The sequence below is a fragment of the Caenispirillum bisanense genome (assembly GCF_039523075.1).
Classification (GTDB): domain Bacteria; phylum Pseudomonadota; class Alphaproteobacteria; order Rhodospirillales; family Rhodospirillaceae; genus Caenispirillum; species Caenispirillum bisanense.
In genome coordinates this window covers 42912-97990 of record NZ_BAAAEP010000005.1, presented here as the reverse complement: position 1 = coordinate 97990, position 55079 = coordinate 42912, and the positions used below count along the sequence as shown (strand labels likewise).

General features: G+C 70.0%; 54 protein-coding genes (1 of these 54 only partly in view). 22 read left to right on the top strand and 32 right to left on the bottom strand.

The genetic code is table 11. The features are described 5' to 3' along the window. Together secF and ABD056_RS04580 are read left to right on the top strand one after the other, a co-directional pair. Positions 1–534, top strand: the 3' portion of a protein-coding gene (gene secF, locus ABD056_RS04585; RefSeq protein WP_343864856.1) for a protein translocase subunit SecF. It extends 441 nt beyond the left edge of the window; the window shows 534 of its 975 coding nt (coding positions 442–975); its start codon lies beyond the left edge, outside the window; it ends in the stop codon at positions 532–534. 57 nt (positions 535–591) lie between these two features. Further along, positions 592–969, top strand: coding sequence for an Mth938-like domain-containing protein (locus ABD056_RS04580; RefSeq protein WP_343864854.1), 378 nt, complete (start codon positions 592–594; stop codon positions 967–969). Positions 970–1715: 746 nt separating this feature from the next. Here ABD056_RS04580 and ABD056_RS04570 read toward each other — a convergent pair. From ABD056_RS04570 to ABD056_RS04550, 5 genes are all read right to left on the bottom strand, one after another. Then, entirely contained in the window at positions 1716–2822 is a 1107-nt protein-coding gene (locus ABD056_RS04570; RefSeq protein WP_343864852.1) for a serine hydrolase domain-containing protein, read from the bottom strand. A gap of 65 nt (positions 2823–2887) precedes the next feature. Next, positions 2888–3676 carry a class I SAM-dependent methyltransferase gene (locus ABD056_RS04565; protein ID WP_343864850.1) on the bottom strand — a complete coding sequence of 263 codons (789 nt, stop codon included), beginning with the start codon at positions 3674–3676 and terminating at the stop codon, positions 2888–2890. 94 nt (positions 3677–3770) lie between these two features. Further along, positions 3771–4508 carry a sulfotransferase-like domain-containing protein gene (locus tag ABD056_RS04560; protein ID WP_343864848.1) on the bottom strand — a complete coding sequence of 246 codons (738 nt, stop codon included), beginning with the start codon at positions 4506–4508 and terminating at the stop codon, positions 3771–3773. Continuing rightward, complete coding sequence (locus ABD056_RS04555) at positions 4505–5425, bottom strand: aminotransferase class IV (RefSeq protein WP_343864846.1); 921 nt, start codon at positions 5423–5425, stop codon at positions 4505–4507. Before ABD056_RS04555 ends, ABD056_RS04560 begins: the two co-directional genes overlap by 4 nt. Positions 5426–5506: 81 nt before the next feature. Further along, on the bottom strand, positions 5507–6466 hold the full coding sequence (locus ABD056_RS04550) for a LysR family transcriptional regulator (RefSeq protein ID WP_343864844.1): 960 nt from the start codon (positions 6464–6466) through the stop codon (positions 5507–5509). 370 nt (positions 6467–6836) lie between these two features. Between ABD056_RS04550 and ABD056_RS04545 the strand changes: the two genes are divergently transcribed. From ABD056_RS04545 to ABD056_RS04500, 10 genes are all read left to right on the top strand, one after another. Beyond that, positions 6837–7589 (top strand): class II aldolase/adducin family protein, encoded by a 753-nt coding sequence (locus tag ABD056_RS04545; protein WP_343864842.1) that lies wholly within the window; start codon positions 6837–6839, stop codon positions 7587–7589. A gap of 163 nt (positions 7590–7752) precedes the next feature. After that, complete coding sequence (locus ABD056_RS04540) at positions 7753–9381, top strand: ABC transporter substrate-binding protein (RefSeq protein ID WP_343864840.1); 1629 nt, start codon at positions 7753–7755, stop codon at positions 9379–9381. A gap of 122 nt (positions 9382–9503) precedes the next feature. Further along, a complete protein-coding gene (locus tag ABD056_RS04535; protein WP_343864839.1) occupies positions 9504–10481 on the top strand; it encodes an ABC transporter permease in 978 nt (325 codons plus the stop codon). A gap of 1 nt (position 10482) precedes the next feature. Beyond that, entirely contained in the window at positions 10483–11325 is an 843-nt protein-coding gene (locus ABD056_RS04530; RefSeq protein WP_343864837.1) for an ABC transporter permease, read from the top strand. Continuing rightward, entirely contained in the window at positions 11322–13043 is a 1722-nt protein-coding gene (locus ABD056_RS04525; protein ID WP_343864835.1) for an ABC transporter ATP-binding protein, read from the top strand. The genes ABD056_RS04530 and ABD056_RS04525 overlap by 4 nt, the downstream gene beginning before the upstream one ends. Beyond that, positions 13040–14050 (top strand): ketopantoate reductase family protein, encoded by a 1011-nt coding sequence (locus tag ABD056_RS04520; RefSeq protein WP_343864833.1) that lies wholly within the window; start codon positions 13040–13042, stop codon positions 14048–14050. Before ABD056_RS04525 ends, ABD056_RS04520 begins: the two co-directional genes overlap by 4 nt. A 39-nt stretch (positions 14051–14089) precedes the next feature. After that, positions 14090–15334 (top strand): Zn-dependent hydrolase, encoded by a 1245-nt coding sequence (locus ABD056_RS04515; protein ID WP_343864831.1) that lies wholly within the window; start codon positions 14090–14092, stop codon positions 15332–15334. 38 nt (positions 15335–15372) lie between these two features. Continuing rightward, positions 15373–16443, top strand: coding sequence for a histone deacetylase family protein (locus tag ABD056_RS04510; protein WP_343864829.1), 1071 nt, complete (start codon positions 15373–15375; stop codon positions 16441–16443). A 20-nt stretch (positions 16444–16463) separates the two neighbouring features. Continuing rightward, positions 16464–16796 (top strand): cupin domain-containing protein, encoded by a 333-nt coding sequence (locus ABD056_RS04505; protein ID WP_343864828.1) that lies wholly within the window; start codon positions 16464–16466, stop codon positions 16794–16796. A 5-nt stretch (positions 16797–16801) separates the two neighbouring features. After that, on the top strand, positions 16802–17758 hold the full coding sequence (locus ABD056_RS04500) for a DMT family transporter (protein ID WP_343864826.1): 957 nt from the start codon (positions 16802–16804) through the stop codon (positions 17756–17758). Positions 17759–17779: 21 nt separating this feature from the next. Here the strand turns inward: ABD056_RS04500 and ABD056_RS04495 are convergent, their stop codons facing one another. Then, positions 17780–18205 (bottom strand): hypothetical protein, encoded by a 426-nt coding sequence (locus ABD056_RS04495; protein ID WP_343864824.1) that lies wholly within the window; start codon positions 18203–18205, stop codon positions 17780–17782. A gap of 136 nt (positions 18206–18341) precedes the next feature. Between ABD056_RS04495 and ABD056_RS04490 the strand changes: the two genes are divergently transcribed. From ABD056_RS04490 to ABD056_RS04480, 3 genes are all read left to right on the top strand, one after another. Then, positions 18342–18713, top strand: coding sequence for a hypothetical protein (locus ABD056_RS04490; RefSeq protein WP_343864822.1), 372 nt, complete (start codon positions 18342–18344; stop codon positions 18711–18713). 8 nt (positions 18714–18721) lie between these two features. Beyond that, positions 18722–18940: a SlyX family protein gene (locus ABD056_RS04485; protein ID WP_343864820.1), complete on the top strand. Its 219-nt coding sequence runs from the start codon at positions 18722–18724 to the stop codon at positions 18938–18940. A 151-nt stretch (positions 18941–19091) separates the two neighbouring features. Continuing rightward, positions 19092–19895 (top strand): M48 family metallopeptidase, encoded by an 804-nt coding sequence (locus tag ABD056_RS04480; protein ID WP_343864818.1) that lies wholly within the window; start codon positions 19092–19094, stop codon positions 19893–19895. 34 nt (positions 19896–19929) lie between these two features. On the opposite strand, the gene ABD056_RS04475 is transcribed toward ABD056_RS04480, so the two are convergent. The 3 genes from ABD056_RS04475 to ABD056_RS04465 all read right to left on the bottom strand — a co-directional run bounded on the left by ABD056_RS04475 (position 19930) and on the right by ABD056_RS04465 (position 22883). After that, positions 19930–20430: a hypothetical protein gene (locus ABD056_RS04475; protein ID WP_343864816.1), complete on the bottom strand. Its 501-nt coding sequence runs from the start codon at positions 20428–20430 to the stop codon at positions 19930–19932. Between the two features lie 124 nt (positions 20431–20554). Then, positions 20555–22054, bottom strand: coding sequence for a helicase HerA domain-containing protein (locus tag ABD056_RS04470; protein ID WP_343864815.1), 1500 nt, complete (start codon positions 22052–22054; stop codon positions 20555–20557). Between the two features lie 139 nt (positions 22055–22193). Next, positions 22194–22883 (bottom strand): fasciclin domain-containing protein, encoded by a 690-nt coding sequence (locus ABD056_RS04465; protein ID WP_343864813.1) that lies wholly within the window; start codon positions 22881–22883, stop codon positions 22194–22196. Positions 22884–23086: 203 nt separating this feature from the next. Between ABD056_RS04465 and ABD056_RS04460 the strand changes: the two genes are divergently transcribed. Continuing rightward, on the top strand, positions 23087–24208 hold the full coding sequence (locus ABD056_RS04460) for a helix-turn-helix transcriptional regulator (protein WP_343864811.1): 1122 nt from the start codon (positions 23087–23089) through the stop codon (positions 24206–24208). 3 nt (positions 24209–24211) lie between these two features. Here ABD056_RS04460 and trhA read toward each other — a convergent pair whose 3' ends face one another. Further along, positions 24212–24907, bottom strand: a complete 696-nt coding sequence (trhA, locus tag ABD056_RS04455; protein ID WP_343864809.1) for a PAQR family membrane homeostasis protein TrhA — start codon at positions 24905–24907, stop codon at positions 24212–24214. Between the two features lie 183 nt (positions 24908–25090). Between trhA and ABD056_RS04450 the strand changes: the two genes are divergently transcribed. Beyond that, entirely contained in the window at positions 25091–27004 is a 1914-nt protein-coding gene (locus ABD056_RS04450; RefSeq protein ID WP_343864807.1) for a sodium:solute symporter family protein, read from the top strand. 231 nt (positions 27005–27235) lie between these two features. Next, on the top strand, positions 27236–29638 hold the full coding sequence (locus ABD056_RS04445; RefSeq protein WP_343864805.1) for a bacteriohemerythrin: 2403 nt from the start codon (positions 27236–27238) through the stop codon (positions 29636–29638). 37 nt (positions 29639–29675) lie between these two features. On the opposite strand, the gene ABD056_RS04440 is transcribed toward ABD056_RS04445, so the two are convergent. The 7 genes from ABD056_RS04440 to ABD056_RS04410 form a co-directional block, all read right to left on the bottom strand. Continuing rightward, positions 29676–30851 carry a BaiN/RdsA family NAD(P)/FAD-dependent oxidoreductase gene (locus ABD056_RS04440; protein ID WP_343864803.1) on the bottom strand — a complete coding sequence of 392 codons (1176 nt, stop codon included), beginning with the start codon at positions 30849–30851 and terminating at the stop codon, positions 29676–29678. Between the two features lie 10 nt (positions 30852–30861). After that, complete coding sequence (locus tag ABD056_RS04435; protein WP_343864801.1) at positions 30862–31329, bottom strand: CopD family protein; 468 nt, start codon at positions 31327–31329, stop codon at positions 30862–30864. A 17-nt stretch (positions 31330–31346) separates the two neighbouring features. Then, the gene (gene parA, locus ABD056_RS04430) at positions 31347–32000 is read right to left on the bottom strand and encodes a ParA family partition ATPase (RefSeq protein ID WP_343864799.1); all 654 of its coding nucleotides are present in this window, start codon (positions 31998–32000) and stop codon (positions 31347–31349) included. Between the two features lie 110 nt (positions 32001–32110). Continuing rightward, on the bottom strand, positions 32111–32503 hold the full coding sequence (locus ABD056_RS04425; RefSeq protein ID WP_343864798.1) for a bacteriohemerythrin: 393 nt from the start codon (positions 32501–32503) through the stop codon (positions 32111–32113). 167 nt (positions 32504–32670) lie between these two features. Further along, positions 32671–33483, bottom strand: coding sequence for a MetQ/NlpA family ABC transporter substrate-binding protein (locus tag ABD056_RS04420; protein WP_343864796.1), 813 nt, complete (start codon positions 33481–33483; stop codon positions 32671–32673). A 326-nt stretch (positions 33484–33809) separates the two neighbouring features. Next, positions 33810–34163 carry a DUF5368 domain-containing protein gene (locus tag ABD056_RS04415; RefSeq protein WP_343864794.1) on the bottom strand — a complete coding sequence of 118 codons (354 nt, stop codon included), beginning with the start codon at positions 34161–34163 and terminating at the stop codon, positions 33810–33812. Between the two features lie 16 nt (positions 34164–34179). Then, positions 34180–35526 carry an NAD(P)/FAD-dependent oxidoreductase gene (locus ABD056_RS04410; RefSeq protein ID WP_343864792.1) on the bottom strand — a complete coding sequence of 449 codons (1347 nt, stop codon included), beginning with the start codon at positions 35524–35526 and terminating at the stop codon, positions 34180–34182. Positions 35527–35709: 183 nt separating this feature from the next. On the opposite strand from ABD056_RS04410, the gene ABD056_RS04405 reads away from it, so the two are divergent. Beyond that, a complete protein-coding gene (locus ABD056_RS04405) occupies positions 35710–36381 on the top strand; it encodes a response regulator transcription factor (RefSeq protein WP_343864790.1) in 672 nt (223 codons plus the stop codon). Here the strand turns inward: ABD056_RS04405 and ABD056_RS04400 are convergent. The 15 genes from ABD056_RS04400 to ABD056_RS04330 form a co-directional block, all read right to left on the bottom strand. Continuing rightward, positions 36370–36819 carry a hypothetical protein gene (locus tag ABD056_RS04400; RefSeq protein WP_343864788.1) on the bottom strand — a complete coding sequence of 150 codons (450 nt, stop codon included), beginning with the start codon at positions 36817–36819 and terminating at the stop codon, positions 36370–36372. The genes ABD056_RS04405 and ABD056_RS04400 overlap by 12 nt on opposite strands. Beyond that, complete coding sequence (locus ABD056_RS04395; protein ID WP_343864786.1) at positions 36812–37468, bottom strand: MEDS domain-containing protein; 657 nt, start codon at positions 37466–37468, stop codon at positions 36812–36814. The genes ABD056_RS04400 and ABD056_RS04395 overlap by 8 nt, the downstream gene beginning before the upstream one ends. 30 nt (positions 37469–37498) lie before the next feature. After that, the gene (gene eutC / locus ABD056_RS04390; protein WP_343864784.1) at positions 37499–38281 is read right to left on the bottom strand and encodes an ethanolamine ammonia-lyase subunit EutC; all 783 of its coding nucleotides are present in this window, start codon (positions 38279–38281) and stop codon (positions 37499–37501) included. Next, positions 38278–39696 carry an ethanolamine ammonia-lyase subunit EutB gene (locus ABD056_RS04385; protein WP_343864782.1) on the bottom strand — a complete coding sequence of 473 codons (1419 nt, stop codon included), beginning with the start codon at positions 39694–39696 and terminating at the stop codon, positions 38278–38280. Before ABD056_RS04385 ends, eutC begins: the two co-directional genes overlap by 4 nt. A gap of 119 nt (positions 39697–39815) precedes the next feature. Next, entirely contained in the window at positions 39816–40661 is an 846-nt protein-coding gene (locus tag ABD056_RS04380) for a zinc metalloprotease HtpX (RefSeq protein WP_343864780.1), read from the bottom strand. 48 nt (positions 40662–40709) lie between these two features. Then, a complete protein-coding gene (locus ABD056_RS04375; protein ID WP_343864779.1) occupies positions 40710–41147 on the bottom strand; it encodes a hypothetical protein in 438 nt (145 codons plus the stop codon). Between the two features lie 89 nt (positions 41148–41236). Beyond that, complete coding sequence (locus tag ABD056_RS04370; protein WP_343864777.1) at positions 41237–41824, bottom strand: hypothetical protein; 588 nt, start codon at positions 41822–41824, stop codon at positions 41237–41239. A gap of 215 nt (positions 41825–42039) precedes the next feature. Beyond that, positions 42040–42603, bottom strand: coding sequence for an Hsp20/alpha crystallin family protein (locus ABD056_RS04365; RefSeq protein ID WP_343864775.1), 564 nt, complete (start codon positions 42601–42603; stop codon positions 42040–42042). Positions 42604–42851: 248 nt separating this feature from the next. Next, positions 42852–43262, bottom strand: a complete 411-nt coding sequence (locus ABD056_RS04360) for a hypothetical protein (protein WP_343864773.1) — start codon at positions 43260–43262, stop codon at positions 42852–42854. Positions 43263–43505: 243 nt separating this feature from the next. After that, positions 43506–43922: a hypothetical protein gene (locus ABD056_RS04355; RefSeq protein ID WP_343864771.1), complete on the bottom strand. Its 417-nt coding sequence runs from the start codon at positions 43920–43922 to the stop codon at positions 43506–43508. Between the two features lie 30 nt (positions 43923–43952). After that, a complete protein-coding gene (locus ABD056_RS04350) occupies positions 43953–44498 on the bottom strand; it encodes a DUF3429 domain-containing protein (RefSeq protein WP_343864769.1) in 546 nt (181 codons plus the stop codon). A 180-nt stretch (positions 44499–44678) separates the two neighbouring features. Beyond that, positions 44679–48191 (bottom strand): indolepyruvate ferredoxin oxidoreductase family protein, encoded by a 3513-nt coding sequence (locus tag ABD056_RS04345; protein WP_343864767.1) that lies wholly within the window; start codon positions 48189–48191, stop codon positions 44679–44681. 269 nt (positions 48192–48460) lie between these two features. Continuing rightward, on the bottom strand, positions 48461–48772 hold the full coding sequence (locus ABD056_RS04340; RefSeq protein WP_343864765.1) for a hypothetical protein: 312 nt from the start codon (positions 48770–48772) through the stop codon (positions 48461–48463). A 1-nt stretch (position 48773) separates the two neighbouring features. Further along, on the bottom strand, positions 48774–48971 hold the full coding sequence (locus tag ABD056_RS04335; protein ID WP_343864763.1) for a hypothetical protein: 198 nt from the start codon (positions 48969–48971) through the stop codon (positions 48774–48776). 100 nt (positions 48972–49071) lie between these two features. After that, on the bottom strand, positions 49072–50880 hold the full coding sequence (locus tag ABD056_RS04330; RefSeq protein WP_343864761.1) for an AMP-dependent synthetase/ligase: 1809 nt from the start codon (positions 50878–50880) through the stop codon (positions 49072–49074). Positions 50881–51012: 132 nt separating this feature from the next. Between ABD056_RS04330 and ABD056_RS04325 the strand changes: the two genes are divergently transcribed. Genes ABD056_RS04325 through ABD056_RS04315 form a run of 3 tightly spaced genes read left to right on the top strand, consistent with a single transcriptional unit; the run spans position 51013 to position 54734 of the window. Next, positions 51013–52812 (top strand): M3 family oligoendopeptidase, encoded by a 1800-nt coding sequence (locus ABD056_RS04325; RefSeq protein ID WP_343864759.1) that lies wholly within the window; start codon positions 51013–51015, stop codon positions 52810–52812. 4 nt (positions 52813–52816) lie between these two features. Next, positions 52817–54208 (top strand): ABC1 kinase family protein, encoded by a 1392-nt coding sequence (locus ABD056_RS04320; protein ID WP_343864758.1) that lies wholly within the window; start codon positions 52817–52819, stop codon positions 54206–54208. 43 nt (positions 54209–54251) lie between these two features. Beyond that, entirely contained in the window at positions 54252–54734 is a 483-nt protein-coding gene (locus tag ABD056_RS04315) for a c-type cytochrome (protein WP_343864756.1), read from the top strand. The last annotated feature ends 345 nt before the right edge of the window (positions 54735–55079 follow it).

Genomic DNA, 55079 nt, shown 5'->3' with positions numbered 1-55079 from the left:
GCCATCCTCATCATCTCGGCCTACATCTGGTTCCGGTTCGAGTGGCAGTTCGGCGTCGGCGCCCTGGTGGCGACCATCCACGACGTCATCGTCACCCTTGGCGTCTATTCGCTGTTCCAGATCGACTTCGACCTGACGACGGTGGCGGCGCTGCTGACCATCGCCGGCTATTCGATCAACGACACGGTGGTCAACTACGACCGCGTGCGCGAGAACCTGCGCCGCTACAAGACCACCACCCTGGGCGACCTCATCAACATCTCGCTCAATCAGGTGCTGTCGCGCACCATCCTGACCAGCGGCACGACGCTGATCGCGGTGCTGGCGATCCTGATTTTCGGCGGCCCGGTGTTGCGCGGCTTCGCCATCGGCCTTACGTGGGGTATCGTGATCGGCACCTTCTCGTCGATCTATGTCGCCATGCCGCTGCTGCTGTATACCGGCGTGCGGCGCGAGGGCGACAGCGACGGCGATGCCGAGCCCTACGCCGATGCCGAGAAGGCCGCCGAAGGCGACGCCGGCGCCCGGGGCTGAGACCGCTCCGCTCCGCCGGCGCCGCCCACTCCGCCAAAGCGACCTTCGGAGGCCCTGTTGGACATCACCCCGCTGATCCCCGGCGACCGCAAGCTCATCCAGCGTTACGGCGACGGCCGCTTCCGCATCACCAACGAACACTTCGACGGCAACGTCATCGTGTTTCCGCACAAGGTGGTGCCGTGGCCGGTGGACAGTGCCGGCGCCATGACGGCGGAAAGCCTGCAGGCGGTGATGGACGAGGCGGGGCGTGTGGACATCCTGCTGGTCGGCTGCGGCCGCTTCATGGCTCCCATCCCGCCGGCGGTGCGCCGGGCGCTGAAGGACGGCGCCGGCGTCACCATGGACCCCATGGACACCGGCGCCGCCTGCCGCACCTACAACGTGCTGCTGGCCGAGGAACGGAAGGTTGCTGCGGCACTGATCGCCGTCTGAGCCGCCGCCGCGGCGAGCGCCCGAGGACTCCGGCCGCCTATCTCGACGAAGTTGTCGACCGGGTGGGGGGTGTCCGCCTTGAGGCAGACTCGGTGCCGCAGTGTGGGGTTACACCAAATTTGGCCCGCTGCCGACTGTGATCTTCACGGGCGGCACGCCTGGGGCTCTCGCGGCACGGCGCCGCCCCGCCCAGCTCGCCCAATGCCAGCAGGCGCTTGGGGGGGTGCTTATCGTCCTTCCTCTACCGCCACCGCAACTCCATGGAGCGTATGCTCAGCCGCCTGAGAGACTTCCGCCGCATCGCGATGAGGTGCGACCGTCCGACCGTCAACTTGCTCACCGCCGTTCAAGATGCCGCTTTTTGTTGGCTGTTAGTGAATGGCCTGGGGCGGAAATTCTCTGTCGTACCTGTGGCCGGATAAGTCAGGTAGTCCCACTTGTGGAACTGCCGGACCACCCGGTGGGTGTCGTGCCCTTACTCCATGGCTGCGCCACGTTCGACGGGTGAAAAAAGCTGTGCACCGGGTGGAGCCCTGCCGGCATGGAAAAGCCGCCCGTGATGTGGCGGCTTCTGGAGTTGGCAGGGCAGAAGAGGGTTACGGCGGGGCGGAGATCTCCGCCAATTTGTCGCGCTGCCAAGTTACCGGGGTCGCCTATTACTATGTGATGGGTTGAGCTCCGCCGACGCTGCCGGGGACCACTGCGCCCGGCCGTCCAGTAGTGCCCGCTGGTCCGCACCGGTCCCCCTACTCCTCCTCCAGCTGCGTGGCGATGGTGTCGGCCAGGGTTTCTGCGTCGAAGTCCTCGCCGTTGGCCAGCACGATGACCGTCAGGCCGGTGTCCAGGCGGCGGTGGTAGGCGGTGGCGGTGCCGTACCATGAGCCGCCATGGACCGCGATGCGCTCGCCTTCCTCATCCTGATACAGCGACCAGCCCCAGCCGTAGCCGCCTCCGTCGCCGTCGTCGAGGGCGCGGCCGGCGTCCAGGCGGCCGTTGGTGAACAGCATCGCCCGCGTCTTCGACGGGATCAGCGAGCCGCCGCCGGCCAGGGCGGCTTCATAGCGGGCGAGGTCGTTGAGGCTGGTCCACACCGTGCCGTCGCCGACCACGGCGCTGTCCCAGGAACTGGGCTCGAAGTTGCCGCCGCTGCCGGCGTAGCCGGTCGCCCGCCGTTTCGGGTCCGCCGGCCCGCCGGCCGCCGTCGAAGTCATGCCGAGCGGCCCGAACAGGCGGGCCTTCAACACCGCGTCCAGCCCCGGCGCGCCATCCACCGCCGCGACCAGCGAGCCGAGTACGGCATAGCCGGTGTTGGAGTAGTCGAAGGCCGTGCCCGGCTTGTGCAGCAGCGGCGTGGCGGCGACCCAGGTCAGCACGTCCTGGTTGGTGGTGGTCTCGTCGAAGGCGATCTCGTCGTTGCCGTCCAGGTAATCGGCGAAGCCGGAGGTATGGTGCACCAGGTCGGCGACGGTGATCGGACGGTGCCCGCCGGGGTGGGTGGAGGGCAGGGCCGGCAGCACCTTGGAGACGGGCGTGTCGGCCGCCAGGCGTCCTTCCGCCACCTGCAGCGCGGCGGCGAGGGCGGTCATCTGCTTGGAGACGGAGGCGAGGTCGAACAGGGTGTCGCCATCCACCGGCCTGCGCTGCGCGATGTCGGCAAGGCCATAGCCGGCGGCGTGCAGGGTCTTGCCGTTGCGGGTGACGAGCACCGCCAGCCCCGGCGTCTCCGCCCCCACGTGCGGCCGCACCAGGGCATCGACGGAGGCCATGCGCTCCGCCGCCAGCGTCGGCGCGGCAGCAAGACAGACGGCAAGCCCGGACATAAGGCGGGCGGCGAGGCGGGTCAGGGAAAGCATCGGCGACAGGTCCGTCCACGGGAATGCGGGCGGCTAGTCTACCTGCGCGGGGATAGACCTGTCGATCATGATGGAAATGATGCCGCCCGACCGCCCTCGTCCCCGGCGGCGGCGCGCAGCGCCCGCGGCTGGTTGCGGATCAGTACCAGGCTCGCCCCGGCCAGGCCCGGCACCGGGCGCACCTGCGGCGATTCCAGGTCGGCGAGCACGTCGAGCACGCTCCAGTCCATCTGCAGGTTGAAGCCGATGGCGTCGGAGAACGGTTCCGCCGCCCGCTCCACCAGCGCCCGCAGCGGCTTGGTGGAGGAGAACCGGTTGACGATCAGGATGCTGCCGCCGGGCCGGCACAGGCGGCGCATTTCGGCCAGCAGGCGTTCCGGTTCCGGCGTCACCGACAGCACGTACATGCTGACCACGGTGTCGAAACTGCCGTCGGGGAAGGGGGTGGCGCGGGCGTCCATTTCCTCCAGCGCCTCAATGTGGCCGAGGCCGTGGCGGCGAACCCGCTCGCGGGCGCGGTCGAGCATTTCGGCGCTGAGGTCGATGCCCACCACCCGCGAGGCCGGATCATAGTGCGGCAGCGACAGGCCGGTGCCGACGTGCGCCTCCACCACCCGCCCCGGCGGCAGGCCGTTGATGAGCTGCACGGCGGCGCGGCGGCCACGGTCCAGGAAGCCGCCGAAGATCATGTCATAGACCGGCGCATAACGGCGGTAGGACGCCTTCACCGCCGCCAGCCCGATGCCGAGCCGCTTGGCCGGCCGCGACCGCGGACGGTCGCCGCCGCCGCCGCTGCTGCCGGTGGCGGCCGGGGTCTGGCCGTCGGTGTTCCGCGCGCCCGTGTTGCCGTGCATCACCCTCTCCCTGCTGTGGCACCGCCGCGCCCGACTCCCGGCGCGGCCTGGGTGTGAACGTTTCGTACCGCCGGAAGGCTCTCCGCCGCCGCCGTCACGGCCGCAGGCGGTGGGCGTGCAGGCGCTCGTACCAGGGCATGGCGGCCTCCGCCACCCGGGCATACTGCGGCGGCAAGGGGGAGGCGGGCGGCGGCGGCGGGCCGAAGCCGGTGGAGGCTTCGACCGAGGCGTACCAGTGCGGCGCCCACACGCCGTCGCTCGCCCGCCGCCCCGCCGGCCACGCCAGCATGGCGTCGAGGAAGGGCACGCCGAGCGCCGCGCACAGGGCGCCGAGCACACCGCGCGGGTCGGTCAGCACGTCGCGGCCGTCCACCACCGGCGGCGCCGCGCCCAGGCGGTCGGCGACGCGGTCGAACAGCTCCGCCTGCCGCACCACGCCGATGTCGGCCAGCTCGCAGTCGGCGCGTTTCTGGGTGTAGGAGGCCACCACCTCGCGCGGGTCGCGGATGAGGAAGGCGTGGCGCAGCCCGTCCATCCACTCCAGGCCGATCTGCGGCAGCATGTGGTGGGTCATGTGCTTCTGGTAGAACACGGTGGCGCCGTCCGGCAGCGGCTCGTCCGCCACCTGCCGCGCCACCTCGCGCCAGTCGGTGGGCTGGCTGGCCAGCACCTCGGCGCGGCCGGGGTGGTCGATGCCGGTGGCGGCGAGGTAGGCGGCATAGAACGGCTCGTCCACCACCACCGTATCGGGGCGGTTTTCCCACGCCCGCATCATGGCGGTGGAGATGTTGCGCGGGCCCGACCACATGGCGATGCGCAGCACGGCGGTCATGGCGCGGCTCCCTCGGTCAGCATGAAGTCTTCATACCAGCCGGCGAGGCGGCGGGTGAGCGGGCCGGGGCGGCCGTCGGCGATGGGGCGGCCGTCGATGCGGGTGACCGGGGTGATGCCGCCCAGGGTGCCGGTGACGAAGGCCTCGTCGGCGGACCACGTCTCGGCCAGGGTGAAGTCGGTTTCGCGCACGGTCAGGCCGTGGGCGGCGGCGATGCCCAGCACCTTGCGGCGGGTGATGCCCTTGAAGTTGTAGCGGCCGGTGGAGGTCCACAGCTCGCCGCGCCGGATGATGAAGAAGTTGGTGCTGTTGCAGCTGGCGACGAAGCCGTGGGGATCGAGCATCAGCGCTTCGTCGGCGCCGGCCTCGATGGCCTGCAGCAGCGCCTGGATCAGGTTCAGGCGGCTGTGGGAATTGAGCCGCAGGTCGAACACGTCCGGGCTGCTGCAGCGGATGGCGGAGGTGAACAGGCTGAGGCCGCGTTCCTTCACCTCCGGCCGCGGCGTCTTGTATTCCGCCAGGATGACGATGGTCGGCCCGCCGATGACGAAGCGGGGGTCCTGGTTCACCGTGCTCTTGCGGCCGCGGGTGATCATCAGCCGCAGGTGGGCGCCGTCGGTCATGCCGTTGCGGGCCAGCGTCTCGTGGATGAGGGCGGTGAGGGCGGCGCGGTCGAGGCCGATGTCCAGGCGGATGGCGCCGGCGCCTTCGTACAGGCGGTCGAGGTGGTCGTCGAGCGCCAGGATGCGCCCCTTCACCAGCCGCAGGCCTTCCCACACCCCGTCGCCGAGGCCGAAGCCGGCGTCGAACACCGACACCGTCGCCTCGTTGCGGGGCACGAAGCGGCCATCGACATAGACCAGTACCGACTCGTTGCGCGGGTCTTCGACGTACCCTTGCGCGCTGTCCTTCGACATGATGCCTCCGTCGCTGGCGCGGCCCGGAAAGAGGCCGAGCAGAGAGGAAGGGTATGCGCAACGGAAAGGCGAGCGCAAGGGTCAGACCGGCAGCCGCTGCTCCACCGGCAGGTCGGCCACTTCCGCCCGCAGGGCGTCGATGAAGGCCTTCTCGGCGCGGTTCAGCTTGGCCTGCGGGTTCCACATGAGATGGATGTCGACCGGCGCCACGCCGCCATAGGGCGGCAGTTCCCACAGCTCGCCGTCGGCCACGTCGCGGGCGGCGATGTGGTCGGGCAGGGGGCCGATGCCGAGGCCGCAGACGATCATCCGCCGCACTTCCTCCAGGTTGGCGGAGGCGCCGACGATGCGGCCGGCGAAGCCCTCGCGGGCGCGGAACACCGCCAGCGGCGACAGGGTGCCATCGATCTGGTCGGTGGTGAAGGAGACGAAATCCTCCTTCCGCAGGTCGGCGATGTCGAGGTCGCGCAGGCCGTAGAAGCGATGGGTGCGGCCGCAGTACAGGCGATAGGTCTGGTGGATCAGCACCTCGCTCTGCAGGCCGGGCACCGCCTCGCGCATCAGGCAGATGCCGAGGGTGCCGATCTTCTGCTGCAGGGCGACGTGAACGTCGGTGGAGGGGATGACGTCGATGCGGAAGGTGACCTTGGGGTGGTGTTCGTGGAACTGCTTCAGCACCCGGTCGAGCACCACCGTCTGGATGCGGCTGGTCATGAGGATGCGGACATGGCCGGAGATTTCCTCGCGGATCTCGCGCACCAGGATGCCGAAGCGGCTGATGGTGCCGTAGATGTCGACGATCTCGCGGTAGATGGTCTCTCCCGCCTCGGTCACCCGGAAGCGGCCGGGGCCGCGCTCGATCAGCTGGCGGCCGAGCTGCGCCTCCAGCCGCTTCAGCGCCAGGCTGACCGCCGGCTGGGTGAGGAACAGGCGGCCGGCGGCGGCGGTGATGCCGCCTTCCTGGACGATCACCATGAAGGTGCGCAGCAGGTTCCAGTCCAGCTGGTTGCCGAGGCGGTCGAGGTCGCGGGTCTGGGTCATGGCGGGGCGGCGGTCCGGGTTCGGGATAAGGCGAGTAAATAGGGCGGAGCAGCTTCACCCGATGCGCTGTGGCGGCGGACGCAGGGTTCTGCTCACACTGGCAACCAGGGCGCGCCGGCTGCCGCCGTCGGTGCCACCCTCAGGCGCAGCAGACCATAAATCCGGCTTATGTCGCAAATCAGAAATCCCAATTTGCGCGCTGCGGCTTTCAGGCTCCTAATGACGAAGCCGCGGTGAATGAACATGCACCAAGCCGGGCCCGCCCAGGACCCCGTCGCCGCCGGCAGGAGGTTTCACCAGGACGGACCGGCCCCGCGCGCCCGCAGGCGGCGCCCGTCGCGTTCGTCCGTAGCATGGGAGAGTGTGTCGCATGGCCTCGAAGCAGGGCAAGGTGTCGGCCGCGGAGTGGAAGACCCGCGTCGATCTGGCCGCCGCCTACCGTCTGTTCCACCTGCTCGGCATGACCGACCTGATCTACACCCACATGTCGGCGCGGGTGCCGGGGGAGGACGGGCACTTCCTCATCAACCCCTACGGCCTGATGTTCCACGAGGTCACGGCGTCCAACCTGGTGAAGGTGGACATCGACGGCAAGCTGGCCGAGGGCAGCGACGGCGAGGCCAACCCCGCCGGCTTCACCATCCACTCGGCGATCTACATGGCGCGGCCCGATGTCGGCTGTGCCGTCCACCTGCACACCACCGCCGGCATGGCCGTCAGCGCCATGGAAGAGGGGCTGATGCCCCTCAGCCAGCACGCCCTGCGCTGGTACAACCGCGTCGCCTACCACGACTATGAAGGCATCGCGCTGAACCACGAGGAACGGGTGCGGCTGGCGTCCGACCTGGGCCGCCACCACACCATGATCCTGCGCAACCACGGCATGCTCACCGTCGGCCAGGACGTGCCGGAAGCGGCGGTGCTGATGGTCGACCTGGAACAGGCCTGCAAGACCCAGATCGCCGCCCTGTCCGGCGGCCGCCCGGTGGTGACGCCGCCGGCGGCAGTCTGCGAGCACACCGCCCGCCAGTACGAAGAGGTCTACCCGCGCGCCGGGGTGCTGGAATGGGCACCGCTGCTGCGCTGGGTGGAACAGCAGGACGGCGCCGGCTTCCGCGACTAGCGGCAGGCTGCGCGCCGCCGGCGCGGATCGGATCGGATCGAGGAACCAGTTGCCCCCGCAGGTTCGCGGCGGGGGACGGCGGCCTGTTGCCCGCGGCCGGTGGCTTCCGGGCGGCCGTCTTGCCAAACCACAAACAGCGACAACAGGGAAGGTCAGTGAAGTCATGAGCAACCGACTTGCATTCCTGCGGCGCATGGCCGCTTCGGGGGCCGTCGCGGCGGCCCTGCTGGCGCCCTTCGCCGCCGCCACCACGGTGCTGCCGACGGCCGCCATGGCGCAGGAACAGCCGCAGAGCGGCGGCACCCTCAACGTCATCGTCCAGCCGGAGCCGCCGATCCTGGTGCTCGGCCTCAACCAGCAGGGCCCGACCCAGACGGTGGCCGGCAAGATCTATGAAGGCCTGCTCACCTACGCCCATGACCTGACCCCCATGCCGTCGCTGGCGGAAAGCTGGGAAGTGTCGGAAGACGGCCTGACCTATACCTTCAAGCTGCGCCAGAACGTCACCTGGCACGACGGCCAGCCGTTCACCGCCAAGGACGTGGTGTTCACCACCACCAAGTTCCTGCCCGAGACGCACCCGCGTGCCCGCGGCAACTTCAGCCACGTGGAGAAGGTGGAGGCGCCCGACGACCACACCGTCGTCTTCACCCTGAAGCAGCCGTTCCCGGCTTTCCTGAAGGCGTTCGAGGTGTCGTCGGCGCCGATGATGCCGGCCCACATCTACGACGGCACCGACTACAAGCAGAACCCCCAGAACGCCACGCCCATCGGCACCGGCCCGTTCAAGTTCGGCGAGTGGATCAAGGGCAGCCACATCAAGCTGGTAAAGAACGAGAACTACTACCAGGAGGGCAAGCCCTATCTGGACGCCATCTTCTTCCGCGTCATCCCCGATGCCGCCAGCCGCGCCCTGGCGCTGGAGACCGGGCAGGCCGACATCAGCCAGTTCAACGACATCGAGCCCTTCGACGTGCCGCGCCTGAAGGCGCTGCCGCACCTGGAACTGACCACCAAGGGCTACGAATTCGTCGCCCCGCTGTCGTGGATCGAGATCAACCACCGCGTCGCGCCGTTCGACGACAAGCGCTTCCGTCAGGCGCTGTCCTACGCCATCGACCGCAAGTTCATCCGCGACAAGGTGTGGTTCAGCCTCGGCCGCGTCGCCACCGGGCCGGTGAACTCGGTCACCGCCGGGTTCGAGCCGGACAAGACCCACTACCCCTTCGACCCGGCCAAGGCCGAGGCGCTGCTGGATGAAATGGGCCTGAAGCCGGGCGCCGGCGGCGTGCGGGCGGAAATCACCCTCACCCCCATGCCCTACGGCGAGACCTGGGCCCGCCTTGGCGAGTACCTGCGCCAGGCCTGGGGCAAGGTCGGCGTCAAGGTGAACCTGGAAAGCTCCGACGTCGCCGGCTGGGTGCAGAAGGTGTCCAACTGGGATTATCAGGCCACCACCAACTTCGTCTACCAGTACGGCGATCCGTCGCTGGGCGTGGCGCGCACCTACATCTCCGACAACATCCGCCAGGGCGTGATGTTCTCCAACACCATGGGCTACAGCAATCCGCGGGTGGATGAACTGTTCGCCGCCGCCGCCGTCGAGAACGATCCCGCCAAGCGGCAGGAACAGTTCAGCGAGGTGCAGCGCATCCTCACCGACGAACTGCCGGTGATCTGGCTGCTGGAGATGGAGTTCCCGACCTTCGTGAACAAGCGCGTCCACAACGCCGTCACCACCGCCATCGGCACGACGGAGAACTTCGCCGACGTGTGGGTCGACAAGAAGTGACGCGGTCGCTCCCCCTCCCTGCCTGACCGCGCATCCTGTGGGGCGGCGCCGACGCCGCCGGCCACGCGCCGCCCCGCAGTCCTTTCATCCATGTCTTTCCCAGCGAAGAGGGCTGAACGGCCATGGCCGGCATCGCATCGTTCCTGGGAAGGCGGCTGTTCAAGGCCGTCTTCATCCTGCTCGCCATCGTGGTGATCAATTTCCTGCTGGTGCGCGCCGCGCCCGGCGACCCGGCCATGGTGATGGCCGGCGAAGCCGGTGCCGCCGACGAGCAGTACGTCCAGCAGCTGCGCGAGCAGTTCGGCCTCGACCGGCCGCTGCATGTCCAGCTCGGCATCTACGTGCGCGACGTGGCCATGGGCGATCTCGGCTATTCCTACCGCCAGCAGCGGCCGGTGTGGGATCTGATCGCCGACCGCCTGCCGGCGACGCTCATCCTCACCGGCACCGCGTTTGCCCTGGCGCTGGCCGCCGGCATCGCGCTCGGCACCCTGGCGGCGATGAACGTCGGCCGCTGGTCGGACAGCGCCATCACCGTGCTGGCGCTGGTCAGCTACGCCACCCCCATCTTCTGGGTCGGCCTCATGCTGATCCTGCTGTTCTCGGTCCAGCTCGGCTGGCTGCCGGCCTTCGGCTACGAGAGCATCGGCGCCGGCTACACCGGCTTCGAGCGGGTGCTCGACATCGCCCGCCACATGGTGCTGCCGGTGGTGACGCTCGGCCTGTTCTACATGGCGGTCTATGCCCGCCTGACCCGCGCCTCCATCCTGGAGGTGCGCGACATGGACTTCGTGAAGACGGCCCGCGCCAAGGGCCTCGGCGAGACGCGCATCGTGCTCAAGCATGTGCTGCGCAACGCCATCCTGCCGGTCATCACCTTCGCCGGCATCCAGGCCGGGCATCTGGTCGGCGGGTCCATCCTCATCGAGACGGTGTTCGCCTGGCCGGGCATCGGGCGGCTGGCCTTCGATGCGGTGCTGCAGCGCGACTACCAGGTGCTGCTCGGCATCTTCTTCGTCACCTCGGTGTTGGTGATCGTCTTCAACATCCTGACCGACCTCGTCTATTCGCTGGTCGACCCGCGCATCGAGGTGGCCTGACATGACCCGCGACTTCTGGAAGGCCTTCGCCCGCAACCGCGGCGCCGTCATCGGTCTCGGCATCCTGGCGCTGGTGGTGCTGTGCGCCCTGCTGGCCGATTTCATCTATCCCGCCAGTCCGTGGGAGATGACCGCCATGCCGTTCCAGCCGCCGGGGTCGGAGGATGCGCTGCTCGGCTCCGACACCCTCGGCCGCGACATCGCCGCCGGCATCGTCCACGGCGCCCGCGTGTCGCTGCTGATCGGGCTCACCTCCACCGCCGTGGCGCTGCTGATCGGCGTCACCCTGGGCGCCGTCGCCGGCTTCCACGGCGGCCGGGTGGACGATGCCATCATGCGCTTCACCGAACTGTTCCAGACCATCCCCAACTTCGTGCTGGCGGTGGTGCTGGTGGCCATCTTCACGCCCACCATCGCCAACATCGTCATCGCCATCGCCATCGTCAGCTGGCCGCCGCTGGCCCGCCTGGCCCGCGGCGAGTTCATGGCCCTGCGGTCGCGGGAGTTCGTGCAGGCGGCGGTGACCACCGGCCAGGGCACCGGCACCATCATCTTCCGCCACATCCTGCCGAACAGCCTGTCGCCGATCATCGTCTCGGCCTCGCTGATGGTGGCGACGGCGATCCTGCTGGAAAGCTCCCTCAGCTTCCTCGGCCTTGGCGATCCCAACGTCATGAGCTGGGGCTACATGATCGGCGCCGCCCGCACGGTGATCCGGCAGGCGTGGTGGATGAGCTTCTTCCCCGGCATCGCCATCCTGCTGACGGTACTGGCCCTCAACCTGGTGGGCGAGGGGCTCAACGACGCGCTCAACCCGAAACTGGCCCGCAAGGGGAAGGCATGATGACCCGCACCGACAGCGATACGGACATCCTGCTCGACGTCCGCGACCTCACCGTCGCCCTGCCGCAGGGGGCGGACCGGCCCAACGCGGTGGAAGGCATCTCGCTGACCATCCGCAAGAACGAGATCCTGTGCGTGGTCGGCGAGTCCGGCTCCGGCAAGTCGATGACCGCCCATGCCGTCATGGGCCTGCTGCCGAAGCCGCATGTGCGGGTGACGGGCGGGCAGGCGCTCTATCGCGGCCGCGACATCCTGACCATGAGCGAGCGGGAGCAGCGCGCCCTGCGCGGCGGCCGCATCGCCATGATCTTCCAGGAGCCGATGACCGCCCTCAATCCGCTGATGACCGTCGGCGACCAGATCGAGGAAAGCCTGAAGGCCCATTCCGACATGGATGCCGCCGCCCGCCGCGCCCGCGTCGTGCAGCTGCTGGCCGACGTCGGCCTGCCGGACCCGGAACACCTGCGCCGCAGCTATCCGTTCCGCCTGTCGGGCGGTCAGCGCCAGCGGGTGATGATCGCCATGGCCCTGGCGCTGGAACCCGACATCCTGATCGCCGACGAGCCGACCACGGCGCTGGACGTGACGACCCAGAAGCAGATCCTCGACCTCATCCGCAAGCTGCAGGCGGAGAAGGAGATGGGCGTCATGTTCATCACCCACGATTTCGGCGTGGTGGCGGAAATCGCCACTTCCGTCGCCGTCATGCAGCACGGCCGCTGCGTCGAGATCGGGCCGGCGGCGCAGATGCTGAACGCGCCGCAGCACCCCTATACCCGCCACCTGATCGCCGCCGTGCCCCATTACATCGAGCACCGCGACGACTTCCTGAAAAGCGGCGAGGCGCTGCTGCAGGCGGAAAAGGTGCGCAAGGTCTTCCGCCTGGGCGGCGGCTTCCTGCGCAAGGGGCGGGAGATCATCGCCGGCGACGACATCACCCTGACCATCCACCCCGGCGAGACGGTGGGCGTGGTGGGCGAGAGCGGGTCGGGCAAGTCCACCCTCGGGCGCTGCATCGTCGGGCTGCACAAGGCCGACGGCGGCCGCATCCTCTACGGCGGGCAAGACCTGGTGAGCCTCAGCCGCAAGCAGTTCCGGCCGGTCCGCAAGGACATCCAGATGATCTTCCAGGACCCCTATGCGTCGCTCAACCCGCGCCACAAGGTGGGGGAGATCATCGCCCAGGGGCCGGTCGCCTTCGGCACCTCCCACGCCAAGGCCATGGAACGGGCGCGCGAGCTGCTGCGGCTGGTGGGTCTGCCGGCCAACGCGGTCGACCGCTACCCGCACGAGTTCTCCGGCGGCCAGCGCCAGCGCATTTCCATCGCCCGCGCCCTGGCGCTGGAGCCCAAGCTGATCATCGCCGACGAGCCGGTGTCGGCGCTTGACGTGTCGGTGCAGACCCAGGTGCTGGAGCTGCTGGACGACATCCGCCACCGCCTCGGCCTCGCCATGCTGTTCATCACCCACGACCTGCGGGTGGCGGCGCAGGTGTGTGACACCATCGCGGTGATGCAGAAGGGCCGCGTGGTGGAGATGAACACCGCCCGCGAGGTTTTCCAGAACCCGCAGCACCCCTACACCCGCACCCTGCTCGACGCCATTCCTGGCAAGGGCTGGGAAATCCCCGAAGACCTGCGCCACCTGCGCCGGGATCAGGCCGCCGCCGCGCTGGCAGCCGGCGGCGGCGGCAGCAGTGGCCGGGGGGCGGTGGCATGAGCGGCGCCCCCTCCGTCGCCATCGTCGGGGCCGGTGCCATCGGCTGTCTGCTGGCGGCACGGCTGACCGGCGCCACCCCGGCCGCCGTCACCCTGGTCGCCCGCAGCGGCACCGCCGAGGTCATCCGCCGCGACGGCATCACCATGGCGACGCCGCTCGGCCGGGTCAGCCGGGTGCCGGTGACGGTCACCGACGATGCCCTGTCGGCCGGGGCGCAGGACATCGTGTTCCTGTGCGTCAAGGCCCATGCGCTGTCGGGCGTGCTGGATACCCTGTCGAGCCTGATGGGGCCGCAGACCGTCGTCGTGCCCATGATCAACGGCATTCCCTGGTGGTACCCGCTCGGCCAGCCGGAGCCGCTGGGATCGTACCGCCTGCGCTCGGTGGACCCCGATGGCCTGCTGTGGCGGGCCATCCCGCCGGACCGGGTGGTCGGTTCCGCCACCTGGGTGTCGGTGGAGGGGGAGGGGCCGGGGCGCATCCGTCACGTCGACGACCAGCGCTTCATCTTCGGCGACCCGCTCGGCCGTCGCACGGCGGCGGTGGAGGCGGTGGTGGAACTGTTCGCCCAGGCCGGGTTCCAGGCCCGCGGCAGCCTCGACATCCGCGGCGACATCTGGGTCAAGCTGTGGGGCAATCTCGCCTTCAACCCCATGAGCGCGCTGACCGGCGCCACCATGGGCCAGCTGTGCGCCGACCCCGGCACCCGGGCGGTGGCGCGGGCGCTGATGGAGGAGGCGCGGGCGGTGGGCGAGCGGCTGGGCGTGCACTTCACCACCGACATCGACGCCCGCCTGGCCTCGGCCCAGTCGGTGGGCGACTACCGCACTAGCATGTTGCAGGACATGGACGCCGGCCGCCGGCTGGAGACCGACGCCATCGTCCGCTCGGTGGCGGAGCTGGGGGCGCTGGTGGGGGTGCCGACGCCGATCATCGACACCATCGCCGCCCTCACCGACATGCGGGCGCAGCGGCGGGGTGATGCCACGGCGGCCAAGGCGGCCTGACCACCCCGACAAGAAACGCAGAGGAAGGAAACCACATCCATGTCCGCCACCTCTCCCATCAACGGCGCCCGCCTGTGGGACAGCCTGATGCAGATGGCCGCCATCGGCGCCACCGACAAGGGCGGCAGCCGCCGCCTGGCCGCCACCGACGAGGATGCCGCCGGCCGCGCCCTGTTCCGCCGCTGGGCCGAAGAGGCCGGCTGCCGCGTGATCACCGACGGCATCGGCAACCTGTTCGTCCGCCGCGAGGGCAGCAACCCCGACCTGCCGCCGGTGGTCATGGGCAGCCACCTCGACACCCAGCCGACCGGTGGCCGCTTCGATGGCGTCTATGGCGTGCTGGCGGGGCTGGAGGTATTGCGCACCCTGGCCGACGGCGGCATCGAGACGGAGCGCGCCGTCGAGGTCGCCGTGTGGCTGAACGAGGAAGGCGCCCGCTTCTCGCCGCCCATGATGGGCTCCGGGGTGTGGGCCGGGGTGTTCGGCGCCGAGGAAATCCTGGACAAGATCGGCCAGGACGGCGCCCGCCTGGGGAACGAGCTGGACCGCCTCGGCTGGCGCGGCGCGGCGGAGGCCGATCACCGCCGGCGGCCCTTCGCCGCCTACTTCGAGGCCCATATCGAGCAGGGGCCGATCCTGGAGCACGAGGGCATGGAGGTGGGCGTCGTCACCGGCGCCCAGGGGCAGCGGTGGTATGAAGTCACCATCACCGGCCAGGAGGCTCACGCCGGCCCGACGCCCATGCGGCTGCGCAAGGATGCCCTGGTGGGGGCGGCGCGGGTGGTGGATCTGGTCAACCGCATCGGCATGGAGGGCGGCGAGGAAGCCTGCGCCACCGTCGGCATCCTGGATGTCCATCCCCACTCCCGCAACGTCATCCCCGGCCGGGTGTTCCTGACCGTCGACCTGCGCCATCCCGAAAACGCCACCCTGGAGCGGTTCTGCCGCCGGTTCACCGACGAGGCGCGGGCCATCTGCGACGGGCTCGGCCTGGCGGTGGAGATCAGCGAGTTCTGGCATTTCCCCTCCACCCCCTTCGACGCCACCCTGGTCGGCCGGGTGCGGGCGGCGGCGGAGAACCACGGCTTCCGTCACCGCGACATCGTTTCGGGCGCCGGCCACGATGCTGTCTACGTCGCCCGCGTCTGCCCCACCGCCATGGTGTTCATCCCCTGCGAGGACGGCATCAGCCACAACGAGGCGGAAAACATCCGCCCCGAGGATGCCGCCCGCGGCTGCGCCGTGCTGTTCGACGCCGTGCTGGCCACCGCCCGGGCGGGCTGAGCCGCCTGCTCCCCCCGTCCTGCCCCCAGGAGACCCCGATGCTGTGTTTTCACCACCCGGATACCGCCCTGCACCGGCCGCCGCAGTTCCTGGTGCGCGGCCAGCCGAAGCCCGTGCCGGAGAAGCCGGAGCGGGTGCAGGCGGTGCTTGAGGCGCTGACGGCGCGCGGCGACCGGCTGGAGGTGGCGCCCGATGCCGGTCCGGCCCCCCGCGCGGCGGTGCATTCGCCGGAATACCTCGCTTTCCTGGAAACCGCCCATGCCCGCTGGACGGCCATGCCGGACTCGTCCTCCGCCGTCATCCCGCACGTCCATCGCGGGCCGGACATGCTGTCTTACCCCACCAGCATCATCGGTCAGGCCGGCTATCACATGAGCGACACCTCCTGCCCCATTGCCGAAGGCACCTGGGCGGCGACGCGGGCGGCGGCCGATTGCGCCGTGGCGGCAACGCGGGCGGTGGCGCGGGGCGAGGAAGCGGCGGCCTATGCCCTGTGCCGGCCGCCGGGGCACCATGCCGGTAAGGACATGGCGGGCGGCTTCTGCTACCTCAACCACGCCGCCATCGCCGCCCAGGAGGCGGCGCGGCTGGCGGCGGAGCGGGGCCTGCCGCCGCGGGTGGCGGTGTTCGACGTCGATGTCCACCACGGCAACGGCACCCAGGCCATCTTCTGGGACCGCGACGACGTGTTCTTCGCCTCCATCCACGGCGACCCCAACAGCTTCTACCCCTTCATGGCCGGCTACGGCCACGAGCGCGGCGCCGGCCGGGGCGAGGGCTTCACCCTCAACCTGCCGCTGCCCCAGGGCACCACGGAAGACGCCTTCCTGGCGGCGGTGGAGCAGGCGCTGGGCGCCATCGGCCGGTTCGCGCCGACGGTAATGGTGCTGTCGCTCGGCTTCGACACGTTCAAGGATGACCCGCTGGCCTTCTTCGGCGTCACCACCCCGGGCTTCGAGCGCCTCGGCCGCCTGATCGGCGGCGCCGCCCTGCCGACCGTGCTGATCCAGGAAGGCGGCTATGCCGTCGACCATCTGGCGGCCAACCTGACCAGCTTCCTGACGGGCTTCGAGGCGACCCATCGCCTGTCCGAACCCGCCGCCGCCTGAGTTCCCGGAGGATCATCCGCATGTGCGCAGCAGACAACGACCCGGTCGCCGGCAAGGCGACGCCGGTGCAGCACCTGGAAAACGGCCGCACCCGCGTCACCGAATGGCGCTTCGCCCCCGGCGACGAGACCGGATTTCATACGCATGAGTACGATTACGTGATCGTGCCGGTGACCGCCAGCCGCATGCGCCTGGAGCACCCGGACGGCAGCGTCACCTATGCCGACCTGGAGCCGGGCCGCAGCTATTTCCGCCCCGCCGGCACCGCCCACAACGTGGTGAACGAGGGCATCGGCGACCTGATCTTCGTCGAGGTGGAGTTCCTGGAACCGGCCGCCGCCGCCGGGGCCTGACCGTCATGACCACCGCCCGCGCCGTGCCGGCCGCCCCTGCCGCCGCCCCCACCGCCGTGCCCGCCGACGGCGGCGGCACCGCCTTCAAGATCGCGCTGGTGCTGTGCATCAGCCTGTTCTGGGGCGGCAACTGGCCGGCGGTGAAGACCGTGCTGTTCGAGCTGCCGCCGCTCACCCTGCGGGCCATCGGCTTCGCCACCGGCGGCATCGTGCTGCTCGGCTGGGCGGTGGTGAAGGGGCTGCGGCTGCGGGTGCCGGCGGCGGAAGTGCCGTGGCTGCTGGTGACCGGCATCCTCAACATCCTGGTCTTCAACCTGTGCACCGCCTTCGCGCAGCTGGTGATGCCGACCTCGCGCGCCGCCATCATCGCCTTCACCATGCCGGTATGGGCGACCCTGCTCGCCCTGCCGCTGCTGGGGGAACGGCCGGGGGCGCGGCAGGTGGCCGGGCTGGCGCTCGGCATGGCGGGGCTGCTGGTGCTGCTGGGGCCGGAGGCGGTCAACGGCCAGGGCGGGCCGCTGCTCGGCCCGGCGCTGATGCTGACGGCGGCGGTGTCGTGGGCGCTCGGCACCGTGCTGATGAAGCGGCGCGGCCAGTGGGTCGGCCACGTCATCGTCGTCACCGGCTGGCAGTATGCCGTCGCCGCCGCCCCCCTGGTGCTGCTGGCCGCTGCCTTCGAGACGCCGCCGCCGCCGTCCGACTGGCACCTGCCGACGTGGCTGGCGCTCGGCTACCACCTGGTGTTCTCCATCTGCATCGCGCAGATGCTGTGGTTCGTCATCGTCAAGCGGCTGACCGTCGGTCAGGCGGCGGTGGCGACGCTGCTGGTGCCGGTGGTGGGCGTCGCCGGGTCCGTCATCATCCTGGGCGATGCGCTGACGGTGCGGCTGGTGGCGGCGCTGGCGCTGGTGGTGTCGGCGGTGGCCTGCGTGATGATCCGCCGCCGCAACCGGGCGCCCTGAGCGCCGCCGGAGTCGTCCCCCTTACTGCTCCACCTTCATCGGCACCTCGATCAGCGGCTTGCCCTCGCGCAGCCAGCGCAGGTGCATGCCGCTGCCGCCGATCTCGACATAGGAGTCGTTGGTGTTGCAGGTGCGGTCGATGCCCTCGCCGGCGTCGTTCTTGCGCCGCGGCAGGTAGGCATGCACGCCGTCCACCGTGCCGGCGTACTCCAGCCAGATGTTGCAGTCCCACGGCGCCGGACCGCGCAGCGACAGGGTGCCGGCGGTCTTGCCGATGCGCGGACCCTGGACGTCGATGACGGCGGAGACGATGCCGGCCTCGGCCCGCACCGATCCGCTCCAGCGCCCGACCAGCGGATCGGACGGACCGGCGGCGGCGGGCAGGGCGACGGCGGTGCTGCCGGCGGCGGTGGCGAACAGGACGGCGGCAAGAAGGCGCAGACGCATGGTTGGGTAATCCCCCGCAAAAGCTGTGCCTGTTCCTTATGCCGCGCCCGCTTGAGTTGTTCAACAGATCATTCCGCCGCGCTGCCGGCCGCCGCCGCCGCTTCCCTCCCGCCGCCGCAGGCGCTATGGTGCGCCGATGTTCGGTCTGCTGTCCCTGTTCGGTCGCTCGCGCGACATCCAGCGCCTCGACGACGCCCTGCGCGCCGCCGGGCTGCATCCGGCCGTCGTGCCGGAAGCGGTGAAGCTCACCGTCCTCAAGCTGCTGGCGGACGCACGGCAGGATCCCGCCGCCCTGCGCCATGCCTCCGACCTGCTGGCCCATGTCATGCTGGGGGCGGAGGATCATGCCACCGCCGTCGGCCCGGAGGCCGTCGCCGATGCCGAGCGGCGGATCGAGCAGGCGGTGGCGGCCGGCGACAGCGCCGATGCCCGTCTGATCCTGCTGTGCCTGCAGGCCGGCGTGGCGCAGCCGAGCGTGGTGCGGCGGTTCGGTCTGGAAGCGGAGTAGCAGGGGCCATGGCTGCCGACGATCTTGAACAGCGGGTCATCGACCTGGAAAGCCGCCTTGCCCATCACGAGCGGGCGGCGGAAGACCTGTCCGACGTCATCGCCGAGCAGGGGCGCATCATCGACCGCATGGCGCTGCAGATCCGCCGCCTGATCGACCGGGTGATGGAACTGGAGGCGGGCCCCGGCGGGGCGCCGCAGGACGAGCCGCCGCCGCCTCATTACTGACGTTTTCCTCTGCTCGACTCGCGGTTCATGACACGCAACGGGTGGCGCCGCGCCGACGGCCGCAACCCGCCGGCGGTGGTGCGTGTTAGGCAGTGATCGTAAGGCGCCCTCCACCGTCGGGCGCCGGTTCCGTTGCAGGAGGTTTGTTCCGATGGCCGTTCGCCCCTCTGCCCGTTCCCGCATCCGCCGCGTCGCGGCCGCCGCCGCGGTGGGCTCAACCCTGGTTCTCGGGGCCTGCGCCGGGCAGTCCACCGGCCTTGGCATCAATCTGGTGTCGGAGCAGCAGGTGGCGCAGATGGGTGCCCAGACGTGGCAGCAGATGCGCCAGGAAATGCCGCCGTCGCGCAACGCCACCTACCAGCAGGCGGCGCGCCAGATCGCCGACCGCCTGCTGACCGCCGCCGGCCACGATCCGCGCCAGTGGGAGGTGATGGTCTTCGCCGGCGAGGAAGCCAATGCCTTCGCCCTGCCGGGCCGCAAGATCGGCGTCTATGAAGGCATGTTCCGCGTCGCCGCCAACGAAAGCCAGCTGGCGGCGGTGATCGGCCACGAGATCGGCCACGTCGACGCCAACCACTCGCAGGAACGGCTGTCGAGCCAGATGGCGACCCAGATGGGGGTCGATCTGGCCGGTGCCGCCCTCGGCCAGGCCGGCATGGGCCAGCCGGAGCAGGTGGCGGCGCTGCTGGGCGCGGGTGCGCAATACGGTCTGCTGCTGCCCTATTCGCGCAACCAGGAACTGGATGCCGACCGCCGCGGCCTCGTCTACATGGCCCGCGCCGGCTATGATCCGCGGGCGGCGGTGGAACTGTGGCAGCGCATGTCGCAGGCGGGCGGCGCCCAGCCGCCGGTCTTCGCCTCCACCCACCCGGGGCATGAACAGCGCATCCAGTACCTGCAGCAGATGATGCCCGAAGCCCTGGAAATCTACCGCCAGGCCGGCGGCCGGATGTAAGGACGGGGGTCGCGGGCCGGGGCCGGGCCGGGGCTCAGCCCTTGGCCCGGTTCGGCGCCTTCGGGGCGAGGTCGAGCGGCTTGGCGCGGCTCGGCCCGTCCTTGTGGACGCCGCCGGTCAGCATGATGGTTTCCATCAGCCGCTGGGCGGCCCGGCGGAAGTCCTCGTCGGCGCCCAGGGTACAGGCCTTGCTGAAGTAGCGCCGTCCGGCCCCCAGCTTCTGCGCCCGTTCGGTCAGGTGTTCTTCCGCCGCCAGCCGGGCCGCCTGATGCAGCAGGCGGTCGCATTCGCGCATGTTGGCGTGGCGCTCGTGTTCGCGCGCCTTTTCCAGCAGCGCCTTCTTGAAGTCGAACGGCAGCTGCTTGTCGCTGCCGCAGCGGTCCTTCAGCATCTTGTGCAGGCGCTCGGCGGTGTCGGGGGAGGCGTCCTCCATCTCGTGGAGGGTCTTCAGGCAATCGGCCTTGGCGCGCTCGATGGCCTGACGCTGCTGCTCCGCCTTGTCGGCGGCGGCGCCGGGAAGCTTGATGCCGAACATCGCGAGGCCCCCCTCCGTTGGATGTATGACAACTCTACCCGCTCGCCCGCCGATTGAACAGGGGGCAGCGGTGCTGCGCCGCCGCGAGGGAGAACGCGACAGCGGCGCGGCGGCGGCAGCGCAGTCAGCCGAACAGGTCGCCCTGGTTGACCGCTTCCTCGCCCGCCTGCGGATCGCCGGGCGCGGTTTCCCAGCCGAGATCGGGCAGGGCGATGACGCGCAGCCCGTCCTCTTCCCGCATCACGATCAGGCCGCGGCTCTCCATGTAGTCGAGCAGCCCGCGCGCCCGTCGCGGCGAGCGGCTGTTGCGGGCCCGCGCGATGTCGGTGTCGGACGGGCAGGGGGCGCGGTCCATGGCGGCGCGGGCGAGCAGCAGGAACAGCGGCTGCAGGTCTTCCGGCAGGCGGTCCGCCACCCCTTGGGCCTTTTCCCACTCGCTGGAATGCTCCGCCTCCACCGACACCCCGGCGCGGGCGGCGGCGAGCTTGCGCTTGAAGGCGGCAAGGTCGAGCTGGCGGCCGTTCACCCGCTTCATGCGGCAGCGGACCAGGAAATCCTGGTAGAGCACGGCGACCGAGCGGAAGGCGGCATCGGGATCGGCGATCAGGTCGCGCAGGATGCGTTCCATGGAGACCTGCGGGTCGGCGTCGTCCTCTTCCTCCACCTCCGGCTCCGGCGGCTTGGCGCGGGCCAGCTGCTGCAGGATGTCGTTGGTGGCGGTGGGCGCCGGCAGCGGCCGGATGGGGCGCGGGGCGGGCGCCGGCTCGTTCTCGCCCGGCTTGAAGATGAGGTCGGCGGCATCGGCCGGCGGCGTTTCCGGCAGCGGCATCAGCTTGGGGCTGGTGGCGCGCGGGCTGGTCTCCACCGCGCCGATGACGATGGGGAAGGGGCGGTTGCTGATGGCCGGGCCGAGGGCGATGAAGTGGCCGCGCTTGAGGTCGCGGAACATCTCCGCCTGCTTGCGCTCCATGCCGAGCAGGTCGGAGGCGCGCGCCATGTCGATGTCGAGGAAGGTGCGGCCCATGAGGAAGTTGGACGCCTCCGCCGCCACGTTCTTGGCCAGCTTCGCCAGGCGCTGCGTGGCGATGACGCCGGCCAGCCCGCGCTTGCGGCCGCGGCACATGAGGTTGGTCATGGCGCCGAGGGAGGCCTTGCGCGCTTCGTCGGAAACGTCGCCGGCGGCGGCGGGGGCGAACAGCTGCGCCTCGTCCACCACCACCAGGGCGGGATACCAGTAGTCGCGGTCGCAGTCGAACAGCCCGCCGAGGAAGGAGGCGGCGCGGCGCATCTGGAACTCGGCGTCCAGGTGTTCGAGGTTGAGGATGACCGAGACGCGGTGCATGCGCACCCGCGCCGCCACCTGCTGCAGCTGGGCGTCGTTGTGGTCGGAGGCATCGACGACCACATGGCCGAACCTGTCGGCCAGGGTGACGAAATCGCCTTCCGGGTCGATGACCACCTGCTGCACCCACTGGGCGCTCTGCTCCAGCAGGCGGCGCAGCAGGTGCGACTTGCCGGAGCCCGAGTTGCCCTGCACCAGCAGGCGCGTGGCGAGCAGCTCCTCGAGATCGAGCGATGCGGGCTTGCCCGCCGACGCCGATCCCATGTCGATGCTGACCTTCATGTACACCTGTCTCTCGCGTCGGGGAGGGCCTGATATAGCCCATAAGGCAGGCACGGGGCCAGCCCGACGTGAGGGGAGGGGCCGCCGGCAGGGGCCCGACGCGAAAGGCGCCGCGATCCCTGCCGGGTGCCGCCGCGGCCTATTTGCTGTCGGCCAGAAGTCCGTCGACCAGATGAATGACGGCGTTGCTGGCCGGAACGTCATGGCGCAGCGGATGACGCCCGCCGATCACCGGCCCGGAACTGCTGGCATAGTTGAAAGCGATCGGGGTGCCGCCGTCGCGCCAGGTGCCGGCCTTGGTCCAGATCTTGCCGCTCGACGAGGAGAAATACTCCGCCCAGACCGGCTCGTCGAAGAAGTGATGCAGGACCACCTGCTGGGCCGCCAGCGTCCGGGCCGCGTCGCCGGAGGTGAGGGCGGCCTTCAGGTCGTCATAGCTGTCGCCGAGCGCGCGGTCGCTGACCGCCAGCACGGTATGCGGCTCGTCACCCTGCAGCAGCGGGCCGGCACCGGCCAGTTCCGCCAGTTCCAGGAAGCGGCCGTAGGTGTCGGTGACGCTGTCCATCATCGGCAGTCCCGTCTGCGGGTCGAGCATCACCAGTCCGCGGGCATCCAGCCGCGGCACCTGACGTTCGTGGCGCAGGGAGGACAGCACGGCGAAGGCGTTGCCGGGGCATGTCGCCTCGACGCTCATGACGCGGGCGGCGCCGGCGACAATACAGTCCCGCCCGCCGCCGGGAACGGGCGTCTGAGCGGTCGCCGCAGTGGCGGCAAGGGCGAGAGCAAGAACAACGGCCGGACGTGCGGCGGACAGCAGGCGCGGGAGCATGGCGTCTTCCTCCTCATGAGGTGCGGGGCGGATCCGATGCTGATCCGCCGCCATGGTCCGGCCGGGCGCGTCTGCGTTCATCCGCCAAATGGGGGATGAGACTCTCCTGCCGCCAAGTGTCCAATGGGGTCGGTTTCGACTATTCTGGATAAGAGGCCGAGTGCTTCTCCCGATCTTCCTGGAGCGGTCGTGCGGAGGGGTCCATGACACAAGACCTGGACCACACCATAGGGCGGATCTACGAAGGCGTCAGCGACCCGGCGGCGTGGGCTGATGTCGTGGCGGGGATCGAGAGGCTGACCACCGGGCTGGCCGCCAACATCCAGTGGTATGGTCCCGGCGGCACCAGCAGCATTGTCACCAGCGAGGAGTTTGCCGAAGCCGGGCGCGTCTACATGACGCAGCAGTTGTTCCTGCAGGATCCCCGCATCCGCGTGTCGGAACGGCTGCCGCCGGGCTCCATCTTCCTCTGTCATCAGCACTTCGACGGTGATGTGGTCCGGCGCAACTCCTTCTACCAGGAGTTCCTGCTGCCCAACCGGCTGCGCTATGTCATGGGCGGCGGGCAGTACCGCCATGGCGACACGGTGGTGGTGGCAGTCCATCGCAGCATCGGCCAGGACCCGTTCGGACCGGCTGAAGTGGCGTTGATGCAGACCGTCCGCAGCCATCTCGTGCGGGCGTATCAGCTACAGCAGACCCTTACGGTTCGGGACCGGTCGCAGGCCTTGCTGAGTGCCGTCCTTGACTGCATCGCCACCGGGGTTGCCGTGCTGGGACCGGACTGTCGCATCAAGTGCCTGAACCGGCTCGCAGAGGACGCGCTGCGGCCGGGGCGGGCGTTGGGCCTGCGGCAGGGACGGATGGTCATTGCCGATACCTTCCTGCAGGAGAAGTTCAAGGCCGCCGTCGCCTCCGCCATAGAAACCGCCCGCCGTTCTGCCGGCTCCGGCGGGGGTTCCCTGCTGCTCACGGGGCCCGACCGGCGCATCTTTCTCCAGGTGATGCCGGTCAGCGTCATGCAGGTGGGGATGTTCGACGAGCCGGCGGCTGTGGTGCTGCTGAGCACGGAGCCGCGCTCGCTGCCCGTCGGCCGCATGTTGTGCGACCTGTTCGGCCTGACACCGGCCGAAGCCCGCGTGGCGGTGGAACTGGCCTGCGGCGCGACCCTCAGGGAGCTTGCCGAGCGGCGGGCCGTTCGCATCTCCACCCTGCGCAGCCAGCTCAAGGCGGTGCTGGAGAAAACCGACAGCCATCGGCAGTCGGATCTGGTGCGGCTGGTGCTGCTGCTGTCGCAGACGGCCGCGCCGGCGGCTCGGCGCTGACCGTCACCCCACCCCCACCGCCGCCGCCAGGGGGCGGTGGCCGTAGCCGAATTCCAGCAGGACGGCGGCAAAGTGGCAGGCCGCGCCGCCCAGCACGGCCACATGCCAGCCGGCGTTGTTGAAGGGCAGACGGTCCCACACGTGCAGCAGCGTGCCGCCGGTGTAGAGCAGGCCGCCGATCACCAGCAGCCACAGGGTGGTGGCGGAAACCGCCCCCGCCAGCGGCTCCAGCGCCACCACGATGGTCCACCCGAGGCCGAGGTAGAGCGCCAGGCACAGGCGGTCGTTGACGCGCGGGAAGGCCACCTTCAGCACCACGCCGGTGACGGCGCCGATCCACACCACCGCCGCCAGGGTGATGCCGAAGCCGGCGTCGAGGGCATTGACCACGAAGGGGGTGTAGCTGCCGGCGATCATCACGAAGATCATGGCGTGGTCGATGCGCTGGAAGATGGCCTTGGCCCGCCCCGGCGGCGTCATGTTGTAGAGCGCCGAGGCGGTCAGCATGCCGATCAGCCCGGCGGCGTAGACCGCAAGGCTGGCGATCACCGGCGCCTCGCCGTTGGCGGCGGCCACCACCAGCAGCCACACCGCCGCAATCACCCCCGCCGGCACGCCGATGCAGTGGACGATGGCGTCGGCCAGGCGTTCGGCGCGGGTGTAGGTGGGGAACGGCGGAAGGGTGGTCGTGGGCGTCATCAAGGGGCGCCGGCTGGTCATGCCGCATCTCCGTGGCGGTGCGTCCTGCGGGCTCAACGCTTCAGATGGGGGTGCGGGCGGGCGGCGGCAACGGGCCGCGTCACGGAAGCGTAAGTTCCCAAAGACAACAACCGCTCCGGGAGGACCCGCGCTGACCTTGCGCGGCGCGGGTGAGAGGCGTCCATGATCGACCTGCTCATCGTCGTGGCCTTCGCGGCCTATGCCATCGGCTCCGGCCTGCGCTCCCGCCACCTTGCCGGGCGCAATCTGCAGGAGTACTTCCTGGCCGGCAAGTCGGTCTCCGGCTGGCGGTCCGGGTGTTCCATGGCCGCCACCCAGTTCGCCGCCGACACGCCGCTGCTGGTCAGCGGCTTGGTGGCGACCGCCGGCATCTTCGCCCTGTGGCGGCTGTGGATCTATGGCCTCGCCTTCCTGCTGCTGGCCTTCGTGTTCGCCACCGGCTGGCGGCGCGGCGGCGTGCTGACCGATGCCGAGCTGACGCAGGTGCGCTACTCCGGCCGGGCGGTGCCGCTGCTGCGCTTCCTGAAGGCGGTGTACTACGGCACGGTCATCAACTGCGTCGTGCTGGCCATGGTGCTGGTGGCCGCCATCCGCATCGCCGAGGTCTTCCTGCCCTGGCACCAGTGGCTGCCGGAGGGCGTCTACGGTGCCGCCCTGGCGGCGGTGCAGGGCATCGGGCTGGAGCTGGGCAACAGCGTCACCGGCCTGCCGCAGGATGTGGCGACCACCAACAACCTCATCTCGATCCTGCTGATCCTGCTGTTCACCGCCGCCTATTCCACCACCGGCGGGCTGCGCAGCGTCATCGCCACCGACGTGGTGCAGTTCGCCCTCGCCATGATCGGCACCGCCGTCTACGCCTGGGTGGTGGTGGACGCGGCCGGCGGCTTCGGCCACCTGACGGAGCGGGTGGTGGACCTCTACGGCGATGCCGAGGCCGACCGCATGCTGTCCTTCGGCCCCGACATGGCGGGCGGGCTGCTGCTGCCGTTCCTGGTGCTGATCGGCCTGCAGTGGCTGTTCCAGATGAATTCCGACGGCACCGGCTACCTCGCCCAGCGCTCCATGGCCTGCCGCACCGACCGCGATGCCCGCACCGCCGGGGTGCTGTTCGCCTGGGCGCAGGTGTTCCTGCGCAGCCTGTTCTGGCTGGCCATCGCCGTCGGCCTGCTGGTGCTCTACCCCTTCACGCCGGAACAGGCGGGGTCGCCCGAGTTCGCCGCGAGCCGCGAGATCCTGTTCGTCACCGGCATCGAGGACTATCTGCCGCCGGGGGTGCGGGGGCTGATGCTCACCGGCCTGCTGGCGGCGCTGGCCTCCACCGTCGACACCCACCTGAACTGGGGCGCCAGCTACTGGTCCAACGATGTCTACCACGGGCTGGTATGCCGCCGCTGGCTGAAGCGGGAGCCGCGTGACCGCGAACTGGTGGTGGTGGCGCGGCTGTCCAACGTCGGCATCCTGGTGATCGCCCTGGTGGTGATGGCGAACCTGGGGTCGATCCAGGCGGCGTGGTTCATCTCGCTGCTGTTCGGCGCCGGCATGGGGGCGGTGCTGGTGCTGCGCTGGCTGTGGAACCGCATCACCCTGTGGTCGGAACTGGCGGCCATGGTGGCGTCGCTCATCACCGCGCCGGTGCTGCTGCTGACCCTGGGCATGGATGCCGAGAACGAATGGCTACGCCTGTCCATCATGGCCGGGGTGACCACGGCGGCGGCCATCGGCGTCACCTTCGTCACGCCGCGCACCGATCCCGACGTGCTGCTGGACTTCTACCGCCAGGTGCGCCCCTACGGCTTCTGGCGGCGCGAGGCGGCGCTGTCCGGCGAGGACCCTGGCGAGCCGGTGCGCCTGCTGGCGCAGCGGGTGCGGGCGGTGGGGGCGACGGCGCTGTCGCTGTTCCTGCTGCTGGTCGGCGTCGGCCGGCTGATCGTCGCCCCGCCGGGCGCCAGCGCCCTGATGACCTGGGGCATGATCGCCGGCGGTCTGGCGCTGGTGCCGGTGTGGTGGCGCTACCTGACCGGAGAGGATCTGCGTTTCCGTCAGCCGGCGGCCGGGGATGCTCCGGCGGAATGATAGTCCCTTGCAAATACGACCGCCGGCTGAGTCTTGCCAGTGGTGGCCGGTGTACGGTTGCGTCAGCAGCGAGGATTTGGCGCCTCTTGCACTACTGAAAGAAGAAATGGCGCATCCGGAACATTTTGATGATGATTACGCCTCCTGGCTTGTCCTACCATACCCCGAAGGTGAGCGGCCGCCGACGGCGGCGCCCCCAGGTTGGGATTTGGTGAGGGAGGCCTGAGGGCCATGGCACTTCGTCTGAGCATCGGCAACAAGATCCTGATCGCCTGTTCGGTGATCGTGGTCGTCTGCGTCGGCGCCTTTGCGCTCTACTTCGACCAGCGGCAGGATGGCGCCATCCGCGATGCCCTGCAGGCGCAGGTGCAGGAAAGCGGCGCCCTGGCCACCAGCAGCATCACCAACTGGCTGAACGCCCGCGTGGCGCTGGTGGAAAACCTGGCCGACGACGTCCAGGGCGACACCGGGGTGGAGGCCGTCCGGGCGCTCATCGACCGGCCGAGCCTCGCCGGCCGCTTCATGTTTTCCTACTTCGGCAGCGCCGAGGGGGTGATGACCATGCACCCGCCCGAGGAACTGCCCGCCGACTACGACCCGCGCCGCCGCCCCTGGTACCAGGATGCGGAGCGCATCGGCACCAGCACCATCACCGAACCCTACACCGACGCCTCCACCGGCAAGCTGATCGTCACCGTCACCACGCCGGTCAAGGCGGGCGGCAGCGGCGGGCTGCAGGGGGTGGTGGGCGGCGACCTCACCTTGGACGTGCTGGTGCAGCTGGTGCGCGGCCTCGATCTCGGCGGCATCGGCCACGGCTTCCTGGTCAACAGCCAGGGCACCGTGCTGATCCACCCTGACCAGGCCCTGACCCTGAAGCCCATGGGCGATGCCTACCGCGGCCTGACGGCGGCCGCCCTCGGCGCCGGCGCCAGCACCCTGCGGGAAACCGCCGACGGGCATCTGGTCGCCTTCTTCCCAGTGGAGGGGTTGCCGGGGGTGGACTGGCGGCTGGGCTTCGCCATCGACCGCGCCGCCGCCTTCGCGCCGCTGGTGAACTTCCGCATCACCATGGCGGTAACGACGCTGGTGGTGGTGGCGGCCATCATCGCCCTGGTCGGCTTCATGGTGCGCCGTCTGGTGGCGCAGCCGGTGCTGGCCATGACCGGCGTCATGGCCCGCCTGTCCGAGGACGACCTGGAGGTGGAGGTGCCCTACACCGGCCGCCAGGACGAAATCGGCCGCATGGCCTCCTCCGTCAGTCACTTCAAGAGCCAGCTGATCCGCATGCGCCAGCTGGAGCAGGAGAAGGTGGAGGAAGTGATCCGCGGCGAGGAACACCGCAAGGCCGCCCTGCGCAAGTTGGTGGAAAGCCTGGACGCCACCATCGGCGAGGTGGTGCACCGCCTCACCACCTCCGCCGCCGAGCTGCAGGCCTCGTCCTCGCACATGGCCGAAGTGGCTTCCCGCACCAGCAGTCAGGCGACCCTGGTGAGCGCCGCCGCCGCCGAGACCTCCGGCAACGTCCAGACGGTCGCTTCCGCCACCGAGGAACTCACCGCCTCCATCGCCGACATCGGCCGTCAGGTGGTGCATTCGACCGAGATCGCCAGCCAGGCCGACCGCGAGGCGCGCACCTCGTCCGAGGCGGTGGCCGCCCTGTCGCAGGATGTCGGCCGCATCGGCGACGTCATCAGCCTGATCACCGATATCGCCAGCCAGACCAACCTTCTCGCGCTGAACGCCACCATCGAGGCGGCGCGGGCGGGCGAGGCCGGCAAGGGCTTCGCCGTCGTCGCCAACGAGGTGAAGACCCTCGCCAACCAGACCGCACGGGCGACGGAGCAGATTGCCGGCAACATCCAGTCGGTCCAGGACGGCACCCGCCGGGCGGTGGATGCCATCCATTCCATCGCCGGCGTCATCGGCCGCATGAGCGAGATTTCCACCACCGTCTCCGCCGCCGTGGAGGAGCAGAACGCCGCCACCGCCGAAATCGCCCGCAGCGTCGAGCAGACCTCGCGCGGCACCCGCGAGGTGTCGGACAGCATCGGCGAGGTGGAGCGCGCCGCCGCCGAAACCGGCGAGGCCGCTGGTCGCATCGCCGAGGCGTCGCAGGACCTGTCCACCCAGGCCGCCCGCCTGAAGGACGAGGTGGCGCGGTTCATCGCCCAGGTGCGCGCCAACAAGGAAGACATCAAGCTGCTGGAATGGACCGCCGACATGGTGGTCGGCGTGCGCGAGATCGACGACCACCACCGCGCCATCATCACCGAGCTGAACACCTTCGCCGGCGAGATGCTGCACGGCGACGGCCGCCGCGCCGCCCATGCCATGCTCGCCCGCATGCAGGCCGACATGGCCAAGCACTTCAAGGAGGAAGAGGCGGAGATGCAGGCCAGCCGCTTCCCCGGCCTGGACGCCCACCGCCAGCAGCACCGGGCGCTGCTCGACTACCTGCAGCGGACGGCGCCGGCGGTGGAGGAAGGCTCGCCGGACGCGGTCATCGCCTTCTTCGAACACGTCGGCGACTGGCTGAAGAACCACATCCACAAGTCCGACCGGCCGTTCATGCAGCACATGCAGGCCCAGGGCCGGCTGGGCGCCGGCGGCCGCAGCGGCCGCGCGGCGTGACGGATCGACGCGGCGGGGCGGCGGGCGGTGCGGCGGGTCAGGCTTCCTGGCCGGCGCACCAGCCGCTCGACCACGCCCACTGGAAGTTGTAGCCGCCGAGCCAGCCGGTGACGTCCACCGCCTCGCCGATGACGAACAGCCCCGGCACCTCCCGCGCTGCCATGGTGCGGGAGGACAGGGCGCGGGTGTCGATGCCGCCGGCCGTCACCTCGGCCTTGGCGAAGCCCTCGGTGCCCGCCGGCACCACCGTCCAGCGGTTGAGCCGCTCCCCCACCTGCCGCAGCGCCTTGTCCGGCTGGGCCGCCATGATGCCGGCCGGCAGGCCGTGGTCCGCCAGCCCCTGGGCGAGGCGGGTCGGCAGCAGCTCCGCCAGGATGGTCTTCAGCTCCGCCTTCGGCCGGTCCTGCTTGCGGGCGATCAGGCGGGCGGCGGCGTCGGTGCCGGGCAGCAGGTCGAGCACCACCGTCTCCCCCGGCCGCCAGTAGGACGACACCTGCAGGATGGCGGGGCCGGACAGGCCGCGGTGGGTGAACAGGATGTTCTCGCGGAACCGCCCCTTGCCGCATTGCGCCAGCGCATCCACCGACACGCCGGACAGCGGCCGCATGAGCACCAGGTCCGCCTCGCCGACCGTCAGCGGCACCAGCGCCGGGCGCGGCGGCACCACCGCCAGCCCGAACTGCCGCGCCAGATCGTAGGCGAAGCCGGTGGCGCCCATCTTGGGGATGGACGGACCGCCGGTGGCGATGACCAGCGACGGCGCCTGGACGCTGCCCTTGTCGGTGACGACGCGGAAGCTGTCGGCGTGGCTCACCTCCTGCACCCGGTGGGCGAGGCGGATGTCGACGCCGCCGGCCGTGCACTCGTCCAGCAGCATGCGCAGGATGCGCATCGCCGTGTCGTCGCAGAACAGCTGGCCGAGGGTCTTCTCGTGGTAGGGGATGCGGTGGCGCGTCACCATGTCGATGAAGTCGAACTGGCTGTAGCGCGCCAGGGCCGACTTGGCGAAATGCGGGTTCTCCGACAGGAAGCGGTCGGGGGCGCAACCCAGGTTGGTGAAGTTGCAGCGGCCGCCGCCGCTGATGAGGATCTTCGCCCCCGGCTTGTCGGCGTGGTCGAGCACCACCACCCGCCGCCCGCGCCTGCCGGCGGTGAGGGCGCACATGAGGCCGGCGGCACCGGCCCCCAGAACGATGACGTCAAACTGCTGCATGGACCGGCAACTACCCACCGAAGCCGATGTAGGCGCCGACGCCGCCGGCCACCAGGGCGGCCACCGCCAGGGCCAGCGTCACGCCCTGCCAGCGCAGCACGGCGGCGAGGGCGGCCTGGGCGGCGGTGGTGTCGGCCGCTTCCTCCGCTTCCTCGAAGCGCTTGAGCGGGCGGGCGTAGGTCCAGGCCAGCAGGGCGGTCATCAGCAGGCCGAGGCCGGACATCACATGCACGTGCATTCCCGCCACGGCAAAGCCGCCGTAGAGGCTGAACAGCAGCGAGAAGCCGCTCGCCAGCGCCACGGCGGCGGCGATCCAGGCGACGGTGAAGAAGCGCGGCAGCAGGCGCGCCCACAGGGCATGACGGTCCGCCGGCTCCAGGGTGGCCAGGGTGGGGGGCAGCAGCACGACCAGGAAGAACAGGCCGCCGCTCCAGGCGACCACGGCCAGCAGGTGCAGGGCGATGGCGATCTGGTGCATGGGGGCAGGGCGCTCCGTCAGCGCCCGCCGGCGGCGGCGATGGCGATCACTTCCTCGGCAAGCGCCCGCATTTCCTGCGCCGCCTGACTGCGGCCGGCGGTTTCCAGCACGCCGAGGCCGTCCATCATGCTGGCGGCGAAGGCGACGCGGTTGCCGAGGCGGGCCTCGGTGACCGGCAGGTCGAGCTTTTCCACCTCCGCCACGATGGTGTCGACCAGATTGCCGCGCGGCGGCATGCGGTTGAGCACCAGCCGGGCCGGCGTCTTTTCCTTGCGGGCGGCCTCCAGGGTCGGCTGGGTGGCCCACAGGTCCATGGGCGAGGGCTGCACCGGCACCAGCAGCACGCCGGCGGCGCGGATGGCGGCCTTGGCCTCGGTCTCGGCGTGCGGCGGGGTATCGACGATCACCACGTCGACGCTGTTGCGCAGGCGGTCGAGTTCGGTCGACAGGCGCCAGCCGGCAATGCCCGACAGCCGCAGGCCGCCCGCCTCCTCGCCCAGACGCTCCTGCCGCACGGCGAACCAGCGGCTGAGGCTGCCCTGGGGGTCGATGTCGACCAGGGCGATGCTGCGGCGGCCGCCGTCCGACAGCGCCACGGCAAGCTGGGCGGCCAGCGTCGTCTTGCCGGCGCCGCCTTTCTGCTGGGCGATGGTGATGACGGTCGCGGCCATGCTGGCGTGTCCCCCGGCTGGTGTCTCTGGCTTTGGTGAGGCTAGAGAACCGCAGGGTTTTTGCAAGCGCTTCTGCACCGCCCCCGCCGGGAGGGGGAGGACGACCGGCCCTATTCGCCCTGCCAGCCCCGCTGCATGGCAAAGGCGGCGGTGGCCTGGTCCATGGTGTTGCGGTGCTGCAGGAACCAGTCGGGCAGGCGTTCGGCCACATAGGCGCGCACGAAGGCAAGGTTGCCGCGGGCGAGGTGGTCGGCGAAGTGCTCCACCTCCGCCAGCACGCGGCGGTGTTCGCCCTTGTGGATGGCGGTGGCGAAGAAGCCGGTCTCGTCCATCAGCACTTCCTCGCGGGCGAAGTGGGCGCGGGTGTGCTCCGCCAGCGCCGCGAAGGCGGCGGGGAAGGCCGCGTCGTCGGCGGCGATGGCGGCATTGAGCTGGTGCACGAACTCTTCGTGGTCGGCGTCGATGAAGCCCACCCCGACCATCAGATCATCGGTCCACTGCATGGTGCTGTCCCCCGGCGTTGGGGACGCCTCCCGCCCTCGCGGCGCCTCTGCGGGTGCCTGGGTTGAAGATGTAGAAAATCCACATCTTTGTCGAGGGCAAAATGGCCCGGTGCCGTCAGGGCGGGCACCGGGCCATTGCAGGAGTGCCGCAGGCGGGCGATGGCGCCTCAGAAGGCGGGGACGACGGCGCCCTGGAACCGCTCCAGGATGAAGGCCCGCACGGTATCGGTGTGGTAGGACTCGACCAGCGTCTTCACCCAGGCGGCATCGGCGTTATCCCCGCGCACCACCACGATATTGGCATAGGGGCTGTCGGCTTCCTCGATCACCACCGCGTCCTTCAGCGGGTTGAGGCCGGCTTCCAGGGCGTAGTTGGTGTTGATGGCGGCGGCGGCGACATCGGGCAGCACCCGCGGCAGCTGGGCGGCATCCACTTCCGTGAAGCGCAGCTTCTTCGGGTTCTCGGTGATGTCGAGCGGGCTCGGGGTCAGGCCGACGCCGTCCTTCAGGCCGATGACGTTCTGGGCCGCCAGCAGCAGCAGGGCGCGGCCGCCGTTGGTCGGATCGTTGGGAATGGCGATCTGGGCACCCTCGGGCAGGGCGTCGAGGCTCTGCACCGAGCGGGAATAGATGCCCATGGGCTCGACGAAGTTTTTCGCCACCGAAACAAGGGTGAAGCCGCGATCCTTCACCTGCTGGTCCAGGTAGGGCTGGTGCTGGAAGCTGTTGGCGTCCAGGTCGCCGTCGGCCAGGGCGGTGTTGGGCAGCACGTAGTCGCTGAAGGGCACGATCTCGATGGTCAGGCCCTTCTCGCGGGCGACGTCGCGCACCACTTCCATCACTTCCTCGTGGCTGCCGGGGGTGACGCCGATGCGGATGGAGGTCTTGTCCTGGGCGGCGGCGGTGCCGGCACCCAGGCCGACGACGGCAGCCAGGGCCACGGCGGCGGCCAGGGGACGAAGGGCGGACAGGGTGAACATGCGTGGTCTCCTCGGTCGGTCGTCTGCAACGCCCGGACGGGCGCCGGAACAGCAAAAAACCGCCACAGCAAAGGGCCGGGCGGTCGACGAACGGGACCTGCTTCGGCTTTAGCTGGATTTGTTGAGCGCCCGCAATCTGAAGATCAAATCGGCGCTGCCGTGGCGGCACATGCCGTCATAGGCCAAAGGCAGCGACCGCCGCCAGCATTTCACGCACATGGCAGGTATGAATGAGATGCAAATCACATTCCCTGCATGCAAAAAGAGACCGGCGCCGCGGCGGACCGCAGCGCCGGCAAGGCAGGGAGCAGGGTGTCCCTGAAGCCTCAGGCCTTCGGCCGCTTGCCGGCCAGCAGGCCCTGGACGGCGTAGGCGAGGATGGTGGTGCCGGCAAGGCCGATGCCCCAGATGATGCCGATCAGCAGCCAGTCCACCGGGCCGCCGGCATCGGTGAAGCCGGAGACGGTGACCCAGGCCATCAGCACCAGCGCCATGACGCCACCGGCGAGGCCGATGACCTCCGACCGGATCAGGCGGCGGCTGTCGATGCGGCCTTCGCGCATCAGCACCACCGCAAAGCCGATCAGGCCGGCAAGGCCGAGCAGCAGCAGGAACCAGAACAGCGGTCCCATCATCTCCAGGAAGACCGACACCAGCACGGCGAGATCAAGATCCTTCATTGCAGTGTCCTCCCCCTCAGGCGCGGCCGCGCAGCATGGAAATGTAGGTCGGCTTCAGCGCCATGGTCTTCATCACCCAGGTGATCCACAGTTCTTCCAGCGGCGCGATGACCCCGGGGAACGACGGCACCAGGTTGTTGTCGTAGTCGAATTCCACCAGCATGGCGCGGCCGAGCTGGGTGATCAGCGGGCAGGAGGTATAGCCGTCGTAGACGCTGGTCGCCTTCGGTCCGCCCAGGTCGGCGATCAGGTGATCGAGCGCCACCGGCACCTGCCACTTCACGCTGGCCGCCGTCTTGCCCTTGGGCACGCCGGCGATGTCGCCGACGCCGAAGACGTTGGCATAGCGCTTGTGGCGCAGGGTGGCCTTGTCCACCTCCATCCAGCCGTCGGCGGCAAACGGGCCTTCCTGCCAGCCGAGCGGGCTGTTGCGCACCGCCATGGGCGCCCGCATGGGCGGCACCACGTTGATGAAGTCGTAGGGGATTTCCGCCTCGCCCTCGGGGGTCTTGAAGGTGGCGACCTTGCGGCCGAGGTCGATGGCGGTCATGACGTGCTCGTACTGTACCTTCACGCCGCGCTCGCGGTAGAGCATGCGCACCTTTTCCGCCACGATGGGCACGCTGAACAGCACCTTGTTGTTGGCGGCGTAGGTGAGTTCCGCCTTGCCGCGGTTGCCGCGGCGGCGCAGGTAGTCGTCGGTGATGAAGGTGTACTTCAGCGGCGCGCCGGCGCACTTCATCTCGGTGTTGGGGCGCAGGAACAGGCCGCGCCCGCCCTCGTCGGCGAACCGGGACATGGCCTGCCAGGTGGCGGCGGCGCCGGCCGGGCTGTGGTAGATGCTGCCAAGGCCGTCCTGGCCGATGCGGGTGGTGTCCATGCCCTGGATGGAGTCGTAATCCAGGTGCAGGCCGGTCGCCACCACCAGGTAGTCGTAGGGCAGCTTCTTGCCGCTTTCGGTGGTGACGGTATTGGCCTCGGGGTCGAACTCGGCCACCCGTTCCTCGATCCACTCGATGCCCTTCGGCAGATATTCGGCGGTGGTGGAGGTGACGTAGCCGGCCGGCTTCAGGCCGCCGGCGACCAGGGTGAAGCCCGGCTGGTAGAAGTGTTCCTTGCGGGCATCGACGATGGTCACCTTGGCGCCGTCCAGCTGCCGCATGAGGCGGGAGGCGGTGGCGAGGCCGGCGGCGCCGGCACCGGCGACGACGATGCGGGCGCTGCTCTTCACCGTCTGCGCCTGCGCCTCCGGTGCGGTCGCCGGCAGCGCCGCCAGCGCCGCGCCGGCCGCCCCCAGCTTCAGCAGATTGCGGCGGCTGAGCGGCCCGTCGACGGGGAACGGCGGTTTCTCGAAAGTGGTCATGCGTCCTGAACTCCCTGCCCCAGACTTTTCTATATGCGACAAGAGTGAATTAGCTCACGCTAATTTTCAAGCCTCTAGAGCGGCGGGATTGGCGGCCCGGCGTAAGCCCTTGGTGGCGGGGCGGAAATGCCCGCTGCGGCGGCAACCGTGGCGTCGTCCTGCGCCTTGCGGTAGAACTGGACCATGACGACCGCCCCCGCATCGCCCCTTGTTTACGTGGTTGACGACGACGCCGCGCTGCGCGATTCGCTGTGCTGGCTCATCCGGTCCGCCGACCTGGAGGTGGAGGCGCATCCCTCCGCCGACAGCTTCCTGCGGGCGTTCAGCGAGGCGCGGCCGTGCTGCATCCTGCTCGACGTGCGCATGCCGGGCATGACCGGGATGGAGCTGCAGGAGGAATTGCGCCGCCGCGGCGCTGCGGCCCCCATCGTGTTCATGACCGGCCACGGCGACGTGCCCATGGCGGTGCGGGCGCTGAAGGCCGGCGCCTTCGACTTCATCGAGAAGCCCTTCGACGACGGCATCATGCTCGACCGCATCCGGGCGGCGGTGGCGCATCATCGGGTGCTGCTGGAGGACCGGGCGCAGCGTCAGGCGGTGCTGGCGCGCTGGCAGACCCTGACACCGCGGGAACGGCAGGTCATGCGGCTGGTGGCCGGCGGGCAGATGAACAAGCGCATCGCCCACGACCTTGACATCTCGCTGAAGACGGTCGAGGTCCACCGGCATAACGTGATGGAGAAGATGGCGGCGGCCTCGGTCGCCGACCTGACCCGGATGCTGCTGGCGCTCGGCGATGCGGCGGCGGACGCCGGGCCGGTGCCGCCCGTGCCGCCGGGACCGTCAGACCGATGACAGCCGGGCGCGGCTGGCCGGCGCGGCGGCAAGGGCGGCGGGCTCGCCTTCCTCCATGCGCCGTTCCAGGTCTTCATGGCGGCGGGCCAGCGCCTCGTGCGCTTCCTGCAGGCAGGCGAGGGTGGCGCGGCGCTCCATCTCGTGGGCCAGCAGGTTGATCAGGTTCTGCACGTCGCCGGCATGGGGGGCAAAGGCGGCGGCGTCGTCGAGCCGCAGGTCGACGAAGCCGAAGGTCTCGCACCCCGACACCAGATCCAGCCGCTTCCATCCCGCCGCCAGCTGCGGCCGGTCGAGCAGGGGCAGGGCGGTGACACGCGCCTCGGCGACGCCCGGCACCTCGGCCAGGGCGGCGGCGGCGAAGGTCTCGAACTGCGTGCGGCCGGGCAGCGAGCGCAGCATCACCGCCAGCATCAGCAGACGCGAGGCCACGTCAGGCATGGCCGTGCGCCTGATGTCCGCAGCCGCAGGCGTGGTCGTGCTCATGCCCGTGCCCGTCCTCGGAGGCGGCGGCCGGCACGTAGTAGGGGTTGGCGAGGATCTGGTTGCGCACCAGCATCAGCGGGTGGGCCTTGACGATGCGGAACAGCAGGTCGCCATCGAAGGCGCGGGCGTCGTACTGGCAGATGGCGCTGAAGGGGTGGGTGCGGATGACGTCGTTGACCGCCTGCTCATAGGCCACCAGCTGGTCGACGCCGGTCAGTTCCGGTTGGCGCGACCATTCCATCTCGCCCGTAAAGAAGACGGTGCCGTTCACCTGGGTCCGCATGCGGTCGTAGCCCTGGCGCAGCAGGCCGAGCATGCGGTCCTTGTCGAACCGTCGGCCGGCGGTATAGACCTCGGCCGCCGGCTCGACGGTGAAGGTCGGCTCGTCCAGCAGGTGGACCGGCACGCCGCGCAGCCGCAGATGATTGCGGATGAGGTCGAGGTCGCTCTCCCACGCGAAATAGGCCGTCGAACCTCCGCCCCGCAGCACCCCGGCCATGATGCGGCCGATGGCATCCAGGCGCTGGTCGGCGCTGTCGTAGATGAAGCAGACGTGCGTTCCGGGTCCGATGGACTCCAGATTGAGCGGTCCCTGCTCGATCATGATTGGTTCCGAGACATTCTGTAGAGGACTCTAATGTGGCACGGCCGGGGGCGGGACGGAAGGGGGCTCTTGGGCCGCCGGGGCCGGCGGCAGCAGGTCGGGGGCGGCATCCTTCAGGCCGACGCCGGTGAGGCCGAGGCGGCGCGCCTCCGCCATTAGCCACGCCAGCTTGAAGGCGGCGGCCTCCGGCGCCAGACCCTCCGGCCGGATGTTGGAGATGCAGTTGCGGTCGCTGTTCTGGCGGCCGGGGGCGGGGTTGCAGGTGATGTAGGCGCCCAGGCTGTCGGGGCTCGACAGGCCCGGCCGCTCGCCGATGAGGATGACGGTCAGGCGGGCGCCGAGGGCGGCGCCGACATCGTCGGCAAGCGCCACCCGCGCCCGCTGCGCCACCACCAGCGGCGCGATGCGCCAGCCGCCGAGGCGCTTCAGGGCCGCCGCCACCACCGCCGCCGCATGGCCTTCCACCGCCCGCACCGACAGGCCGTCGGCGATGACGAACACCGCATCCCAGTCGCCGCGCGGCAGCCGCGCCGCATCGTCGGGGTGCAGCCGGCGGCCGAGGTCGGGGCGCTTCAGGTACTCGGCGCCGTCGGCGGCCTGCGACCGCACCGTCTCCACCGGCAGGCCCAGCGGCGCCAGGGCGGCGGCGCGGCCGCCGGCATCAAGGCTGCTCTTGAGGCTGTCGCGGGCCTCCGCCCAGGCCGCCTGGAAGCGCAGCAGCGGCGCCGTCGGCAGGCCGTCGCCGGCGCGGCCCATGGCGATGCGGGCGGCGGTGTGGCGGCGCAGGAAGGCCCAGGGCTCGTCGCCGGTCATGCCACGTCCTCCCCGCGGTCGCCCGCCGCATCCGCCGTCGCCGTGGCCGGCAGCAGCCGTTGCGCCGCCGTCAGGGCCGGGCGCACGCGGCCGAGGCGGTCGGCGATTTCCATGCGGTGCAGCCAGGCCTCGAACTCCGGCGCTGGCCGCAGGCCGAGGGTGGAGCGGACGTAGAGCGCATCGTGGAAGCTGGTGCTCTGGTAGTTCAGCATGATGTCGTCGGCCCCCGGCACCCCCATGACGAAGTTGACACCCGCAGCCCCCAGCAGGGTCAGCAGCACGTCCATGTCGTCCTGATCGGCCTCGCAGTGGTTGGTGTAGCAGACGTCCACCCCCATGGGCACGCCCAGCAGCTTGGCGCAGAAGTGGTCTTCCAGCCCGGCGCGGATGATCTGCTTGCCGTCGTAGAGGTATTCCGGCCCGATGAAGCCGACCACGGTGTTGGTCAGCAGCGGCTTGAAGGCGCGGGCGACGGCATAGGCGCGCGCCTCAATGGTCTGCTGGTCGCAGCCCCAGTGGGCATCGGCGGAAAGGGCGCTGCCCTGGCCGGTTTCGAAGTACATCACGTTGTCGCCGACGGTGCCGCGCCCGAGCGCCAGCGCCTGCTCGCGCGCCTCGCCCAGCATGGGCAGGGTGATGCCGAAGCTGTCGTTGGCCTTCTCCGTCCCGGCGATGGACTGGAACACCAGGTCCACCGGCGCCCCGGCGGCCATCACCTCCATGGCGGTGGTCACATGGGCCAGCACGCAGGATTGGGTGGGGATGTCGTAGCGCTGGCGGATGTCGTCGATCAGCCGCAGCAGGCGCACCATGGCGGCGGGGCTGTCGGTGGCCGGGTTGATGCCGATGACCGCATCGCCGCAGCCATACATCAGCCCGTCGAGGATGGAGGCGGCGATGCCCTCGGCATCGTCGGTCGGGTGGTTGGGCTGCAGCCGCACCGCCAGCCGGCCGGGCAGGCCGATGGTGGTGCGGAAGGCGGTGACCACCCGGCACTTGCGCGCCACCGCCACCAGATCCTGGTTGCGCATGATCTTGCTGACCGCCGCCGCCATCTCCGGCGTCAGGCCGGGCGCAACCGCCCGCAGCGCCGCCTCGTCGGCGGCGTCGGACAGCAGCCAGTCGCGGAACTCGCCCACCGTCAGGGCCGCCAGCGGCGCGAAGGCGACGGCATCGTGGCCGTCGCAGATCAGGCGGGTGACGGAGTCCTGTTCATAGGGCACCACCGGCTCGGTCAGCAGGCGGGTGAGCGGCAGGTCGGCGAGCGCCAGCCGGGCCGCCACCCGCTCCGCCTCGCTGGCCGCCGCCACCCCGGCCAGCTCGTCGCCGGAACGGCGCGGCGTCGCCTTGGCGAGCAGCTGCCGCAGGTCGGCGAAGCGGTAGGTGGTATGGCCGATGGACTGGGCGAAGGCCATGGCGGCGGTGCTCCTTCCGTGTCCTCTGTGCCGCCAGTGTAGCGCAGAAGGGCGGTCGGGAAAGAGGGATTGCTGCCGGCGCGGGCAGTCTTTTGCACTGCCGCAAATATGGGCAGGGATTAGGGGTATAGGGGCCGCACCCGGTCGGCGATGGGCCCGACCAGCCGCTCGATGCGGGCGCGGGTGGGCGGATGGGTGCGCAGCCAGCCGCCGGCCGACCGCCCCGCCGGCCGCAGCAGACGGGCGAGCCCGCCGCGCGGCAGGGTCTCCAGCTTCACCAGGGCGAGGGCGAGCCCCTGCGGGTCGCCGGTGAGGCGCGCGGCTTCGGCATCGGCGGCAAACTCCCGCCGCCGCGACAGCGACAGGTGGAGCAGGGTGGCCGCCCAGGGTGCGGCGGCGATGGCCAGCACCAGCCACGGCGGCACCGGCGCGGCGGTGAACAGCACCACCAGGATGGCGGCCATCACCCCGAAGAAGGCGAGCGTGTGAACCACCCGGCCGAGCACCGCCGCCAGGGTCATCAGCGCGGTGTCGGCCGCCGCCACGTGCGCCACTTCATGGGCGAGCACGCCGCGCAGCTCGCGCCGGTCCATCACCATGGTCATGCCGTCGGACAGGGCGATGGCGGCGCGGCGGCAGTCGCCCACCGACAGCGCGGTGACGCTGCCGCCGGGCAGGCGATACAGCACCGGCGGCGCTGCCAGTCCGGCGGCGTCGGACAGCTCCACCAGCAGGGTGTAGAGGCCGGGCGCCTGCTGCGGATGCACCGGCCGGGCGCCAATGAGCCGCATGGCGACGGCCGGCGGCACCGTCGCCGCCATGGCCACCGTCGCCACCGCCACCGCCAGGGTCACCAGCAGCCCGTCCGGCCCGGCGATCAGCCAGCCGGTCAGCGCCAGCACGGCGATCATGCCGGCCAGCGACAGCAGCGCATCACCGTGCGTCAGGGCGCGCATCCAGGCCATGGCGGCGGCCTCCCTTGCTTCCGCCGGGGAGCGGTCAGGCGGGTCGGGTCAGAAGCGGCCGGTGTCCTGCACCTGCTGCAGATAGGCCTCGACCGCCTCGTGGTCGATGAAGGCGCCGGAAATCTGCGCCACCAGCATCATGATGGCGGCCCGGTCCCAGCCGGTGAACACCGGCGCCGCCAGGATCGGCTCGCGCCGGAAGGCCGAGATCAGCCCGACGCCCATGGAGCCGAAGAACAGGATCTCGCGGAACGCCGCCATCACCAGCGGCTGCGGCATGATGGAGGCGATGAGGAAGGCGATGGCGATGCCAAGCCCCGCCCCCAGCAGGGCGCGCCGGTTGTGGCGGTCGCGGGCGACCGGGTCCGACAGGTCGATGCGGCCGTCGTCATCCTGCGGCGGCCGGCGCGACCAGCGGCGCGGGCGGTCGTCGCCGCCGTCGTCGCCGCGTTCGGAGCGGAAGAACGGGCCGCGATCGTGGGCCATGGGAGCGTTCCTTCTGTGGCAGGGCGGCGGGGAACCGGAGAGGCCTCCGCCTTCCTGGAATCTGGGGCCGCCAGCGGGGCGTTCAACGCTTATTGCAGGCGGCCGGCGGGAAACGGGCCGGGGCCGGGTTCGGCGACCAGCGCACGGTCGGCATCCACCGCCAGCCATTCCTCCAGCGCCTCCCACGCCGGCAGGGCGCCGTCCAGGCGCTCCACCAGCCGCACCAGCAGGCGCCCGGCGGCCACCTGCAGCAGCAGGTTGCCCGGTCCCCAGATGTTCAGCAGCAGGCCGGTGGTGACGGCATCGCGCAGGATGGCGGCGGCGCGGGCGGCGTGCGCACCGGCGGCCGGCAGGGTGCGGATGCGCGCCGGCTCGCGGCCAAGGCTGCGCCGCTGCTCCAGCCCGTGGGCGAGCAGGTGGGTGCGCAGGGCATCGTCGAAGGAGCGCATGGCGGCATAGCCGCCCTGGGTGGCGAAGGTTTCGCGCAAGGAGGCGAGGGCGGCGACAATGCCGTGGGCCACGTCGGCGCTGCTGGCGCCGTGCTGGGCGGCCTTGCCGACCATGGTGTCGATGAGGGCCTCCACCGCCTGGACGGGCGGGTGGACGGGGCCGGCTGCGCGGACGGCGGCGGCGGCCGGAGCCGCGGCGGCGGGCGAGGGGACGTCGGGTGCGGTCATCGCAAGTATCCTCCGCATGAAGCGATACCCGGTCAGGAACAAGGCGTCGCCTCCCCTGTGGCGGGGCCGGCACGCCACGGTGCCGGAACGGCCACCGATGACCCTGATATCGGCGGAGAAGAAGCTGTTGTCAATGCAGCGGAAAGAGGCGGGGCGGGCCGATCAGGGCCCGCGCCGTCCGGTGCAGCGTTCACGATGTCAACAGGCGGGCGGTGTCAGGCGGCCTTCTCCGGCGCATCCTGCGCAACGGCATCGGCCGACATGGGCGCCACAGGCTCGGTCGCCTGCGACGGCGCCGCCGCCTTGATAGCGATACGGGTGGGCTCAGCCTGTGCCTCGGCGGGCTTCGGCAGGCGGATCGTCAGCACGCCCTTGTCGAACGTGGCTTCGGCCTCGGCGGCCTTGGTCACATACGGCAGGCGGACGGTGCGGGCAAAGCCGCCATAAGACCGCTCGACGAGGTGACGGCCCTCATCACTGGTCTCATGTTCCTCCTTCTTTTCGCCCTTGATCGTCAGCAGGTCACCAGCGACTTCGATGGTGACGTCGTTCTCGGCGACCCCCGGCAGTTCCATCGTCACCATCAGGTGCGTGGGGGTTTCCTGGACGTCCATGCGCGGCACGACCATGGTGGTGGCGGTGCCGGCCGTCATCCGGCCGAAGGTCTCCTCAAACAGCCGCTCCATGTCCCGCCGCATGGCGGTGACAGGGTCGGCATCCCGCGCGACAGGCGCCGCATGGCGTCCCGCCCACGGAACCAAGCTTCTCAGGTCGAGCATGGCGTCCTCCCATCGCTGTGGGAGGCGGATTACCGGCGTCGGAGCCTTCCGGACTGGGAGGCGTCGATACGCCGCATCTACCCGTCCCCGAAGTGAACCGCTGCCGCGTCCTGGCGGCAGCCGGCGGTGGAACCACATCCACCGTCAAGGAAGAATTATACGCCTGCCGGCCCAAGGCCGCAAAAGAAAAAGGGGCGGATGCTCCGCCCCTTCGTCCGGCTGATGACGCGCCGCGGCGGCGGCGGCCGTCAGACGATGTGCTTGCAGGCGGTGATGTAGATGATCCAGCTCATCAGCACCACCACCATGAACAGGCCGAAGTAGAGGATGCCGTACAGGCCGAACACGAAGATGGAGACGTGGCCGAGCAGGAACGCCAGGCACAGGGCCAGCATGCCGAGGCCCTTGAAGGCGGTGACGGCGCGCGGGTGCAGGCGGGTGCCGGTGTGGTCGGTCCAGTCGAACAGCGGCGGCTTGCCGAGAACGGCATTGAGCGCCAGCACCACCACGCCAGCCAGGGCCATGGCGGCGACCAGCTGGCCGAGGAAGACGGTGGCATCGCCGGCGCCGATCAGCTGCGGCAGGCCCCAGGTGGCTGCAGCGGCAACGACGAAGGTCAGGCTCATGACCCAGTTGCCGGCATAACGTGCGGTGAACATCGGGAAGCGGTCCTCTGCGTCGAGCAATCACGGTCGGGCGCAGGGCGGACGATGCGGGCGAAATCCCCGGGGGAGGGGAGGAGGGACGCCCATGCTGCACCGCCGTTGCGCGGGGTGCCCATAGCATGGGTGCGGCATAATCGACAACAAGACTCTGCTATTCCACAAATGGAAAAGGGGCAATCGCTGCAAGCAATTGCCCCTTCTGCCACAAGTCCGCAAAAGAAGTGGGTGAATGAAGGGTCAGGTGCTGACGTGCTTGCCGGCGGTCAGATACACGATGACGGCCAGGCCAATCACCGCCAGCAACACCATCGGCACGATGATCAGCGGCCACTGGAAGAGGTAGATGGCGATGTAGAAGGCGATGCCGCCCAGGCCGACGCCGACCACGCCCAGGGTCCGCAGCCCGGCCTTCACCCCCGGATGCAGCCGCTGGCCGGTTTCGTCGGACCAGTCGATGGCCGGCTGGCCGCGCACGGCGGCGACGCTGCCGAAGTAGACGATGCCGACGGCCGACAGGATGGCGAGCAGGGTCAGCAGGTTGTCGACGCCGCTGGGCAGGGCGGTGGCGGCCCCCTGCACCAGCTGGATGATGACGATGGCCACGAAGAACACCGCGGCGAGCGTCAGGTTGCCGGCGTATTTGGGTGTGAACATCCTTCCTCCGCTGTCAGTTTTTATCGGTGGTCAGATGGCGATGGCCTCGCTTGCCGCCGGCACCAGATGGAAGGCGTCGAACAGCGGATAGGCCATGAACCGCAGCCCCGACAGCGCCAGCGCCAGCAGCACCAGGGTGGTCAGGACCAGACGCAGACGACCGTACCACGGCGGCGTCAAACCCGACAGTGCCGCTCGGTGATCGGCGGCGAAGGCGGCGAGGAAACCGAGCATCATGATGGCGTGCGACAGCGGCGCGCTGAAGGCCAGCGCCGCCCACCCGACCAGCGGCGGCACCACCCCCCACACCAGCATCAGCCGCGGCACGCCGTAGGGCATGCGCAGCACCAGTCCCCAGTGGACGGCGCCGAGGAAGGCGAGGATGACGGCGCCATAGGTGATCTGCGCCTTGTGGGCCATGACGTCGAAGGGGTGGCGGGCCATCCACACCCCGGCCGCGCCGACATAGAACGGGATCAGCCCGGCGAAGCCGAGCACGGCGGCCGTGCGCGCCAGGCGGCGGTGCGTCTGCTGCGGATCGGCGCCGGGCAGGGCGGCGGGGCTGGTGGCGGACATGGGCGGCCTCTCCTGCTGCGGCGGCCGTCGGTGCGGCGGCCGGGTGCGGTGCGATGCTCTCCCCTTCCATACGTTCCAGGTGGGCGGCAGGATCGCCGCCCGCAACCCCGCCCTCCGAACGACCACGGCCGGCACCCCTGAGGGTACCGGCCGTGGCAGTCGTCGGTGCGTCGGCGCAGCTTACTCGGCGGCCGCCCGCGGCGCCTGCTGCGGCTGGCGGAAGGCCTTCAGAAGCTCCGTCTCGCGGGCCTTCTGTTCCTCCACGTTGCGCTCCAGCACGTGCCCGAAGCCGCGCATCTTCAGCGGCAGGGCGGCGATCTCGGTCGCCAGGGCGTGGGTGTCGGGGCGCAGGCCGTCGCACAGTTCCGCCGCCACCGTCTCGAACTCGCCGATCAGGCGGCGCTGCAGCTTGCGTTCCGCCGTGTAGCCGAAGACGTCCAGCGCCGAGCCGCGCAGGCCCTTCAGCTTCGCCAGGGTGCGGAAGGCGCCCATCATCCACGGGCCGAAGGTGGTCTTGCGCAGGCGGCCGGACTCGTCGCGGTTGCCGAGCAGCGGCGGCGCCAGGTGGAAGGTCAGCTTCAGCGACTCGCCCTCGAACTGGTCCTTCAGGGCGGCGTGGAAGCGGCCGTCGGTGTAGAGGCGGGCGACCTCGTACTCGTCCTTGTAGGCCATCAGCTTGAAGGCGCTCTTGGCCACCGCCTCGGCAAAGCCGGTCAGGCCGGGGGTGCGGGTCTTTTCCGCCTGCACGGCGCGGTCGACCAGGCCCTTGAAGCGGGCGGCATAGGCGGCGTTCTGGTAGCCGGTGAGGAACTCCACCCGGCGGGCGACCATCTCCTCGAAGGTTTCCGACAGGCGGCGGTGGGCCAGCGGCGAGGAGGCGGCGGTGTCGGCCGAGCGGTCGACCATGGCTTCCACCGTCTCCGGCGCCACCGCGTAACGGCGGCCCCACAGCAGGGCGGTCAGGTTGGCCTTGATGGCGACGCCGTTCAGCTCGATGGCCTTCTCGATGCTTTCCAGGGTCAGCGGGATCAGGCCCTTCTGCCAGGCGTAGCCGACCATGAACAGGTTGGTGGCGATGCTGTCGCCCATCAGCGCCGTGGCGATGCGGGTGGCATCGACGAAGCTGGCCGCCTCCGCCCCCACCGCCTCGGCCAGGGCATGGCGCACCTGGCTGCGCGGGAAGGCGATGTCCGGCTTGCCGGTGAAGTCGGCCGTCATGGTTTCGTGGTCGTTGATGACGGCGCGGGTGAAGGCGGCGCGCGTCTTGCCCAGCACGTCGAAGGTGCCGGCGGTCAGCATGTCGCAGCCGAGCACCAGGTTGGCGTTGCCGGCGGCGATGCGGCTGGCGTAGAGGCGCGACGGGCTTTCGGCGATCTGCACGTGGGTGACGACGGCGCCGTTCTTCTGCGCCAGCCCGATCTGGTCGAGCACGGAGACGCCCTTGCCCTCCAGGTGCCCGGCCATGCCGAGCAGGGCGCCGATGGTGACGACGCCGGTGCCGCCGATGCCGGTGATGACGATGCCGTAGGGCTCGTCATGGGCCGGCAGCACGGGCATGGGCAGCGGCCCGAAGCCGTCGGAACCGCCGGCGTCCTTGCCGACGCCTTCCGGCGTCTTCTTGCGCACCTTGGCGCCCTCGACGGTCACGAAGCTGGGGCAGAAGCCCTTCAGGCACGAGAAGTCCTTGTTGCACGACGACTGGTCGATGGTGCGCTTGCGGCCGAATTCGGTCTCCACCGGCTGCACCGCCACGCAGTTGGACTGCACGCCGCAGTCGCCGCAGCCTTCGCACACCAGCTCGTTGACGAACACGCGCTTGTCGGGATCGTGCATCTTGCCGCGCTTGCGGCGGCGGCGCTTCTCGGCGGCGCAGGTCTGATCGTAGAGGAGCAGGGTGACGCCCTCCACCTCGCGCAGTTCCTTCTGCACTGCCTCCAGGTCGTCGCGGTGGCGGAAGGTGACGCCCTCCGCCCAGGGGGTGCCGATGGGGTACTTGTTCGGGTCGTCGGCGACCACGACGATGCGGCGCACGCCCTCGGCCGCCAGCTGCTGGGTGATCTGCCACGGCGTCAGGGTGCCGTCCACCGGCTGGCCGCCGGTCATGGCGACGGCGTCGTTGTACAGCAGCTTGTAGGTGATGTTGGCCTTGGCGGCGACGGAGGCTCGCACTGCCAGGATGCCGGAGTGGAAATAGGTGCCGTCGCCCAGGTTGGCGAAGATGTGCTTTTCCTCGGTGAACGGCATCTGGCCGATCCACGGCACGCCTTCGCCGCCCATGTGGGTGAAGGTGGAGGTGGAGCGGTCCATCCAGGTGACCATGTAATGGCAGCCGATGCCGGCTACGGCGCGGCTGCCTTCCGGCACCTTGGTGGAGGTGTTGTGCGGGCAGCCGGCGCAGAAATAGGGCACGCGCTTGATCGGGCTGACCGGCGTTTCCAGGCTGCGCTCCTTGGCCTCCAGCCACTCCAGCCGCTGCTGGATGGACGGCGCGGTGTAGAACTGGGCCAGCCGCTCGGCGATGACGCGGGCGATGCGGGCCGGGGTCAGCTCGCCGTTGGAGGGCAGGATCCAGGTGCGGTTTTCGTCGAACTTGCCGACCACGCGGGGGCGCACGTCCTCCCGCCAGTTGTACAGCTGTTCCTTCAGCTGGTTCTCGATCAGCGCGCGCTTTTCCTCGATGACGAGGATTTCCTCCAGCCCCTGGGCGAACTCGCGCACGCCTTCGCGCTCCAGCGGCCAGGGCATGCCGACCTTGTAGACGCGGATGCCGATTTCGGCCGCCTTGCGCTCGTCGATGCCGAGGTCGTGCAGGGCCTGGCGGACGTCCAGGTAGCTCTTGCCGGTGGTGACGATGCCCAGGCGCGGGGTCGGGCTGTCCATCACCACCCGGTTCAGGCCGTTGGCGCGGGCGAAGGCGAGCGCCGCATAAAGCTTGTGCTTCATGAGGCGGTGTTCCTGCTCCAGCACGGCATCGGGCCAGCGGATGTGCAGGCCGCCGGCCGGCATCTCGAAGTCGGTCGGGATCTTCACGTCGATGCGGTGCGGGTCGACGGCGATGGAGGCGGAGCTGTCGAGGACCTCGCCCAGCGCCTTGAACGCCACCCAGCAGCCGGAATAGCGCGACATGGCCCAGCCGAGCACGCCGTAGTCGACGATTTCCTGCACGTTGGCCGGCGCCAGCACCGGCATCATGAAGTCCATGAAGGCGTATTCGGTCTGGTAGGCGACCGTCGACGACTTGGCGGCGTGATCGTCGCCGGCCAGCAGCAGCACGCCGCCGTTCTTGGCGGTGCCGGCCATGTTGGCGTGGCGCAGCACGTCGCCGGAGCGGTCGACGCCCGGACCCTTGCCGTACCACATGCCGAACACGCCGTCGTACTTGGCGCCGGGGAACAGGTTGACCTGCTGGCTGCCCCACACGGCGGTGGCGGCCAGATCCTCGTTGACGCCGGGCTGGAAGTGGATGTTGTGGCGCTTCAGGTGCTCGCGCGCCTTCCACAGTTCCTTGTCGAGGCCGCCGATGGGGCTGCCGCGATAGCCGGAGATGAAGCCGGCGGTGTTCAGCCCCGCCGCCTGATCGCGCTCCCGCTGCATCATCGGCAGGCGGGCGAGCGCCTGAATGCCGGTAATGTAGATGCGCCCTGACGACAGGGTGTACTTGTCGTCCAGCGTGACGTTGGCGAGGAAGGTCATGCGGTGTCTCCCGAGTGCCAGGACGGTTCTGCCGCCGCCCTTGCGTTGGTCCCTGTGCGCGCCCGCGGGCCGGTGCGAGCCGGGCAGGCGATGAAAGAATATTTAATGGCAGGAAACGTGACCTACAATGGGGAATCGCCGACCGGCGCGCTAAGGAAAGGATCGGTCGACAGAGGCGGGCGTGCAAGCAATGGTGCGCACGCACCGGCGCCCGCGGCGCAACGATGGGTCCGAGGCGCCGGAGCAAGGGCTGCGGGCGAATGCCGCGATCAGGCGGAGTCGGCGGCCCGCGGCACCTTGAGGAGTGCGCTCAGCACTGCAACCGCCCCGATGGCACCGCCGATGGCCATGTAGACCTTCTGCGTCTCCAGGGCGAGCTTCAGGATGTCGCTGGAGAAGATGGCGCCGATCATGAACACGAAGGGGACCAGCGAGGTCGCATTCAGGATGTCATTGGTGACGGTCTTGCTCGACAGACACGCCTTTCCGTGCAGCCCGACAAGGACAGCCGACCGGGTGGCGGCGACCAGAATGGCGAAGAGGAATATCCCGATGTCGAGCGGGTTCCCGTCGAAGCTCATGTCAGCCGACGAGGTGCAGCGTCTTGATGGCGACGGCCGCACCAATACCACCCAGGGCAGCGGACGCCCAGTCAATGGCTTCGGTGGTGTCGATCCCGAGGAACCCGGTGACGATCCCCACCAGCGCCACGCCCAGCACGCAGCCCCCGCCGATCAGCCGGGTCCAGGACGCAAAGCGGTCAAGCTGGCGGTTGCTCATGCTCTCATCCTCATGAACGTACTACGGGTATCAGATACACCATCCCGCCCCGCTGTCAATGCGGGCTCGCGCCTGTTCGCCTGAGGCCGCCCCGCCGCCGCTATTTCTCGTACAGCCCGTCCAGCATCTCGCCATAGGCGGCGCGGATGACGTGGCGGCGGATCTTCAGGGTCGGGGTGAGCATACCGTTCTCAACCGTGAAGGGCTCCGGCGCCACGCAGAAGCGGCGGATCTTCTCGATGTTCGACAGGTTGCGGTTGACCCGGCCGACGGCGGCATCCATGGCGGCCAGGAACTCCGGCTCGGCGTGGATGGCCAGGTCGGCGGGGTCGCGCTCGTGCTTGCGGGCCCAGACCTTCACCCAGTCCGGGTCGGGCACCAGCAGGGCGACCAGGTGCGGCCGGCGGTCGCCGTAGACCATGGCCTGGGCGATTTCCGCCTCCAGGGTCAGGAAGCCTTCCACCCGCTGCGGCGCCACGTTGTCGCCGCCGGAGTTGACGATGATGTCCTTCTTGCGGTCGGTGATGACGATGTTGCCGTCGTCGTCCAGGTGGCCGATGTCGCCGGTGTGCAGCCAGCCGTCGCCGTCGATGGCGCGGGCGGTGGCGGCGTGGTCGTTCCAGTAACCGCGCATGACCAGCGGCCCGCGCACCAGGATCTCGCCATCGTCGGCGAAGCGCACCTCCACCCCCTTCAGCGGCGGGCCGACGCTTTCCAGCCGCACCTTGCCGGGGCGGTTGACGCTGATCACCGGCGCCGCCTCAGTCTGGCCGTAGCCCTGCAGGATGGGCACCTTCAGCGCCATGAAGAACAGACCGACGTCATAGTTGAGCGGCGCCCCGCCGGACACCAGCGCCTTCAGCCGGCCGCCGAACCGCCCCGCCACCTTGCGCCGCACCAGCCGGTCGAGCAGCCAGTTGAGCATCCGCTCCCACAGTCCCAGGCGGCAGCCTTCGTGGCGCTTGCCGCCCAGTTCCAGGGCCTTGAAGAACAACGTCTTCTTCAGCCCTTCCTCCTTCTCCATCACCCGCAGGATGCGGCCGCGCATGAATTCATACAGGCGCGGCACGGCGGTGGTGATGGTCGGGCGGACTTCCTGGAAATTGTCCGACAGCTTGTCGATGCCCTCGGCGTAATAGATCTGGGCGCCGATGGTCATGGGGAAGAACTGGCCCGCCGAGTGCTCGTAGGAATGCGACAGCGGCAGGAACGACAGGAACACCTCGTCCCCCAGGCCGAGGGTTTCGAGCACGTCGAACGCGCCCATGCAGTTGGTCAGGATGTTGCGGTGGGACAGCATCACCCCCTTGGGCGCGCCGCCGGTGCCGGAGGTGTAGATGATGCAGGCGACGTCGTCGGCCGAGGCCGTCTCCCACCGCGCCGGCCGCGGCTGGTCGGCGCCGACCGCGAGCAGCCCGTCCCAGGTGATGGTCTCGACGCCCGGATTCTGCGCCAGCGCCTGGTCGTCCATGGTGACCACCAGCGGCGGGATGCGCGCCTGCCCGGCGGCGCCGAACACCCGCTTGGCCAGCTGCCGGGTGGAGACGATGACCGCCTTGGCCTCGGAGTCGTTCAGCACATGCAGGTGATCGGCCACCGTGTTGGTGGTGTAGGCGGGCACCGTCATGGCCCCCAGCACCATGATCGCCACGTCGGCGATCAGCCATTCCGGCCGGTTCTCGGCGACGATCATCACCCGGTCGCCGGGGCCGATGCCCTGGGCGGCGAGGCCGTTGGCCAGAGCGTCCACCCGCGCCGCCACCTCCCGCCACGAAAGCGGGTGCCAGGCGTTGTCGGTCTTGCGCCACAGGAACGGCCGCTCATCCAATGCGGCGGCCTGTTCGTAGAAGACGCGGGGCAGGGTGGTTGCCGTCTCGAAGTCGATGGCGCGGCCGCCGGTCGCAGTCACGTGTTTCCTCCGCTTGTGCGCCCTGTTTGCGGGCTCTTATACGTTAGATACGCTTATGGCAATTTTCTTGCTCACGCTGCAACTGATACCCATATCGCGCTCGCATTCTCCGACCTCCAGGGAGCCTACCAGATGACCGACGCCGCCGCCGCTGCCGCCGCCCCCACCGTCGCCCAGGACCTGCCGGTTTGGGACCTGTCCGACCTGTATCCGGGGCCGCGCTCGCCGGAGCTGGAGGCGGACCTGACCCGCACCGGCGACCTGGCCCGCGCCTTCGAAGAGCGCTGGGCCGGCCGCATCGCCGCGCTGGACGGCGCCGCCCTGGGCGAGGCCATCGCCGAGTACGAGCGCATCACCGAAACGCTGCACAAGATCTACAGCTACGCGCAGCTGCTGCACGCGGGCGACGTCGCCAACCCGGAAATCGGCCGCTTCTACCAGGACATCCAGGAGCGCGGCACCGAGATCTCCTCGCACATGATCTTCTTCACCCTGGAGATCAACCGCATCGACGACGACGCCCTGGCCGCCATGCTGGCCGACCCCGCCGCCGCCCGCTATGCGCCGTGGATTCGCGACGTCCGTGCCTTCCGCGCCCACCAGCTGTCCGACGAGCTGGAAAAGATGCTGCACGACAAGGACGTCGCCGGCCGCAGCGCCTTCGTGCGGCTGTTCGACGAAACCATGGCATCGTTGCGCTTCCCGGTGGACGGCGAGGAGCTGACCATCACCCAGGTGACCGACCGCCTGTCCAGCCGCGACCCCGCCAAGCGCAAGGCCGCTGCCAAGGCCATGGGCAAGGTGCTGCAGGACAACGGCCGCCTGTTCGGCCTCATCACCAACACGCTGGCCAAGGACAAGGAGATCGAGGACCGCTGGCGCAAGTACGACCGCCCGGTGTCGGCCCGCAACCTCGCCAACCAGGTGGAGGATGAGGTGGTGGACGCCCTGGTGACGGCGGTGAAGGACAGCTTCGGCAGCCTCAGCCACCGCTACTACGCCCTCAAGGCGAAGTGGATGGGTGTCGACAAGCTGGATTACTGGGACCGCAACGCGCCGCTGCCCGACGATGCCGACCGCCAGTATTCGTGGGACGAGGCGGTGAAGATCGTGCTTGGCGCCTACGAGCGGTTCTCGCCGGACCTGGCGGCGGTCGGCCGCCGCTTCTTCGACAACCCGTGGATCGACGTGCCCGCCCGCCCCGGCAAGGCATCGGGCGCCTTCGCCCATCCGGTGGTGCCGAGCGCCCACCCCTACCTGCTGCTCAACTACATGGGCCGCGGCCGCGACGTCATGACCCTGGCGCACGAACTGGGCCACGGCTGCCACCAGATCCTGGCCGGCGAGCAGGGGCCGCTGCTGTCGGCGACGCCGCTGACGCTCGCTGAAACCGCCAGCGTGTTCGGCGAGATGATGACCTTCCGCGCCATGGTCGATGCCGAAACCGACCCCAAGCGCCGCCGCGTCATGCTGGCGAGCAAGGTGGAGGACATGCTCAACACCGTGGTGCGGCAGATCGCCTTCCACGAGTTCGAGCGGCAGGTCCACGACGAGCGCCGCAAGGGCGAACTGTCGACGGAACGGCTGGGCGAAATCTGGATGCAGTGCCAGCAGGACAGCCTCGGCCCGGCATTCCGCTTCGACGACGAATACGCGGCTTACTGGGCCTATATTCCGCACTTCATCCACTCGCCGTTCTACGTCTACGCCTATGCCTTCGGCGACTGCCTGGTGAACGCCCTCTATGCCGTCTACCAGGACGGTGCGCCCGAGTTCCAGGCCCGCTACCTGGAGCTTCTGCGCGCCGGCGGCACCAAGACCCACCGCGAGCTGCTGGCGCCGTTCGGGCTCGATGCCTCCGACCCGCAGTTCTGGAAGCGGGGGCTGTCGGTGGTGTCCGGCTTCATTGATGAACTGGAAGAGGTATCCTGACACCATGGCCGATACTCCTCGGGACGAGGCGGGTGGCGAGCGGCGCTTCGGCGGCCGCATCCGCCGCTATGCCGAAGTGGGCACCGCCGTCAGCGGCCTCGCCGCCCGGCTGGCGGGGGAACGCTTCCTTGGCATCAAGATCGACAAGGCGCAGCATGCGTCCGACCTGCGGGCGGCGCTGGGCGGCCTGAAGGGGCCGCTCATGAAGGTGGCGCAGATCATGTCCACCATCCCCGATGCCCTGCCCGAGGAGTACACCCTGGAACTGGCGCAGCTGCAGGCCAACGCGCCGCACATGGGCTGGCCGTTCGTCAAGCGCCGCATGACGGCCGAACTGGGGCCGGACTGGCCGCGTCGCTTCACCGAGTTCGAGCACGAGGCGACGGCCGCCGCCTCGCTCGGGCAGGTTCACCGGGCGGTGCATCCCGACGGCCGGCGGCTGGCCTGCAAGCTGCAGTACCCGGACATGGATTCCGTGGTGGAGGCGGACCTGCGGCAGTTGCGGGTCATCATCGGCATCTACCGCCGCTATGACCGCGCCATCGACCCGTCGGACATCCACGACGAGATCGCCGACCGCCTGCGGGAGGAACTGGATTACCGGCGCGAGGCCCGCAACATGCGCCTCTACGGCCTGATGCTGGCCGACGAACCGCACGTCCATGTGCCCGAGCCGGTGGAGGACCTGTCCACCCGCCGCCTGCTGAGCATGACCTGGCTTGACGGCCGGCCGCTGCTGAAGGTGGCGGAGGAAGCCGACCAGGAGCAGCGCAACCGCATCGCCCAGAACATGCTGCGGGCGTGGTACGTGCCGTTCTACCGCTACGGCGTCATCCACGGCGACCCGCACCTCGGCAACTACAGCGTCCGCCCCGACGACAGCGTCAACCTGCTGGATTTCGGCGCCGTGCGGGTGTTCCGGCCGCGGTTCGTGAAGGGCGTCATCGACCTTTACCGCGCCATCCGCGACGACGATCAGGCGCTGGCGGTGGAGGCCTACGAGACCTGGGGCTTCACCGGCCTGTCGAAGGAAATGATCGGCGTCCTCAACCAGTGGGCGGGGTTCCTCTATGCGCCGCTGCTGGAGGACAAGCCGCGCGCCATCGCCGACACCAACTCGGGCATCTACGGCCGCTCGGTGGCGGAGAAGGTGCACGCCGACCTGCGCCGCCTGGGCGGGGTGAAGCCGCCGCGCGAGTTCGTGCTCATGGATCGCGCCGCCATCGGCCTCGGCTCGGTGTTCCTGCACCTGAAGGCGCATGTGAACTGGTACCGGCTGTTCCAGGACCTGATCGGCGATTTCGATGTCGATGCGGTGGCGGAGCGGCAGAGAAAAGCCCTGGACAGCGTCGGGCTGACCGTGGCAGAGGACAAGGCGACCGTCGCCAAGGGCTGACGGCGCCGCCTTTCCCGTTCCCCGCCACAGACCGGACCCGTCGATGCGCCTGCGCCTGCTTGCCGCCTCCGCCCTCGTCCTGACCGCCGTTGCCGCCGCCGCCCCTGCCCAGGCGCAGCAGCAGCAGCAGCCGACGTATCTCGACATCGCCGCCGTGGTCAACGCCCGCCAGGACACCATGAAGGCCATGAACCGGGCAATGAAGGAACTGGCGGCGATGATCGAGGAAAACCAGAACTTCGACGCCGCCCGCGTGGCCGAACTGGCCGGCGTCATCCAGGACAACACCGCCAGGATCCCGCACCAGTTCCCTCAGGGCAGCCTGATCCCCGGATCGGAAGCCACCAAGGACGTGTGGGAAGACCCCGAGGCCTTCGCCGAACGCTCCCGCGATGCCAACGTGGCGGCCGAGGCCCTGGCCGACCGCGCCTCGCTGGTGGAGGACGCGGACGGCCTGCGCCGGGCCTTCAAGGACGTGGCGCTATCCTGCCGCGCCTGCCACCGCACCTATCGGAAGCCGTTTTAATTTAGGCCCTCACGCGCCGGGCGCGCGCTGACCGCGCGCTTGGCTCACGCGGCATAAGCCGCGCGGCGCGGTCGCGCCGTGCAGCCGGCAAGCACCTATCGGAAGCCGTTTTAATTTAGGCCCTCACGCGCCGGGCGCGCGCTGACCGCGCGCTTGGCTCACGCGGCATAAGCCGCGCGGCGCGGTCGCGCCGTGCAGCCGGCAATGAGCAGGCTCATCGCCGGCTGAGTCTGATTCAGCCCTCACGCGCCGGGCGCGCGCTCATCGCGCGCTTGGCTCCCGCGGCAGGGGCCGCGCGGCGCGGTCGCGCCGTGCAGCCGGCAATGAGCAGGCTCATCGCCGGCT

Bases quoted from the DNA above. Each gene is read 5' to 3' on its own strand.
- ABD056_RS04570 (WP_343864852.1), bottom strand. From the start codon at position 2,822: ATGCTTTCCCTGACCCGCCTCGCCGCCCGCCTTATGTCCGGGCTTGCC.
- ABD056_RS04565 (WP_343864850.1), bottom strand. From the start codon at position 3,676: ATGCACGGCAACACGGGCGCGCGGAACACCGACGGCCAGACCCCGGCC.
- ABD056_RS04560 (WP_343864848.1), bottom strand. From the start codon at position 4,508: ATGACCGCCGTGCTGCGCATCGCCATGTGGTCGGGCCCGCGCAACATC.
- ABD056_RS04555 (WP_343864846.1), bottom strand. From the start codon at position 5,425: ATGTCGAAGGACAGCGCGCAAGGGTACGTCGAAGACCCGCGCAACGAG.
- ABD056_RS04550 (WP_343864844.1), bottom strand. From the start codon at position 6,466: ATGACCCAGACCCGCGACCTCGACCGCCTCGGCAACCAGCTGGACTGG.
- ABD056_RS04545 (WP_343864842.1), top strand. From the start codon at position 6,837: ATGGCCTCGAAGCAGGGCAAGGTGTCGGCCGCGGAGTGGAAGACCCGC.
- ABD056_RS04540 (WP_343864840.1), top strand. From the start codon at position 7,753: ATGAGCAACCGACTTGCATTCCTGCGGCGCATGGCCGCTTCGGGGGCC.
- ABD056_RS04535 (WP_343864839.1), top strand. From the start codon at position 9,504: ATGGCCGGCATCGCATCGTTCCTGGGAAGGCGGCTGTTCAAGGCCGTC.
- ABD056_RS04530 (WP_343864837.1), top strand. From the start codon at position 10,483: ATGACCCGCGACTTCTGGAAGGCCTTCGCCCGCAACCGCGGCGCCGTC.
- ABD056_RS04525 (WP_343864835.1), top strand. From the start codon at position 11,322: ATGATGACCCGCACCGACAGCGATACGGACATCCTGCTCGACGTCCGC.
- ABD056_RS04520 (WP_343864833.1), top strand. From the start codon at position 13,040: ATGAGCGGCGCCCCCTCCGTCGCCATCGTCGGGGCCGGTGCCATCGGC.
- ABD056_RS04515 (WP_343864831.1), top strand. From the start codon at position 14,090: ATGTCCGCCACCTCTCCCATCAACGGCGCCCGCCTGTGGGACAGCCTG.
- ABD056_RS04510 (WP_343864829.1), top strand. From the start codon at position 15,373: ATGCTGTGTTTTCACCACCCGGATACCGCCCTGCACCGGCCGCCGCAG.
- ABD056_RS04505 (WP_343864828.1), top strand. From the start codon at position 16,464: ATGTGCGCAGCAGACAACGACCCGGTCGCCGGCAAGGCGACGCCGGTG.
- ABD056_RS04500 (WP_343864826.1), top strand. From the start codon at position 16,802: ATGACCACCGCCCGCGCCGTGCCGGCCGCCCCTGCCGCCGCCCCCACC.
- ABD056_RS04495 (WP_343864824.1), bottom strand. From the start codon at position 18,205: ATGCGTCTGCGCCTTCTTGCCGCCGTCCTGTTCGCCACCGCCGCCGGC.
- ABD056_RS04490 (WP_343864822.1), top strand. From the start codon at position 18,342: ATGTTCGGTCTGCTGTCCCTGTTCGGTCGCTCGCGCGACATCCAGCGC.
- ABD056_RS04485 (WP_343864820.1), top strand. From the start codon at position 18,722: ATGGCTGCCGACGATCTTGAACAGCGGGTCATCGACCTGGAAAGCCGC.
- ABD056_RS04480 (WP_343864818.1), top strand. From the start codon at position 19,092: ATGGCCGTTCGCCCCTCTGCCCGTTCCCGCATCCGCCGCGTCGCGGCC.
- ABD056_RS04475 (WP_343864816.1), bottom strand. From the start codon at position 20,430: ATGTTCGGCATCAAGCTTCCCGGCGCCGCCGCCGACAAGGCGGAGCAG.
- ABD056_RS04470 (WP_343864815.1), bottom strand. From the start codon at position 22,054: ATGAAGGTCAGCATCGACATGGGATCGGCGTCGGCGGGCAAGCCCGCA.
- ABD056_RS04465 (WP_343864813.1), bottom strand. From the start codon at position 22,883: ATGCTCCCGCGCCTGCTGTCCGCCGCACGTCCGGCCGTTGTTCTTGCT.
- ABD056_RS04460 (WP_343864811.1), top strand. From the start codon at position 23,087: ATGACACAAGACCTGGACCACACCATAGGGCGGATCTACGAAGGCGTC.
- trhA (WP_343864809.1), bottom strand. From the start codon at position 24,907: ATGACGCCCACGACCACCCTTCCGCCGTTCCCCACCTACACCCGCGCC.
- ABD056_RS04450 (WP_343864807.1), top strand. From the start codon at position 25,091: ATGATCGACCTGCTCATCGTCGTGGCCTTCGCGGCCTATGCCATCGGC.
- ABD056_RS04445 (WP_343864805.1), top strand. From the start codon at position 27,236: ATGGCACTTCGTCTGAGCATCGGCAACAAGATCCTGATCGCCTGTTCG.
- ABD056_RS04440 (WP_343864803.1), bottom strand. From the start codon at position 30,851: ATGCAGCAGTTTGACGTCATCGTTCTGGGGGCCGGTGCCGCCGGCCTC.
- ABD056_RS04435 (WP_343864801.1), bottom strand. From the start codon at position 31,329: ATGCACCAGATCGCCATCGCCCTGCACCTGCTGGCCGTGGTCGCCTGG.
- parA (WP_343864799.1), bottom strand. From the start codon at position 32,000: ATGGCCGCGACCGTCATCACCATCGCCCAGCAGAAAGGCGGCGCCGGC.
- ABD056_RS04425 (WP_343864798.1), bottom strand. From the start codon at position 32,503: ATGCAGTGGACCGATGATCTGATGGTCGGGGTGGGCTTCATCGACGCC.
- ABD056_RS04420 (WP_343864796.1), bottom strand. From the start codon at position 33,483: ATGTTCACCCTGTCCGCCCTTCGTCCCCTGGCCGCCGCCGTGGCCCTG.
- ABD056_RS04415 (WP_343864794.1), bottom strand. From the start codon at position 34,163: ATGAAGGATCTTGATCTCGCCGTGCTGGTGTCGGTCTTCCTGGAGATG.
- ABD056_RS04410 (WP_343864792.1), bottom strand. From the start codon at position 35,526: ATGACCACTTTCGAGAAACCGCCGTTCCCCGTCGACGGGCCGCTCAGC.
- ABD056_RS04405 (WP_343864790.1), top strand. From the start codon at position 35,710: ATGACGACCGCCCCCGCATCGCCCCTTGTTTACGTGGTTGACGACGAC.
- ABD056_RS04400 (WP_343864788.1), bottom strand. From the start codon at position 36,819: ATGCCTGACGTGGCCTCGCGTCTGCTGATGCTGGCGGTGATGCTGCGC.
- ABD056_RS04395 (WP_343864786.1), bottom strand. From the start codon at position 37,468: ATGATCGAGCAGGGACCGCTCAATCTGGAGTCCATCGGACCCGGAACG.
- eutC (WP_343864784.1), bottom strand. From the start codon at position 38,281: ATGACCGGCGACGAGCCCTGGGCCTTCCTGCGCCGCCACACCGCCGCC.
- ABD056_RS04385 (WP_343864782.1), bottom strand. From the start codon at position 39,696: ATGGCCTTCGCCCAGTCCATCGGCCATACCACCTACCGCTTCGCCGAC.
- ABD056_RS04380 (WP_343864780.1), bottom strand. From the start codon at position 40,661: ATGGCCTGGATGCGCGCCCTGACGCACGGTGATGCGCTGCTGTCGCTG.
- ABD056_RS04375 (WP_343864779.1), bottom strand. From the start codon at position 41,147: ATGGCCCACGATCGCGGCCCGTTCTTCCGCTCCGAACGCGGCGACGAC.
- ABD056_RS04370 (WP_343864777.1), bottom strand. From the start codon at position 41,824: ATGACCGCACCCGACGTCCCCTCGCCCGCCGCCGCGGCTCCGGCCGCC.
- ABD056_RS04365 (WP_343864775.1), bottom strand. From the start codon at position 42,603: ATGCTCGACCTGAGAAGCTTGGTTCCGTGGGCGGGACGCCATGCGGCG.
- ABD056_RS04360 (WP_343864773.1), bottom strand. From the start codon at position 43,262: ATGTTCACCGCACGTTATGCCGGCAACTGGGTCATGAGCCTGACCTTC.
- ABD056_RS04355 (WP_343864771.1), bottom strand. From the start codon at position 43,922: ATGTTCACACCCAAATACGCCGGCAACCTGACGCTCGCCGCGGTGTTC.
- ABD056_RS04350 (WP_343864769.1), bottom strand. From the start codon at position 44,498: ATGTCCGCCACCAGCCCCGCCGCCCTGCCCGGCGCCGATCCGCAGCAG.
- ABD056_RS04345 (WP_343864767.1), bottom strand. From the start codon at position 48,191: ATGACCTTCCTCGCCAACGTCACGCTGGACGACAAGTACACCCTGTCG.
- ABD056_RS04340 (WP_343864765.1), bottom strand. From the start codon at position 48,772: ATGAGCTTCGACGGGAACCCGCTCGACATCGGGATATTCCTCTTCGCC.
- ABD056_RS04335 (WP_343864763.1), bottom strand. From the start codon at position 48,971: ATGAGCAACCGCCAGCTTGACCGCTTTGCGTCCTGGACCCGGCTGATC.
- ABD056_RS04325 (WP_343864759.1), top strand. From the start codon at position 51,013: ATGACCGACGCCGCCGCCGCTGCCGCCGCCCCCACCGTCGCCCAGGAC.
- ABD056_RS04320 (WP_343864758.1), top strand. From the start codon at position 52,817: ATGGCCGATACTCCTCGGGACGAGGCGGGTGGCGAGCGGCGCTTCGGC.
- ABD056_RS04315 (WP_343864756.1), top strand. From the start codon at position 54,252: ATGCGCCTGCGCCTGCTTGCCGCCTCCGCCCTCGTCCTGACCGCCGTT.